This window comes from Ruegeria sp. CDSA221 (assembly GCF_059611825.1).
The window spans coordinates 170,667-227,212 of the sequence record NZ_JBXWPK010000006.1 but is presented as its reverse complement, the minus strand read 5'-3'; the positions used below and the strand labels follow the sequence as shown (position 1 = coordinate 227,212).

Sequence of the window (56,546 nt, the reverse complement as noted above, 5' to 3'; positions counted from 1 at the left end):
CCCGCGGATTTTGGCCTCGACCCGATACGGGTAACTGCCGAGAAGATCGGTGTCAGTGCAAATGTCCTTGTCAGGCTTGCCCAGTATATGGGCTATGGTGGGTTTCAGGCCTTCCGCTCTCCGTTCCGTCAAAATCTGGCGACGGATAACGAAGAATTCCTTGGCCCTGCCTGGCAAACCCACATGCACGCTGAAGGAGCCCATGGTCAACTTCAAGCCAAGCTTGCCCGCAACGAACAGAATGTCGTTGTCAGGTCGCTGCGATTGATGAGGCCCGACACAGCGCATCTGGCCATTGAACATATACTCGGGTCCCGCCGATGCTTCGTAACAGCCACTCGTGCTAGTTACGCGCTGGCCTATTATTTCTCCTATAACGGGCGCATGGCGCACCCGGGCATTCAGTTGATCCCCCGCCACATTGGCTCGGCCACTGATGATCTGCTGGACGCGGATGACAAGGATTGCCTGCTGGCAATCACCGTAAGCCCCTATTCGGCCGAAACGATAAAATCCGTGAGGTACGCCCGGGAAAAAGGACTTCGGGTCATCCTGATATCGGATAGCGAAGTAATTGCGCCGGGCGTTGAACCGGATGTCGCCTTTACCGTCAGCACAAGGTCACAACATCACACCTCGAGCTTTACCGGTGTCATGGCTGTGTTGGAATGTCTCATCGGCCATTTATTTGACGCCGGTGGCAAAACAGCAGCGCACCGCGTTGAGGCCTATCAAAAGGCGCGCGAAGATACCGGGGCCTATTGGCAGCCAAACAAACTTCCGAAAATACGCCGAAAATAGAAAAAGCCCCGAGGGACACACCCCGGGGCTTTGCGACTAAAAGCCGGTTTACTTACATGCAGGCCAGCACAGCCCGCTTGGTCATCACACTGACCAGATGCGCGCGATACGCTTTGCTGCCATGAAGATCGCCGATCATGTTGGCCGGGTTGATGTTCAGCCCCATCAACGCGTCCGGTCGGAATTCAGTATTCAGCGCCTGTTCTGCTTCGGACCAGCGGAACACCCCATCCTCGCTGGCGCCCGTGACCGCCACACGCACACCGTCGGCGAACCGGGCCAGATAGACACCCACCAACGCAAAGCGCGAGGCTGGCTGCAAGAACTTCTGATAGCTCGCGGCCTGTGGCACCGGAAAGCGGATGGATGTGATGATCTCACCCTCATCCAGTGCGGTCGAGAACATGCCATCAAAAAACGCATCTGCTGCAATCTGACGGGCGTTGGTCACGATCGTGGCCCCGGATCCGAGCACACCCGCCGGGTAACAGGCCGCCGGATCGTTATTCGCAACCGAGCCGCCAATCGTGCCGCGGTTGCGCACCGCCGGATCACCGATCTGACCGGCCAATGCGGCCAGCGCCGGGTATGATCCCGCTGCCTCTTGAGCAACAACTGCATGCGGCGTTGCGCCACCAATAGAAACCGACCCGTCATCCCCAACACAGACGCCCTGCATTTCGGGAATTCCGCTGAGCGAGACGAGTGCCGATGGCGCCGCCAATCGTTGTTTCAGCGTCGGGATCAGGGTTTGCCCACCACCCAACGCCTGCGCATCCTCAGCCCCTAAAGCGGCAACCGCGTCGGCTATGGTCGAGGGTTTCTCAAATTCGAAATTGTACATTTCGTCTTCCTTTCCGAAAGGCGCTGTTCTGCCCTTCATCTGGCTATAAACATCTCGGGGAGCGCGAGGGGTTGACCCCTCGCACCCCAACCTCTCACCCGTGCATCGCGGTCCAGACACGCGATGGACTCACCGGCATATCGATATGATCGATGGCTTTGCCGCCTGAATTCAACGCATCCAGCACCGCGTTGACCACCGCAGGTGGTGAACCGATTGCCCCGGCCTCACCACAGCCCTTCACACCCAACGGGTTATGCGTACATGGCGTCTGGCTCGAGTGATCCACCGCATAGAACGGCACATCATCGGCACGCGGCATGGCGTAATCCATAAAGGACGCGCTCAGCAGCTGACCGTTTTCGTCATAGGCACAGTTTTCAAGCAATGCCTGACCGATGCCCTGACCGATGCCGCCATGCACCTGACCATCCACGATCATCGGGTTGACGATATTGCCAAAGTCATCAGCGGCGGTGAAGGCTTCGATGGTGACCCGACCGGTTTCGGGGTCAACCTCGACCTCACAGGCATAGGCGCCAGCCGGGAAGGTAAAGTTGGCCGGGTCATAAAAGGCGGTCTCCTCCAGCCCGGGCTCGACCTCCAGCGGAAAGTTATGCGGCACATAGGCCGTCAGGGTGACATCACCCCAGGCCACCGACTTGTCGGTCCCTGCCACACTGAACTGACCGTCCTTCAGCTCGATATCAGCCTCGGACGCCTCCAACAGATGCGCCGCGATCTTTTTGGCCTTGTCGATCACCTTCTCGGTTGCCTTGACCATCGCCGATCCACAGACCGCCAAAGACCGCGAGCCATAGGTGCCCATGCCAAACGGAATCTTCGACGTGTCGCCATGCACGATCTCGATCATCGACTCGTCGATACCGATCATGTCCGCCACAACCTGCGGGAAGGCCGTTTCATGCCCCTGCCCGTGGCTATGGGCACCTACCATGACGCTGATCGAGCCGGTGGCATTCACCCGCACAGTCGCCGCATCATACAGACCCGCACGGGCCCCCAGCATGCCAACGATGTTCGACGGCGCGATGCCGCAAGCCTCGATATAACAGTTGACGCCCAGACCCCGCAGCTTGCCCTTGGCCTCGCTTTCAGCGCGACGCGCGGCAAAGCCTGCCAGATCAGCAGCGGACTCAAGCTTGTCCATCGTCCCATTATAATCGCCTGTGTCATAGGTCAGCGCCACCGGTGTGTCATAGGGGAACTGGGTGATGAAGTTCTGCCGGCGCAGGGCGATCGGATCGACACCCAGTTCACGCGCTGCCTTGTCCACGACCCGCTCCAACTGGAACGTCGCCTCAGGACGGCCCGCGCCGCGATAGGCATCCACCGGGACCGTATTGGTGAACATCGCCTTGACGTTGACCTGAATGACCGGCGTCTTGTAGTTGCCCGCCATCAGCGTCCCGTGCAGCCATGTCGGAACCGAGCTGGAGAAGGTCGACAGATACGCACCCATATTTGCATAGGTGTTGGTGCGCAGACCGATAAAGTTATTGTCCGCATCCAGCGCCAGTTCTATCTGTCCGACATGGTCGCGCCCATGCGCGTCGGACATGAACGCCTCGGACCGGCTCGAGGTCCATTTGACCGGGCGGTTACAAGCCTTGGCGGCGAAGGTGCAGAACGCCTCTTCGGCATAGTGGAAGATCTTGGTGCCAAAGCCGCCACCCACATCCGGCGCGACCACGCGAACCTTGTGTTCGGGCAGGCCCAGAACAAAGGCACACATCAACAGGCGGATCACATGCGGGTTCTGCGACGTGGTATAAAGTGTGTATTCTTCGGTGCCGCGGCTGTACTCGCCCACCGCCACACGCGGCTCCATCGGATTGGCAACCAGACGGTTGTTCACCAGATCCAGCGTGGTGACATGGGCCGCATTGGCAAAGACCTCATTGACCTTGGCATCATCGGTTTCGCCCAGCTGCCAATCATAGCAGATGTTGTTTTTCAGATCGTCATGGACCAGCGTCGCGCCTTCTTGCGCGGCGGCCTTCATGTCGATCACGGCGGGCAGCTCCTCGATATCAAGCTCGATCGCCTCAGCCGCGTCGCGGGCCTGTTCCAGGCTGTCGGCGACCACAGCAGCAATCGGATCGCCCACATGGCGCACTTTGCCCTGTGCCAAAATGGGATGCGGAGGTTCCTGCATCGGTGCGCCGTGCTTGTCGGTCACTTCCCAGCCACAGGGCATGCCGCCCACGCCTTCGAAATCCTTGCCGGTAAACACTTTGACCACGCCCGGCATGGCCTCGGCAGCAGAGGTGTCGATGCTTTTGATCCGGCCATGCGCGATGTCGGACCGCAGAAAATGCACATAGGCCTGGCCATGCACGTTGATATCGTCGGTGTAATTGCCTGCTCCGGTTAAAAAGCGCACGTCCTCGCGCCGTTTGGAACTGGCTCCGATGCCACTGTCTTTGGGCATTGCTTGTTCTCCTCCCTGAAAAAGAATTTTCGTCGAAAATTCTTTACGTCGGTATTACTCGGCAGCGATGCCGCTTACGTCCTGGCCCGATGCGGCCATGATCGCTTTGACAATGTTGTGATAGCCTGTGCAGCGGCACAGGTTGCCTTCCAGATACTTTCGAATCTCGGCTTCGCTCGGGCGCGGGTTCTCTTTCAGCAAGGCGGCGGCGCTCATCACCATGCCCGGCGTACAAAACCCGCATTGCAACCCGTGATGATCCTGAAACGCCTGCTGAATCACGTTCAAAGACCCATCCTCAGCGGCCTGGCCCTCAATCGTGGCGACCTCGGACCCGTCCGCTTCCAGCGCAAGCATGTTGCACGACTTCACCGCCGCGCCATTCACATGAACAACACACGCCCCACATTGCGCCGTGTCACATCCAACATGCGTTCCGGTCAGCGACAGATTATCACGTAAAAATCCAGACAACAACGTCCGACCCTCGACCTCACCGCTAACAGACCTCCCGTTCACGGTCATGGTGACCTGTGTCATAAGTTCCTCCCATGTCATATTTTTCTCTGTCGAGTTAAACACGGGACTTATTGTTTGAGAACAAAAATTTCGCAGGGCGCCGTTTAGGACAGATCACAATGCCGAGCAAAGCGGCCTGATCTGGGCATTAAATTGATGTCAAACGCCTTACCACTTGATGGATGCGCGTGGCTGTGGCCGGGTCGGGATTTCCTTGAGCAATCCACCGACCCCCATACCTGCAATATGCGCCGCCGTAGTCTCAATCCCGCAGGCCACGCGCGACAAAACCCAATCCGCACCATTCAGTGCGGGAGAGCGCGCACACCCCGGCAAACCGATTACGGGTCTGGCGTCCAGCAGACCGGTGAACAACAGGTTGCCCGGATCTACTGGCATTCCAAACCGATCCACCTGACCGCCTGCAACACGAACGGCCTGCGGCGCGACATCATGTGCATCCGAAGTTGCTGAGCCCGTCAAGATCAGGACAATATCCCCTTTAACACCCGTCAATGCAGCAGACAGCGCCTGAATCTCATGTGGCACCACCCGAATGTCATCCAAACCCATACCCAGGGCTTCGACACGCCCTCGGATTGCGGCAATACCCTTGTCGTTCGAAACACCTCCGGGGATGTCTGTGACGATCAGGCCAGCACTGCGAAACACCGGGCCAGACAGGCGCACCGCCCCTTGTGCCAGCGCCGAGGCACGCACCACATCTTCGCCGGGAACGGCATAAGAAATGACTTTGATCGTCGCCACCATCCCGCCTGATCCCATCTGTTGATATTGGGGAACTGTGGCCACGGTAATCATTGGGTTAACCAAGTTGAACGCTTCCAGCGCCTGTACGTCCAGAACAGTGACTCCGGGGCCTCTCGCCAAGAGGTTAACGCGCCCTGTGAACGGCTCGGTGACGCGCAATCCCACGGTTGCCGGGTCCGGGGCCAAAGCCTCTGCCAACCTCCGGGCAGCGTCGTTTTCGTGACAATCACCGGGTTCCAGCTGCGCAACAGTGACCGAGGTCAACCCGGCGGCGGCCATTTCATCCAGATGAGTTTGCGTGAGCAAGAGGCCCTTACGCAGCTTTGTGTCTTGGGCTTTTACTGAATGCGCCAGAATTGCACCGGCGGCCTCGCGCAGAGGAACCGAGCCAAACTTCATGCTTTGCCCCGCAACACTGCAGTCATTTCGGCCAATATTGAAATCGCAATTTCCGCGGGATCGGCGGCGCCGATATCCAAGCCTACGGGACCGTGAATCTGTGAAATCTGCTTTTCAGTAAATCCGGCTTCTTTCATCCGGGTGACGCGTTTCGCATGCGTTCGATTAGACCCCAGCGCCCCAATATAGAACACACCGGCTCTCAGGGCTGCCTCTAACGCGGGATCATCCAGTTTTGGATCATGGGTCAGCAAGACAACAGCCGTTCGCGCATCCATTCCAAGCTTTGCAACGGCCTCATCCGGCCAATCCGTCAGCACGGTTTCCTGAGGGAATCTTGCGGCGGTTGCAAACGCATCTCGCGGATCCACAATCGCAGGGTCGTACCCCGCAATTCGCGCCATCGGGACCAGGGCCTGAGCAATATGAACGGCCCCGACCACTATCAACCGCAAGGGCGGATTGTGGACCGAAACAAATGTCTTCGCATCCTCTTCGAAACCGGACCGGTCCATGCGCATGCGTTCGGGATAACGATCGCGCTGCAACGCACGATGGCCGGATTCGATATTCACCTCATAAGCCACAGGCTCGCGCTGCGCGCGTGCAGCGACCAGATCGCGCAATATGCTTTCAGGAAGGACCGATCCAATAGGTTCGACCAGTACCCGAATTGTTCCGCCACAGGCCAGCCCGACCGCAAAAGCATCTTCGTCACTGACCCCGAATTCAAGTAGGCGCGCTTCACCCTCTTCGATCGCTTCCAACGCCTCGACAACAACCGCACCTTCGACACAGCCACCCGATACTGACCCCTCAAAGCGGCCATCACCTGCTATCACAAGCTGAGCGCCAACACGTCTGGGGGCACTGCCCCAAGTCTGAACAACCGTAGCCAGCGCAACTGGCTTTCCCGTTTCATACCAATCCAGAGCAGTCTCGGGGCTGTTGTCGAATCTGTCCATATCGCCCTCCTGGCGTTTCCCGCACCAACATAGGCAGGTTTGGCAGGATGAAAAGTAAGCCATCAGGCTAACTCATGGGCCTTGAAAGAAATTCCAAATGCTATGCAAAGCCCCGCGGGTTTCAGCCGAACATCCCAAGCATTGATTGCCAGCCCTCCCGATTCTGACCTAAACGCGGATCATGCGCAGCTGTGACGCAGATTATTTTCAAAAGGAGACAGAGACTTGAAACACATTATTACACTCGGATCAGTATTGGGAATGCTAGCAGCGACAGTGGCCAGCGCAGATACCTTCCTGCGCTATGGCGAAGTGGACGGATGGAAAATCTTCATCGACGAAGACAAGAAATCCTGCCTGATCGAAGCTGTCGATGACGCGGAAAACGTGGTTCAGATGGGCCTGACCGAAGACCGCGGCGTGGGATATGTTGGCGTATTCACCAAAGCTGAAACCAACATCAAGCGTGGCGAAACCGAGGCTGTGGCGATCCTGCTGGGCGAAAACCTGTATCTTGGAGAAGCCACCGGCATGAAGGGCAACATCACCAAAGGCTATTCGGGTGGCTATGTGCTGTCGGATGACCCCAAGTTTGCCGAAGACCTTGCCAAACAGAAAGTTATGGTTGTGTTCCCCGAAAAGGAATTCGCCTTCACCGTTGATCTGACCGGTACGTACAAAGCGATGGAAATGGCGCGTAAGTGCAACGAAGAACAGCTTGGTTGAGACCTACTTCGAAAGCGCGGCCATCAACCGCGCTTTCTCACCCATGTCATCCGGTTTTGAGATGACTTTGGCCAGATCTTCCAGCGACGCAATGGAATGACCGGCCCGAAAGCTGTCAACATGGGGAAGCATCGCCGCCACCCCCTGCGCTTTTGGCGCAAAGCCATCCCATCGCAACAAAGGGTTCAGCCAGATCAAACGGCGGGCTGACAGATGCAGGCGCTGGATTTCTTTTCCAAGCACCTCGGGTTCGCCCCGATCCAGACCATCCGTAATCAACAACACCACCGCACCCTGCCCCAGAACCCGGCGCGACCAGTCACGGTTAAAAGCGTGCAGGCATTCCCCGATCCGCGTGCCACCCTCCCAATCTTGCGCCTCGGCCCCTGCCGCCGACAGGGCAGCATCCACATCGCGTTGGCGCAGGTGCCGGGTGATATTCGTCAACCTCGTGCCGAAGGTAAACGCATGAACCTTGGCCCACCCCGCGCCCTTGACGTTTGAAACCGCATGCAGGAAATGCAGGATGATACGAGAGTACTGGCTCATAGATCCTGAGATATCGCAGAGAACGACAAGGTTCGGCCACCGTTGTTTCGGCTTCAAATACGCGATGTCCCGCAGTTCACCACCCTGCCGCATGGATGCGCGCAGCGTGCGGGCGCGGTCGATCCGATGCCCAAGGTGGCTGGCTTGGCCTCGGCGCGACTCGATTGGTTTTACCGGCAATTTGAGCTGTGCCAGAATGCGCTTGGCCAAGGCAATTTCTTCGGTGCTCATTTGCTCAAAGTCTAGATTGCGCAACCGTTCTTCCGAGGACGCGGTCCGCGACGCATCTATCTCCAGCTCAGTTTCTTCCTCGATGTCAGTGTTGTCAGGCAAGTCCCGTTCGACGCCGTCCAGCAGAGCCTCGGCCGCGCGTTTCTCTGCAGCTTCGGCCTTGCGCTCTTCCTGAACGCCGCGGATCGCGGGCAGCATCATGGACATCATGTGTTCCATGTAACGTGGGTCGCGCCAATACATGCGGAAAATCTGCGCAAATACTGCCCGATGCTCGGGTCGGGTCACGAAACAAGCGTGCAACGTCCAGTAAAAATCCCGCTTTTCCGAGAAGCCCGCAACCTGAACCGCCCGGATCGCATCCACAACCCGCCCGGTGCCAATCGGCAGCCCTGCCTTGCGCAAAGCCCGCGCGAAATGAGTGATATTCTGCGCCAGTTTTGGGTTGTCGGGGATTTCGAGAGGGAGCTGTTCAGCCATCAGGCAGGTTCCAGCGACGCCTTGGCTTCATCCAGAATGCGTTTCGCCTCGGACCCTTGCAGTTGCTGGATATCGTCCTGATATTTCAGGATCGCTCCCAGCGTGTCGCCGATCACTTCGGGGCTAAGGTTGATGACGTCCAGCGCCAGCAGGCATTTGGCCCAGTCGATCGTCTCGGCCACGCCTGGTTTCTTGAACAGATCCTCTGTGCGCAGGTGTTGGACAAAGGCGACGACCTCTCGGCTTAGCGCCTCGGCGACCTCGGGTGCGCGGGCGTTCAGAATTTCAATTTCACGGTCAAAATCCGGGTAATCGACCCAATGGTACAAGCAACGGCGTTTCAGGGCGTCATGCACCTCTCGCGTTCGGTTCGATGTAACGATGACAATCGGTGGCTCCGGCGCTTTGACAGTGCCCAATTCGGGGATGGTGACCTGAAAATCGCTGAGCGCTTCCAGCAGGAAGGCCTCAAACGGTTCATCCGTGCGGTCAAGTTCGTCAATCAACAGGACGGGAGCCCCGTTTTCATCCGGGCGCATGGCCTGCAGCAACGGACGCTCGATCAGGTAGTCGTCAGAAAACAATTCGGTCTGCAACGAACCCCGGTCAGCGCCGCCCGAGGCTTCGGCGGTTCGGATCGCAACCATTTGCGCCGGGAAATTCCATTCGTAAACCGCCGAGGAGGCGTCCAGCCCTTCATAACACTGCAGGCGGATCAGGCGACGGTTCAGACCAGCGGCCAGCGCTTTGGCAATCTCGGTTTTCCCGACACCTGCCTCACCCTCAAGAAATAGCGGGCGGCCCAGTTTAAGCGACAAAAACACCACTGTCGCCAAGGCCCGACCGCAAACGTAACCCTGTGAGCCCAGCATTTGCTGCACGGTATCAATGGAATCTTGCTGCGTCATGGAACCCTCTTTCTTTCGTTGCTTAACAGGTCATGCAAGCGCGGGGGCGTCAAGGCCCCGGCCCCGCCACCCAGACGCCATCGCGGCAGAGAGGTGAAGTTTTTGCACCAGATCCTCACGGTTTGGTTGGTCTTTGGCCGAGGCTGTGCTAGCGGGTGCGCATGACTGATACGCTGACCATTCGCCGCCCCGATGACTGGCATCTGCATTTGCGCGATGGCGCCATGTTGCAGGCCGTTCTGCCCGAAACCGCACGCCATTTTGCCCGTGCGATCATAATGCCGAACCTTGTTCCGCCAGTTGTGCGCGGCGATCAGGCCGCCGCATATCGCGACCGCATTCTGGCCGCCCTGCCCGAAGGCATGCCGTTCGAGCCGCTGATGACCTTGTACCTGACCGAAGACACCGACGCCGAGGATGTCGCCGCAGCCCATGCAAGCGGGCTGATCAAGGCCGTAAAGCTGTATCCCGCAGGCGCAACCACCAATTCCGCCTCGGGCGTGCGTAATTTCGACAAGGTCCGCCCGGTGCTTGAGAGAATGGCTGAGATCGGTCTGCCGATGTGTGTCCATGGTGAAGTCACCGATGCCGAGGTCGACATTTTCGACCGCGAAGAGGTTTTTATCGATACGATACTTGATCCACTGCGCCAGGCGACTCCTGGTTTGCGGGTCGTGATGGAACACATCACGACGGCTCAGGGTGCGATTTATGCGCAATCCGGTGGAGATGATCTTGCTGCAACAATCACGGCCCATCACCTGATCATCAACCGCAATCACATCCTGGTGGGCGGGATCAAACCGCATTACTACTGCCTGCCCGTGGCCAAGCGCGAGACCCATCGCCAGGCTTTGATGAGCGCCGCAACTTCTGGGATGTCTTGCTACTTCCTTGGCACCGACAGCGCGCCACACACAGATGCAAACAAGGAAATGGCCTGTGGCTGTGCGGGATGCTTCACCGCTACGAACACAATGTCCCTTGTGGCCGAGATGTTTGACAAAGCCAGTGCGCTGGACAAGCTGGAAGGGTTCACATCATTGAACGGACCTGCGTTTTATGACCTGCCGGTGAATAAAGAAACCATCACCCTTACCAAGGGCGACCCCGTTGAATATCCCGACAAGATCGAAACTGACGACGGCCCGGTAACAGTATTCAAACCCGGGTTCCCCTTGCACTGGCGCGTCGTCTAACGCGCCAGCATTTTCGCCAGATCACGGGTGCGGCCACCGGTACGCAGCATCGACCAGATCGCGTCTGCGTCCTCGGCACCGATCAGCTTGGCCGCCTTGCTTCTGACCCGGTCTTCCCGGTCGGCCAATGTCATAGGGCCAAGCAAATCGTGGCTGGCTTGTTTTCGAGCCCCATCGCGGCGCAGCAAAGACAGATCCGCTTGAGTTTCAGACAGCGTCTCATCGGCTTCGACTGAAATCCGGTCCCGCAGCGATTGCAGGCGCCTATCCGCACATACCTTATCCGAAAAACTGTCTGGCAAGGCTGTGTCATATCCCAGCGCTTGCATAGCAATAACCGTCCGGTAGGAAAACTTGGCCCCCAACCCGGTGGTCGGAGAGGTTTGATTACACACTGACATCCAGCGCGGGTGGGTCCTGATCCTGATCTCGGCTACTTCGGGTTCAGCAATATCCAGGTCACGTGCAGCCTCTAATGCGGCGTGCAACCCATGACAGCAGGCATGAAACTTATGGCTTACATCTTTGAACAGCCACGTCTCTCCGATTCCATCCAGAGCAGCGGCCTGTTCGGACTGACCCATATGGGTTGCACCAAAACCATAGGGCCCCTCAAGCGCATCCGAGTTGGGATCAAACCCCTTGGACACCAACAGCGCAGCCTCAACCCCTGCAGCGGCAGCTAGCCCAGCATTATAGGGCTTTCCCATCGTGCCGAAATGAGCTTTCAGCCCTGCGGCGCGGGTGGCAGCCAGACCAAGAACCCGGCGCATCTTTTCCGTATCGAACCGCAGCACCCGGCCAGCGGCGACCGCCGCACCAAAGGCACCTGACGTCGCGGTCTGATGGAACCCGCCCTGGTAATGCGTACGCCCCAGCCAAAGCCCTACGCGGATCGAAACCTCCATCCCGACAAGAGCGGCCTCAAGGACATCGACAAGAATCCGGTCGTCCCAATCACAAAGGGCAAAGGCCGCAGGCATAACCGCGACCGAAGGGTGCCCGATATGCGCAAAATGCGTGTCATCATAATCCAAAGCGTGGGAAATGGTTCCGTTAACCAAACCAGCTGCCCTGACGGGAGCCAGCCCCCCGCCAAACAGATGGGCCTGCGGGTTGCCTCCTTCATCCAGAACCAGTGCGCGCACGGTCTGAGATACGGGTTCGCTAACACCGACGCGGCCAACAGCCACCCAATCCAGCGCAGACAGAGAGGTTACGAGACGGGCCTCTGACGAGGTCGCAACAGCCCCCGAGGCAAAATCGGCCAATGCTGTGGTAAAATCAGTCATGAGGCGCAGTCTAGCAAGCGCCGGTTTCGGGTAAAGACTTAGCTGTACAATTCCTCTGCCCGGCCCTCGAACGCCCTCACGATCCTGTGCATCGCCTCATTGAAGACCACTCCGATGATACCCTGAAGAATGGCATTCTTGAATTCGAAATCAACATGGAACGAAACGTTGCACCCGCCTTCTGCCGCGTCCTCGAAATGCCAGTCCGACTTCATGTATTTGAAGGGCCCATCCAGATATTCCGTGTCGATCCGGCGTTGTTCGGCAAACAGGGTAACCCGGCTGCCAAAGCGTTCGCGGAACACTTTGAACGAAATGATCAGGTCAGCTTCCATCACCTGTGCCTCTCCTGCTGCATATGAGCGTCGGATACGTGCAGCCGCACACCAGGGCAAAAACTCGGGATACTTTGCTACATCGGCAACCAGATCGTACATCTGTTGCGCAGTGTAAGGCAGGTGTCGCGTTTCCGAATGTATAGGCATGGCGTCCGGTTTTTGCAGGTGACAATGGCGCGTCATGTCGTATGTTGCGCGCCAAAGATCAAGGGGGCAGTGATGAGCCAGCGCGGATATGTGATTGATGAGATGATCTCGGCAAAGGCCATTGCCGCCAGGATCGAAGAACTTTGCCGCGAAATCACTGCCGAATTCGACGGAACCGACAAGCTGGTTGTTGTCGGCCTGCTGCGTGGTAGCTTTGTCTTTATCGCCGATCTGGTGCGCGAATTGGACTTGCCCATTGAAGTGGATTTCCTTGAGGCGTCATCCTACGGGGATGCGATGGAAAGCAGCCGGGAAGTCCGCATTCTAAAAGACCTGCGCGGCGCTATTGAGGGTCGCGACGTTCTGGTAGTCGAGGATATCGTCGACACCGGGCACACGCTGAACCATGTTACTCATCTGCTGCAAAGCCGCGATCCTGGAAAACTTCGCTCGATCGCACTACTGGACAAGCCCAGCCGGCGCGAAGTCGATTTCCGTTCGGACTGGATCGGGTTTGAAATTCCTGATGAGTTTGTTGTGGGTTACGGGATCGACTACGCACAGCGCAATCGCAACTTGCCATTTATTGGTAAGGTTCGTTTTATCGAAGACTGAGAAGGGTAAAAATAGACCCAGATTCCAATAGTCAAAGTTGCTGCGCACCTTTGCATTCACTTAATTGAATACCATTGGACAACGCCCTCAACAACAGATTACCCTCCAATCATCTTGGGAGGATTCTGCTTATGAAAGTAATGTCTATTGGGCTTCTGGCGACTTGCGCAGTCGCCGCAACGGTTGGTCTTGCGGACGCAAAAGACAACAAGGGCAAAGGGAAAGGTCCAGACAAGTCGAAAATCGAAAAGTCGATAAAGACCAATAATGGCGTTGGTGTACCGCCCGGACAGATCAAGCGTTATACGCGAGGTCAGAAACTCCCTAACGATCTGAATTTTGACTATCTTGATGACCTGGACGGCTGGAAGTTGAAGCCCCTACCCGCCGGTCAGCGATATATCCGCGTGGATGACGAAATCCTGTCGATATCTGATGAAACTAAGACAGTCATTGATGCCGTTGGAATAGTGAGCGATCTCGTAAACTGAAGTTTCAGCCATTAAGTGATCGAATTGCGGCAACAAATACGTCTACTCCTACCGAGATAAGTGCGTCTGGGAAATCATAGTCAGGGTTATGCAATTGCGGATGATCCTGCCCCGACCCCAGCCAGAACATGGCCGTTTTTGCGCCTTTCCCAAATTGCCCGAAATCTTCTGAGAACTTTTGCGGCGTCTCTGTTGAATGGCACGGTACTCCACGCTCGGCGCAGGCCGTTGCGATGATGCTCACCGCGTCGCTGTGATTGACGCAGGCCTCGAAGACATCGTCATAGGTGATCTCAACCTCCAGACTGTCGGCCGATGCGGCGCGGCGCGCCAGTGCCTCGGCCTCGGTCATCAGCGTCTGCATCCGGGCATCTGAAACGGTGCGCAAGGTTACCCAGATCTCGGCCTGTCCCGGAGCGACGCCGAAAGTCGGCTCTCCCAAACGGGCATGCGTCACAGTTGTCAGCGCAAAATCGGCATCCAACGCGCCGCCTGCGCCTAAACTCGCCAGCTTCGAAACCAGTTCGGACATCGCCTCAGCCGGGGAAATCCCATCCTGAGGCGCAGCCGCATGGGACGTTTTGCCGGTCAGGATGATTTTCATCCCGCGCGAGGCGCAGTTAGCCGAACTCTGACACAACTCAACAGCGCCAAGTTCCAACCCCGGCAGGTTGTGCAGAGAGAACACGTAGTCCGGCGCGATCTTCGCGAATTGAGGGTCCGCGCGAAAGGCGATGGCGCCCCGCCCGGTTTCTTCAGCCGGTTGAAAGATCAAAACCACCCGACCCTTTTGGGGTCGGTGACGCGCCAGGTCTTCGGCAACGCCAAGCACCATCGCCATGTGCCCATCATGGCCACACAGATGCCCTTTGCCCGGAACCTTCGACACATATAGGTGCGTGCCAAGTTCTTGAATCGGCAGCCCATCCAATTCGCACCGGATACCAACGGTTGGCCCAGCCTGCCCACTGTCAAAAACCGCGGCAACGCCATGCCCTCCCAGTCCGGTAAGCACATGGTCCACACCGAACCCCCGCAAAAGATCTGTTATGCGGGCAGCGGTCTCACGCTCGTGCCCGGATAGTTCGGGATATTGATGCAGTTCGTGGCGCAGGCGTGTCAGCCGCGCATGCGCTTCAGGTGTCACCCCTGTTCCAGCTTTTTCCGGCGTGCCTCACGCAGCCGGGCAAAATCGTCTCCGGCGTGATAAGACGACCGGGTCAAAGGTGTGGCCGATACCATCAGGAACCCTTTGCCATAAGCTGCCTTTTCATAGGATGCGAATTCTTCCGGCGTTACGAACCGATCGACTCCGTGGTGTTTGGGCGTGGGCTGCAGATACTGACCGATGGTCAGGAAATCAATTTCAGCGGCGCGCATATCATCCATGACCTGCCGGACCTGCTGACCATCCTCACCCAAACCGACCATGATCCCGGATTTGGTAAAGACCGACGGGTCCAGCTCTTTCACGCGCTGCAATAGACGCAAAGAGTGGAAATACCGCGCGCCCGGGCGCACTTCGGGATAGAGGCCGGGTACGGTTTCAAGATTATGGTTAAAGACGTCTGGTTTTGCCTCAACGACAACTTCTAGAACGGACGGATCGCATTTCAGAAAGTCGGGCGTCAGAATTTCGATCGTCGTACCCGGAGACCGGTGACGCACGGCGCGAATGGTCTGCGCAAAATGCTCTGCCCCGCCATCTGCAAGGTCATCGCGGTCGACAGAGGTGATGACCACATGGTTCAACCCCAGCTTTTCAACCGCATGAGCAACGCGACCCGGTTCAAACGCATCCAGCGAATCCGGGCGACCGGTGGCGATGTTGCAAAAGGTACAGCCGCGAGTACAAATCTCGCCCATGATCATCATGGTCGCGTGGCCCTGGCTCCAACATTCACCGACATTGGGGCATCCGGCTTCTTCGCAGACCGTAACCAGATTGTTGTCACGCATGATCTTGCGCGTGTCAGCATAACCCTGACCACCGGGCGCTTTGACGCGAATCCAACTGGGCTTTTTCGGCTGCGAATTGTCGGACCGATGAGCCTTTTCTGGGTGTCTTTGTTCGGGAATGTTCAGATCGCGCACGGCCTGTCTTTCTGACTTTGGGTCAATTCGGTTTACCCATAACATAAACTGACCTCTGCTATTACACCACCCATGCATAGCCGCTATGCATCTGGGTGAAAGACTTTGACGTCTCAGGGCCAAAATTCTAAATAATTTCCTATGATTAACTGCAACTTACGCGTTCATGGGTCGATTCTGACGCAGCTGGAACATCGGCCATTGAAGCCGATTTGGAATCCTTTTAAGTCCACGAAAACCGTACGTGATTCACAGGAGTTCGATCATGAAATCTGGCACCAAACTGCCCGAAGTGACCTTTCACACCCGCGTCCGAGACGCCTCTGTCGAAGGACCAAACCCCTTCCGCTGGGAAGACAAGACCACGGCGGACTATTTCGCAGGAAAACGCGTGATTCTGTTCTCACTGCCTGGCGCATTCACCCCGACATGCTCGACCTATCAGTTGCCCGGTTTTGAAAACGGCCACGCAGATTTCAAAGCCGCAGGTGTGGACGAAATCTATTGCATGTCCGTGAATGACAGCTTTGTCATGAACAAATGGGCACAGGATCAAAGCCTGAAAAACGTCAAGGTCATCCCTGATGGCTCGGGCGAGTTCACACGTAAAATGGGCATGTTGGTCGACAAAGATAATCTAGGCTTTGGCATGCGGTCCTGGCGCTATGCGGCCATCATCAATGACGGCATCGTAGAAGCCTGGTTTGAAGAGCCTGGACTGATGGATAACTGCCCCGAGGATCCCTATGGCGTTTCGTCACCGGAAAACCTGATGAAACATCTAAACGAAGTCAAAGAGCCGGAACTGGCCTGAGTTCGTCCTCAACAGAAAAGCCCGCTTCAGGCGGGCTTTTTTGTGACTAGCGCGTTTGCGTGACAATGCTCTCGCCGACGGTGCGAATGGTTTCCGCCAGGCTTTCGAACCAATCTTCCTGCGAGGTAGAAGATCGACGAACTAGCCCCACTGTCCTTGCGGGCTGCGGCGAGGCAAATCGCATCAGCTCAAGACCCGGTACCGCGTCGGATTCGGAACGGGCGGCAAGCTCTGGCATGAGCGTCAATCCAAACCCTTCGGCAACCAAACGGGATAATGTCGCCAAAGACGAGGCACCCATGTTAATCAGACCGCTGCTGCGGTCCTGACCACAAACCTCCAGGGCCTGATCCGTCAGGCAGTGCCCATCATCCAGTAGCATAAGCTGTGCATTTTGAAGGTCCAAAGGGCGCAAACGCTCTGTATCGCTGGAAAAATTGCGCAACCGTGCCGAACTTCCGGCCAATAAGAACCGATCCTCGAACAAGGGAAGTTCGAACAATTCGCTTCCCCCGGAGGGCAGCGCGATCACACCTGCGTCGATCTCACCAGCGCGCAGCATCGTCAACAGGCGCTCTGTCCGCGCTTCGCGTATCTGCACTCTCAAAGAAACATCGGCCGCCCTTAACCCCGCCAGAACACCTGGCAGAACATAGGGCGCAATCGTCGGGATTATTCCGATCGACAAAGACCGATGCCCGCTTGAGTGATCCTTGGCAAATTGGTCGAGCCTGTCCGAGGCACCAAGTATCTGACGCGCATATACAAGCACATCCCGCCCCAAAGGGGTAAGCAATATGTCACGGGCCTTACGCTCGAACAGGGCACCACCGAGGGTTTCTTCTAACGCCTTGATCTGAACAGATAATGCCGGTTGCGAAACGTTACACATCTGTGCCGCCCGCCCAAAGTTGCGCTGTTGCGCAACAGCGTTAAAGTATAGGAGCTGTCGAAGGGTAAAGTTCATAACCCCTAGCTATCACTCCACCCTGAAACCGCAACCAAAACCGATCAAAGCGTTATCCGATCATACGGCTGCGCTCTTCCTGATCCTGGTAGTGACGTTTCAGGCGCTGTAATGCGATACGCAAAACGATTTTGCCGGACCGCGCTGACCACCCCATTCGCTTTTCCGCCAATTCCAACCCCTCCAGATAGCAACAGCAGCGCAAAGCCACGTCGCTCAACCCCGGTCCAAGATCAGACAATGCACGCTCTACGCGGTCGCGCGCTTCTGAAGAACCCCGGTTGCCAGTGTCGTCGCTTCCAAAACTTCCGCGCCCACCGGCAGTCAGGAAATGGTCCCAGTTCTGTGCAACCTGAGGTCCGATCTGAGCCAGTTCAAAATCCTCGCGCAGGCGCTCTCCTGCCCCGACAAGTGCTTCATCTAAAAACGGCTTTCCATCCCGATCCCGACGCCTTGCCAGGGCGATCAGCGGGCTTTCTGCGGCGCTATAGCGCATTCTTCTGGGACGTTCTGGATGGGCGCGATTTGTCGTCGCGTGAGAGGGCGCCCCATGAAACGAAGCAGGCGCGTCTGCCATTCCATGTTCGTTGCGAGACCTTGCCTGGTTCTCGAAATCGGCCATTAACTGGCTCAGTGCCGTACGGCCCGCGCTGGTAATCCGGTAGCGCGATATCCGGCCTGGGTTGTCGCAGGAAATCCAATCCTTCAACGCCAATGCCTGTGCGATCCTGCAATCAACCACTGCAGTCCTGGTCGCAGCGGCGTCGCCGGTATCGCGCACCACCACTGCTTTGTTCATTTCTTCAGCGACAGCCAGGACCGAACCGGTCTCACACAGTCTGCGCAGTACCCTTAGGGCCTCGTGGTTGAATTCCTCTTCTTTTTCGACGTGTGAATTATGACTGAACGCTGAAACCGTGCGATCAGAAGCATCATTGACCGAAAAATGTTCTTCGGCCAACGACTGCAAAGCCGCATCCACCAATGGATCGTCACGGCGCATCTCAATTCGGCGGATTTGTCTAAGAATGGTCGAAGCATGGCACCCCGCAGATCGCGCAATATCGCGGATCGACTGGCCGGTTTCTGTGTGGGCCAGGTATCGTTGTGCCCCCTCAGGTACCCAAGCCGGAATGGTGAAAGCCATGTTGTTTTCCATAGTTCTGTGCCCTCATCGACGAAACAATCTGTTCTCTATCGCCCCCGGTGACTTTGTTAACCAATCCTAACTAGAGTCGCTTTCGTTACTCGTTCGTTAATTGCCGGAGGTGATGACCAGATTTCATTCAAATTCATAAACACTCATGAAGCGTGAGTTCGGGGAGAACCCGATTAAGGCAACACCCGCTTAGGTTGTGAAACAAATGGGCCAACGTTAATCCGACAAGTGGAGCCCAAATATGCAGGACCTGATGACCATGATTTCCGCCCTCCGCCGCCCCCGCCTATTGGCACGGGCAGCCAAGCACGGGGCGCAGGACTATGATCGGGACCGCCACCTGCAACGCATACTTGGGTACGGATCGCTGCCTGGGTCGGGCGCGGCGCTGATGCGTTTGATGGATATTGAACGAGAGGTTAACGCGCAGAGACTGGCAGAAGATGCAGGCTATTCGCTGGTCCGTCATTTGGACCTTCTGATCGCGCTATTGGGTGAGGCGCAGCTGTACAAAGCCAGCCGCGCCTCACAGTTTTCAGTTATCAGCTGAAAGCGTCCGGCATAGAGGCCTTTTTCTTTTCAACATATTCGGTCAAAGCGCTGTGAATTCCCGGGTCGAGTTCCGGTTGCTTGTAGTTGGCAATCAAATGCTCGACCCGAGACGAGGCCAACTGCCGCGTATCGCGCGCGCCCTCGTCTTCCCAGGTTTCGTAAGGTTTGTAGTCCAGCAGGTCGGACTTCCAGAACGCCTCTTTGAAGTTTGCCTGCGTATGGGCACATCCCAGATAGTGGCCACCCGGGCCGACCTCGCGGATTGCGTCCATGGCCTGAGCGTTCTCATCATAGGCCACACCCTTGGCCAGACCGTGCAGAACGCCAAGTTGATCTGCGTCCATGACGAACTTTTCAAAGTCCGCAACCAGGCCACCTTCAAGCCAGCCGCAGGAATGCAGCATGAAGTTCACACCCGCCATCAGCCCCATGTTCAGCGAGTTCGCGGTCTCATAAGCGGCCTGCGCATCGGGCAGTTTCGAGCCACAGAACGACCCGGCTGAGCGGAACGGCAGACCCAGACGCCGCGCCAGCTGTCCCGCGCCATAGGTAACCATTGACGCCTCGGGTGTGCCAAAGGTTGGCGCGCCTGAGTTCATGTCGATCGACGAAACGAAAGCACCAAAGATAGCAGGCGCTCCCGGGCGGATGATCTGACTGTACGCGACACCGGCCAAAACTTCGGCCAGAACCTGTGTCAATGTCCCCGCTATCGAAACCGGCGCCATCGCACCACCGACGATGAACGGCGAGATGATGCAGGCCTGATTATTCCTGGCGTAGACTTCCAGCGACCCCATCATCACATCGTCGAAGGTCATCGGCGAGTTGATGTTGGTCAGCGAAGTCATGACCGTGTTTTCCTGAACAAACTCTTTGCCGAACAGGATCTCACACATTTCCACTGAATCCTGAGCGCGGCTGGGATCGGTGACCGAGCCCATGAATGGCTTGTCCGATAAGGTCATATGCGCCATCAGCATGTCCAGGTGACGCTTGTTCACCGGAACGTCTGTGGGTTCGCACACAGTACCGCCCGAGTGGTGCAGCCACTTTGACATGTAAGCCAGTTTCACGAACTTGTTGAAATCGTCCATGGTCGCATAGCGACGGCCACCTTGCGCATCACGCACGAACGGAGGGCCATAGACCGGCGCCAGAACCAGATTGCGACCGCCGATGACCACGGACTTTTCAGGGTTTCTTGCGTGCTGCGTGAACTCGCTTGGCGCAGTTTTGATCAACTCGCGCGCAAGGCCGCGTGGGATGCGCACCCGTTCGCCATCCACATCGGCGCCCGCGTCTTTCCAACGTTCCAGCGCCGCAGGGTTGTCGACAAAATTGACGCCGACTTCGGCCAGAAGCGTTTCCGCATTTGTTTCGATGATCTGCAACGCTTCTTCGTTGAGAACCTCGAAATTCGGAATATTGCGTTCGATGTACTTTGCGGTCTCGATACGAACCGCTGTACGTTCGGCCCGGCGGGCAGCGCCACCGCCACCTCTCGCCCTGCGCCGGGTGTTTGCCTCTGTCATGAGAAAATCCCGTATCAGTTGTTGAATTTACATGTGTGTTACAGGAACCCGCCGCAATGGCAGTCGTGGATAACGGCGCTATAGGGGAAAAAGCGACAAAATGTCGGGGACAACCGCCACAAATGACCCAGCACATGTTTTTAAAGTCGCGCGGGTCTTCGTCATTCGTTTCGGGACCGTCCACCAGACTAGCGGGCCCTAACCGCGACCAACTGGCGTGTCTATACCACTTGAAATCCCTTGCGCTTATCATCTTCGCAACCTAGTAGCAGACCCATGACCCAAGACACCCATGACCGCCTTCTGATCATCGACTTCGGCAGCCAGGTAACGCAACTGATTGCGCGCCGCCTGCGCGAGCTGAATGTCTATTGTGAAATCCATCCTTATCAGAATGTTACCACGGACTTTGTTCGGAAAATGGCCCCAAAGGCCGTTATTTTCTCGGGCGGTCCCGATAGCGTGACACGAGAAGGGTCTCCGCGGGTCCCGCAGGAAATCTTTGACATTGGCGTTCCCATCCTTGGTATCTGCTATGGCCAGCAAGTGATGATGCACCAGTTGGGCGGCAAGGTCGAAAGCGGCCATGGCACCGCAGAGTTCGGCCGCGCCTTTGTGACCCCCAAAGGCCAACTGGATATTCTCGATGGCTGGTTCACCGACGGCGATGAACAGGTCTGGATGAGTCACGGCGACCATGTCAGTGAAATCGCGCCGGGGTTTCAGGTTTATGGCACCTCGCCCAACGCACCGTTTGCGATCACCGCAGACACGTCCCGCCATTTTTATGCAGTTCAGTTCCATCCCGAGGTGCACCACACACCAAAGGGCGCCAAGCTTTATGAGAATTTTGTAAAGCTCGCCGGGTTCAGCGGCGATTGGACCATGGGTGCCTATCGTGAGCAGATGATCGCGACGATCCGCGAACAAGTGGGCGATAAACAAGTGATCTGCGGTCTGTCCGGAGGTGTCGATAGTTCGGTCGCGGCGATCCTGATCCACGAGGCGATTGGCGACCAGCTGACCTGTGTGTTCGTTGATCACGGCCTGTTGCGCAAGAACGAGGCTGACGAAGTCGTCGGCATGTTCCGCGACAACTATAATATTCGGCTGATCCACGCGGATGAAAGCGATCTGTTCCTAGGTGAGCTTGAGGGGCAAAGCGACCCGGAAACCAAGCGCAAGATAATTGGCAAGCTGTTCATCGACGTGTTCCAGAAACATGCCGACACGATCGACGGGGCGGAATTCCTGGCCCAAGGTACCCTCTACCCTGATGTGATCGAATCCGTTTCGTTCTCGGGCGGGCCTTCGGTCACGATCAAAAGCCACCACAATGTTGGTGGTCTGCCAGAGAAAATGGGCCTGAAACTGGTCGAGCCGCTGCGCGAACTGTTCAAGGACGAGGTCCGCGCATTGGGACGCGAGCTGGGTCTGCCCCAAAGCTTTATCGGCCGCCACCCCTTCCCCGGCCCTGGTCTGGCAATCCGTTGCCCCGGTGAAATCACCCGCGAAAAACTAGATATCCTGCGCGAAGCCGATGCGATCTATATCGACCAGATTCGCAAGCATGGGCTTTATGATGATATCTGGCAGGCCTTCGTGGCGATCCTGCCGGTTCGAACCGTCGGTGTCATGGGCGATGGCCGCACGTACGACTATGCCTGCGCCCTGCGGGCAGTTACCTCAGTCGACGGAATGACCGCCGACTATTACCCGTTCAGTCATGAATTCCTGGGCGAAACCGCCACCCGGATCATCAATGAGGTCAAAGGCATCAACCGATGCACCTATGACATCACGTCGAAGCCTCCGGGCACAATCGAGTGGGAATAAAAACAAGCCGGGCCAGCGCCCGGCTTTTTTGTTTCTGCGACACAAATATTTAGTTACCAATCAACATCGTAGAACTCCAAATGCGCGGGCAACTCAATGGAAAGCAGCAAACCCCAAATCGGCAAAGCCGCGCTGTGGATGATCGGGGCAATCGCATCTTTTACGTCTATGGCCGTGGCCGGACGTGAGCTGAGCGTCACCCATGACACCTTTGAAATCATGTTTTATCGCAGCCTATTCGGCATGTGTGTGGTCAGCCTTGTCCTGACGGTTACCGGAAAGTGGCATCAGGTATCGACCGAACGGATTGGCCTTCACGGGGTACGAAATACCCTGCATTTCACCGGTCAGAATCTCTGGTTCTACGCTGTTTCCGTGGCACCACTGGCACAGGTCTTTGCACTTGAGTTTACGCAACCGATCTGGGTGATCCTGCTGTCCCCGATGCTGCTGGCCGAGCGGTTGACGGTCGTGCGGGTCCTTTCAGCACTTATCGGTTTTGCTGGTATCCTTATAGTCGCACGACCGGGGGCTGTTCCGTTAAGCGCAGGAATTGTCGCCGCCGCGATGTCGGCGGTGTTCTTCGCTTTGACTACAATTTCCACCAAAAAACTCACGCGTTCTGCAAGCATCGGGTGCATCATGTTCTGGCTGACCGTTATACAGGCCGGTCTTGGGCTGGCAGCCTCTGCGATCGACGGAGAACTTGCGTTACCAACGATGGCAACCGCGCCTTGGCTTTTGCTTGTAGGGCTTGCAGGCCTATTAGCGCATTTCTGCATTACGAATGCACTCTCAATCGCACCGGCTACGGTTGTGATCCCATTCGATTTTGCGCGCCTTCCTACAATCGCGATTGTCGGTATGCTTTTCTATCATGAGGCTCTCGATCAGTGGACGCTCGTGGGGGCTGCTGTCATTTTTGTGGGTATCTTCCTTAACGTTCAGTCGGAAAACCGTAACAGTTTAGCAACAGATTCTCGCAACACTCACTAAGGGTAACGTTCAGTCACCCGTTGACCAGCTATTGTAGAGAGAGTGAAATCCACCTGTAAGAATAACTCGGTTGTGCGCAGACACCACAAATTCGCGCAACTTAGCGATATAATTGGGAGGAATGGATGAAGAAGACGCTTCTACAGGCGTGTGCTTTGTGCGTGGGCGCAACAAGCATTCAAGCCGGTGGTCTGGACCGTAGTGGACAGGGAATCAATATCATTTTCGAAGAGGGATCCGTGGTCCAACTTCGTCTTGGATATGCGTCACCCGACGTAAGCGGTGAACAAAATGGCGTAGAATCAGGTGATGTGTCGAATGCTTTCTTCTCACCGGGCCTGGCTTACAAACGTTCATTTACTGACAAACTGGACTTTGCGCTGATCTATGACGAACCATTCGGTGCGGATATTGGGTATTCCGCCGACTATCCCCTGTCGCAGAATCCAACTGCAGCGTTTGGAGGACGCAGCGGGATTCTGAGAGCCAGCGCTGATGTCGACTCCCTCACCGCATTGCTGCGCTACAAGCTTGACGGTGGCTTCAGCGCCATTGGCGGTATTCGCGCGCAACGTGCTAGCGCAAAAGTCGTTGTACCGGCAGCAGCCGGATACGAATTTGACGCGGATGCCGATACTGACTTTGGTTATCTCGTCGGGGTTGCCTGGGAAAAACCTGAAATCGCAGCTCGTGTTTCGCTGGTCTACAACTCCAAGATCACTCACGATCTGTCGTCGACCGAGTCGTTCAACGTAGTGCCGCCCGTCCCCGCCGGGCTGCAAACAATCGATGACACGACCAGGGTCGAGACACCGCAATCCATCAACCTGGATTTCCAGACCGGGGTTGCCCCAAAAACGCTGGTGTTCGGATCGATCCGCTGGGTTGACTGGCCTCAGACAGTAGTGGCACCTGCCGCCTATGTCGGGATCGTTGGGGACAACCTCGTAGACTTTGACGACGACACATTCACCTATACTCTTGGAATGGGATATCAGTTCTCAGAGGCTTTTTCTGGCGCGATATCCACATCTTACGAAAAGTCGAATGGTACCGAAGTATCAAACTTGGGGCCGACTGACGGTTTCTGGAGCATTGGCGTAGGCGGTACTTACACCGTGGAAAATGCTCAGATCTCGGGCGGTGTCCGTTATACGGACATTGGCGATGCGACAACCACCACGGGTGGTGAATTCAGCGGCAACTCTGCCTGGAGCGTCGGCCTTCAGTTGACCTACTCTCTGAACTGATCAGCGGCAAAACTGTTCACAAGGCTCCGCCCTCCGGCGGAGCCTTTTTTGCATAGATCCGCATGATCACGAATTGAGATGATGCGGTCCTGCGTGGCAAGGAACAGATATCTACTCCCATTCTGGCATAACGAAACCTGTGCCCAAGACTGTTGGTTCTAAACAACCGCTGCACGCGCGATTGACGCCGCCCCCCGCCCGTTTTAGCAAGGTCGGAAAAGGGATAGTGGACAATGATCTACAACTCGGCAAAAGACTGGCGGGAAGCCGCGCGCAAAAAGGTGCTGTTTTTTGGCATGTCAGGCCTGGGAAAGACCTATGTGTCCAACGTTCTGCGCGATTCCGGGGACTGGTTCCACTATTCGGTCGATTACCGGATCGGCACGCGATACATGGGCGAGTATATCATCGACAACGCCAAGGCCGAGGCCATGAAGGTCCCTTTCCTGCGTGACCTGCTGTTGTCTGATTCCATTTACATCGGATCAAATATCTCGTTCGAGAACTTGACCCCTGTCGCCGCTTATCTGGGAAAACCGGGCAACCCGGCACAGGGCGGCATGGAGCTGACAGAGTATAAACGCCGTCAGGAACAATTCCGTTTGGCAGAAATCCACGCTCTGCTGGATACCGAGTATTTCGTGGATCGGGCGCAGAGATTGTACCAATACCCGCATTTCATTTGCGATACTGGCGGTTCGATATGCGAATGGGTTGACCCCAATGATCCGCGGGATCAGGTCCTGACTGAGCTGTCGCGTCAAACGCTGATGATTTGGATCAAAGGCGATGACGACCACACGTCCGAGCTGGTCAGACGCTTTGACCGTGCGCCCAAGCCCATGTCTTATCAGCCCGAATTCCTGACACGTGTCTGGGACGAATATCTGACCCAACAGGGCTGTTCCGCCGAACAGGTCGATCCAAACGCATTCATTCGCTGGACCTATGCCAAAGCTCTTGCGCACCGGCAACCGAGATACAGGGCGATGGCCGACAACTGGGGTCTGACGATCGCTGCCAGCGACATGCACAGTATTCGCGACGACGGTGATTTCGATGAGTTGATCGAACGTGCACTTGAGACCCGGCCAAAGCGCGATTAACTACGGCACTTACACTCTCAAACCAAAGGCTTGCATCCGATGCCGATCAAGATTCCCTCTGACCTGCCCGCATATGACGTTCTCACCAATGAGGGCGTCATGGTCATGTCCGAGGATCAGGCAATGCGTCAGGATATTCGCCCCCTTCGGATCGGGTTGCTGAATCTGATGCCCAAGAAGATTCAGACCGAAAACCAGTTCGCGCGACTCATCGGTGCAACCCCTCTGCAGATCGACCTGTCGCTGATCCGTATGACCGAACATCGGACCAAGAACACCGCAGCCGAGCATATGGCCGAGTTCTACCGCCCGTTTCAGGAGGTAAGGAACCAAAAATTTGACGGCCTGATCATCACCGGCGCCCCGATCGAACATCTTGAATTCGAGGATGTCACCTATTGGGAAGAAATCAGCGAAGTATTTGACTGGACCCAGACAAATGTCCATTCGACCTTTGGCGTGTGCTGGGGCGGAATGGCGATGATCAATCATTTCCATGGGGTGCGTAAGCATATGTTGGACGCCAAGGCTTTCGGATGTTTCCGGCACCGCAATCTGGCTCCCTCCTCACCGTTTCTGCGCGGGTTTTCCGATGATTGCGTCATCCCGGTCAGCCGGTGGACCGAGATGAAGCAGGCCGAAATCGACAACGCTACGGGCCTGACCACCTTGCTGGGTAGTGATGAGGCAGGCCCCTGCTTAGTCGAAGATAAGGACCATCGTGCGATTTATATCTTCAACCACTTTGAATATGACAGTGATACGCTCAAGCAGGAATATGATCGCGATATCGACAACGGCACACCGATAAACGTGCCGATGAACTACTATCCAGACGACGACCCCTCGCGCCGGCCTCAGAACAGATGGCGCAGCCATGCGCACCTGCTCTATGGCAACTGGATTAACGAAATCTATCAGACAACTCCATTCGATATGGATCAAATTGGTTCTTAAAACCATCATAGCTCTTGCCCTGCTGATTGCTGGCCTGGCAACCGTAACAACTTGGCGCGTGTCACGGAACGAAGCTGTAGCCGAGGCCAGTTTCCCACCCGAGGGTCAGCTGATCGACGTCGATGGAGTCAGCGTTCATGCCGTAGTCATGGGGCACGGGCCCGATGTCGTGCTGATCCACGGGTCCAGTGGCAACACTCGGGACATGACTTTTGCCCTCGCACCAATTCTGGCAGAAGATTTCCGTGTCATTGTTTTTGACCGGCCCGGACTGGGGTATTCCGACAGCTTCAATCCGGACGGCGAAACCCTTGAAGAACAAGCCGAAATCCTACGCCGTGCAGCTGTCAAGCTGGGCGCGGACAAACCCATTGTTGCAGGGCAAAGCTATGGCGGGTCGGTGTCGCTGGCCTGGGCGGTTACACAGCCCGAACACATCTCGGCGCTGGTGTTGATTGCCCCCGCCGCGATCCCTTGGGAAACGCCGCTGGATGGTTTCAACCGAATGGCCGCGACCAAGCCCGGAAACGCGCTTGTGCTGCCGTTGATCAATGCCTTTGTCCCCGATTGGTATGTCGAGCAGGCCTTAGACGGTGTCTTTTCCCCCCAAACTGCACCCGAAGGCTATGCCGAACATTTCGGCCCCGGGCTGACCATGCGCCCGGCTTCGATGCATGCCAACGCAATGCAACGCGCCAATCTGTTGGACGAAGTTCGTGCGCTGCAGCCGCGCTATAAGGATATTTCGGTCCCGACCGAGGTTGTGCATGGCACCGCCGACACAACGGTCGGGTTGGAATGGCATGCGGAACCCCTGATCGACCAAATCCCCGGCGCTGAACTGATCGAATTGCCGGGAATTGGCCATATGCCACAGATCGTGGCCGCACCCGAAGTAGCGGCCGCAGTCATCCGGGCTGCTCAGCGGGCGGGTTTGCGTTAATTCCGAGGCTAATCCATAGTAAGATATGGATTTTATCGCGAGGTGACTCATGACACGAACTGGCAAAGGCACCATCGAGGAATATTACAAAAAACGTGCACCAGAAGAAGTCCGGAACGAGATCAAAGAGGCCGATAAGGATGACATTCTGAACCCTACATACCCCTATGACGAACGCATGAAGCGTAAGGCGTATGAGAAACAAATGCAGTCCCTGCAGATCGAGCTTGTGAAAATGCAGCTTTGGGTGAAGGAAACTGGCCAGCGTGTCGCTGTTATCTTCGAAGGCCGCGATGCCGCTGGAAAAGGCGGGACGATCAAGCGGTTCCGTGAGAACCTGAACCCGCGTGGGGCTCGGAACGTTGCGCTCAGCAAGCCATCGGATCAAGAGCGCAGCCAATGGTATTTTCAGCGCTATATCCCACATCTGCCCGCAGCCGGAGAAATCGTGTTTTTTGACCGCAGCTGGTATAACCGCGGCGTGGTGGAAAATGTGTTTGGGTTCTGCAACACAAAACAGCGTGAACGCTTCTTCCGCCAGGTTCTGCCGTTAGAGACCGGCCTGTGTGACGATGGTATCCGCTTGTTCAAGTTCTGGTTGAACGTCGGACGGGCCGAGCAGTTGAACCGGTTTCTTGCGCGCGAAACGGACCCATTGAAACACTGGAAACTAAGCCCAATCGATATCGCTGGTTTGGACAAATGGGATGAATACTCTGCTTCGATTTCCGAAACCCTTACACGCAGTCACAGCGAAGCCTGCCCCTGGACCATAGTTCGTTCCGACGACAAGAAACGGGCAAGGCTGGCAGCAATCCGAACCGTGCTTCATGCGCTGGACTATGATGAAAAGGACAAAAATGCGATTGGCGATATCGACACCAAGATATGTGGCGGGCCAGATATCTGGGATGCCTGATCTTTCTTGCCGGCCAATATCATCACAAAGATTGGACGAATACGTGCTACCGGTTTATGTCTTAGTTCCTCAAGAATTGTACAAAAAAGGCGTCTGAATCAGGGATGACAAAACGCGGGTATCACCACGGCAACCTGAAACAGGCTCTGATCGACGCAGCTCTGTCCCTGATCGAGGAAAAGGGTCCGACCGGGTTCACCCTGTCAGAGGCTGCAAAAGCTGCAGGCGTCACGCCTGCAGCTGTTTATCGCCACTATCACGGGCGCGAGGACCTGATCGCCGAGGCGGCGCGTCAGGGGTTCGAGATGTTCGCCGATCTAATTCAATTCGCTTATGACAAAGGCCAGCCTTCGGCGCTGGCTGCATTCGAAGCAACCGGGCGCGCCTATCTGGCCTTTGCTCGCAAGAATCCTGGCCACTATATCGCGATGTTCGAAAGTGGGATTTCCGTCAACCGCACCCCAGAACTTGCCCTGGCTGCAAACCGGGCCAGAGATGTTCTAGAAAAAGCTGCAGCCGATCTGTCGCAACATATTCCGCCGGAAAAACGTCCGCCGGCTTCAATGTTCAGCGCACATATCTGGGCGCTGAGTCACGGTGTAGTCGAATTGTTTGCCCGTAACACCGGCGCCACCGCACCCTTCCCGCCCGAAGATCTTTTGGAAACGGGGATCGGTATTTATCTGCGGGGACTAGGGCTGGTGCCTCCGGACGAATAAGGCCGTCAGAACACCGGTTTCCGTTGCGGAATGCTGAGACCGGATGTGACATTAATCAGATCCATCTCACCCATACCCTTGATGTCCACACGCCCGATATCAGAGACCTGAAACTCGTCAATCAGGGCGTATTTCATTTCTTCAGGCGCAACAATATTCATTGGGTTTGCAAAGACTTGTAACCGGGAAGCGATGTTCACGGCGGGCCCGAAAACATCATAGACATATTTCTGAATACCAACCACAGATCCTACCGCTGGCCCCATACCCAGCCCCACACGTGCCTGCCACTTGTGCGGATGGCTTTCATTTCTCCGCTCAAGATAGCGAAGGAACCTGACTGCACAATGGGCAGCAGCAGTCGCATGATCTGGCGTAGCATCCGGCATGCCTGACACCGCAAGATAAGCATCGCCAATAGTCTTGATCCGCTCACATCCGAACTGTTCGACGATCCGGTCAAAGGCCGTAAAGATGTCATTCAACTCGCTTAGGGTAACCGTCGGGTCCGTCTTGGCGGCAAAATCCGTGAACCCCACAAAGTCCAGCATCACAACTGACACCTGATCGTAAAGCTGCGGCGTGACCACACCGAATGTCTTGAATTCTTCATAAACAGCGCGCGGCATCAGGTTCAGCAACAGCCTTTCAACCCGCTCCTTCTCACGCTCCAACTCGCGCGTGTTGCGTTCGACCATAGTCGAGTAGCTGTCAATCATGCTTTCAAGTTCGCGGATTTTGGTGATGTTCTGAAACTCGATGACCAGAACCTGTTCCGAAAGACCGTTTGCCAGAGAAACTGCCGTTGCGAAAACCAATGTCCTGCGTTTCGGCTTGATCTGCAATTCGACCGAGTATCTGAGCCCAGATTGCTTTACGTCTTCAAGTTCACGCGCATCAAGGTCAGGAAAAATATCCAACAATGTCTGTCCATCAGCCGGAGGGCCAAACCATTCCTGAAATGGGCCGTTGCAGAATACGAATGTAAGATCCGAAGCCCGAACCACTGCGACACCAACACCGATCGCGCGCAGCAGTTGTTCATTGATCGCAAGAATGCTCATGCCGCATCGCGCGTAACAATAATTGCACGTTTGGATTCGATCGCTCCCAAGGCAATCTTTACGTGCCGATCTTCCATTCCATGTAACGCCAGCGCTTCACCAAACAGATCTGCCATTTCGTCGAAATCTGCGTGCGAGATGTTCAGATTTCTGTGAACCGCTTCAATTCGATCATCACTAAAAGATGTCGGGCCACCGATCAGAGACGATACGAACTTGGTCTGGTGATCAATCAGCCTTGGCATGTCGATATCTTCGAAATGGTCACCGATCTGATCAGACTCCAGTGCCATTTCGTAAAAGGTCATAACGATCCGGCTGATCGTTTTGAAACCGCCATAATGCTCATAGATTGTCTGACCCACACCAACCCCAAACCGGAAAAACACCAACAACACTGGAAGATTATATCAATTTGACGGTTTTGTTAACGCTTATCGAGAATTACTATTTTTGCTTGGTTGGAAAGCCGTGATCAGCCCATGATATAAACTAAACCCTCAGGTCTTCGGCACAGGGGATAAATCCGACATACCCCCCGCTTTCAAGCAATCGGGCTTCGCCTCTCTGGCGCCAATACAACTTGCGTTTCGCGGCCTGCAATTCGCGACGAATGCGAAACCACAGGGGTCCCTTATCCAGACCGCTATTGGTCTTTCTGTTTTGTGAACGTTCACTGACTTTCACGGAATCTTCAGCCTGATCTTGCTGTTTCGACCAGATCATTTGAACGCCGACTGCTGGAAAACACTGATACATTTGCCAATCCGGGCGGGGGATAGATACGAAATCATCCAGGTGATCCGAGTATTTCTCGGACCACTTCAGCAATTTACGGCAGGCCACTTGAGACAGGATATATGCGGCCGCGCTGGGTGCCATTTCCAGCATCGGGCGAACCGGTACGCCGGTAATCTGTAGTTCTGGCCCAAACCGCAGCGACCGGGGGGAATAGTCCAGCTTTAGGAAGTCGAACCCTGACCCTGCTTCGAGCAATCTGGCAATCACACCGCCAGCTTGGGTCGACATTTCAACATCGTCTTCAAAGATCGCAACAGCCTTCAGGTCTTGCTGAACGGTACGCTTCCAAACGGCGCGATGGCTTTCGAAACAAGCGACTTCACTTTGTTTCAGACCCCAGCGGCTGCCAGAACCGGGAACATAACCATTTCCAACCAGAGCGCCCTCTTGTTGTGCATCGGTCGCACTAAAGCGTTTGGCCCCAATCAATCCAGTATGCGCAAACTGCGCCTCCATAAAGTTACGCCGTTCGGGTACCCGATCCAGATTGATATAGTAGACACCCGTTCCCGGTGGCAGTTCATGATGGCCCACGGCTGTTCCTTTTTAATGCCTGCACCAGATACACATCGCACAATCGGACAATCAAGCCCACAGCCCCCACCTATCGCAGCTTTGAATTCCTGTCTAAGCTGCCGTTGAACAGCAAGAAACGGGAAACTCGCCATGTCATCACATGGGTATAGCGGTGGGCGGCTTAATCTGCCTTTTGTCGGCATTTCGACCTTCGGCAAAGCGCCGTATGTCGAGGATTGGGACAATATCGACGCGGATGTCGCAGTCATAGGGGCGCCTTTCGACTTTGGCACTCAATGGAGGTCCGGCGCGCGCTTTGGGCCGCGTGCGGTGCGCGAGGCCTCGACCCTGTTCAGCTTTGGCCATGCCGGGGCCTATGACCATGAGGATGACGCTACCTATCTGGATGGATCGGTGCGGATGGTCGATATTGGGGATGCCGATATTATCCACACCAAGACAGATGAGAGCCACGCCAATATTCAATACGGCGTCGAACGTATTCTGTCCGCAGGCGCCCTGCCCGTCACCATCGGCGGCGATCATTCGGTGAATATCCCCTGCATCAACGCCTTTGCCACAGATTGCGCGCAGAACGGTCCGATCCATGTGGTCCAGATCGACGCGCATCTAGATTTCGTTGACGAACGTCATGGCGTCACTACTGGCCACGGCAATCCGATGCGGCGGGCGATTGAAAAGCCGTACGTCTCGGGCATGACCCAGCTGGGCATTCGCAACGTGTCGTCGACCGCTAAGGAAGGGTATGAGGATGCCCGCGCCCGCGGATCAGACATCCTGTCAGTGCGGCAGGTGCGCAAACTGGGCACCGAGGGCGTGGTTGAACGCATTCCCGAAGGCGCGCGGTATTACGTTACGATTGATATCGACGCGTTTTGCCCCTCAATCGCACCTGGCACGGGTACGCCCAGCCATGGCGGGTTTTTGTATTACGATGTGCTGGAAATTCTTCAGGGGCTGGCGAAACGGGGTGACGTGGTCGGGATCGACCTTGTTGAAGTCGCCCCAAGTTACGACCCAACCGAAAGCACGCAGATTCTGGCGGCGCAGGTGCTGCTGAACTTCATCGGGTTTATCTTTCACGAACGGGGCAAGAAGGGCTGAACGCCCTTCCCGCCCATACGATCAGGCGCTGATCGTGTTGTGTTCAGGCCCATAGGGGAAGCCGGTGATGTTCTCGGCACCGGCCTCTTCGACCACTAGAATGTCATGCTCACGATAGCCACCGGCACCGGGCTGTCCTTCGGGAATCCACAGCATCGGCTCGATGGACACGACCATGCCCGGCTCCAGCACCGTGTCGATATCCTCGCGCAGTTCAAGACCCGCCTCACGACCGTAATAGTGGCTGAGGATGCCGAATGAGTGCCCATAGCCGAATGAGCGGTACTGCAGCAGGCCCTCATCAGCAAAGAATCGATTGATCTCAGCCGTGATCCCAGAGCAGGTCGCGCCCGGTTTGATCAGGCTCAGCCCCAACTCATGCGCGGCGACGTTTGCCTTCCAGATGCGCAGGCTATCGGCGTCGGGTTCGCCCAGAAACAAGGTGCGTTCCAGCGCAGTGTAATAGCCCGAGATCATCGGGAATGTGTTCAGCGACAGGATATCGCCCTTTTGCAGCGCCCGCTTAGTGACCGGGTTATGTGCGCCATCAGTGTTCAGGCCGGATTGAAACCAGACCCAAGTATCACGGTATTCGGCTTCTGGATAAGCACGAGCAATCTCGGCCTCCATCGCGTCACGGCCCGCCATGGCGATTTCGATCTCGGTCGCGCCTTCGCGGATCGCGGCGTGAATGGCTGCGCCGCCCACATCTGCAGTGTGTGCGCCGCCTTTGATCAACTCGATCTCTTCGGCGGATTTCACCATGCGTGCGGCCATTGTGTCGGGTGCGATATCAACCAGTTCAGGCTGGCCCAGCATATCCAGCGCGGTGTCGCGCATTGCCAGGGTCATATGGTCGCCTTCGATCCCGATCCGCCGTGCAGATCCGATCAGATCAGCCACCGCGCGCCAGTAATTGTTCCGCTTCCAGTCGGTATAGATCACGTTGTCTTCAACCGAGCGACGCCAAGGCTGGCCGGCGTCGATATTGGCCGACACGGTGGTGCATTTGTCCTGAGTGACAACGCAACCGTAGGGACGCCCGAACGAGCAATACAAGAAGCCCGAGTAATAGGCGATGTTTTGCATGGAAGTCAGCAGAACTGCTGGAATATCGCGGGCGGCCATCGTGGCGCGCAAACTGGCCAGACGGCGTGCATATTCCGCCTTACTAAAGGGCAAAGGCGCCTTGTCACCGTTGTGGCAGGTAAAGAATTCGGGGCGATTGTTTAGATCATTCATCTTGGTCTCTCCTCGATGCCGGACAGGCAAAGCCCGGCCACAAGTCCCGGCGTTCAGGACAAGCGGCCTCGGGAACCGAGAGCCATGCACCCGCCTAGATGTCACGACGCCATCGTGACCGGGGTGCATGGTGAAATCGCTAAATCACCTTGTGAGTCGCGTCAAGCGGGACTGAGCCCCCGCAGGCGTTCAGACCGCCGCCGCAGCAGCTCTACCGTGGTCAACAGCGCAATCGAGATCACCACAAGGATGGTCGCTACTGCCAGAATGGTCGGGCTGATCTGTTCGCGCAGGCCGGTGAACATCTGCCATGGCAGTGTCTTCTGGCTGGCAGAGCCAACGAACAGCACCACAACCACCTCATCGAACGAGGTGATAAAGGCGAAGAGGCCGCCCGAGATCACGCCCGGCAGGATCAGGGGCATCTGAATCTTGAAAAACGTCCGCACCGGGCCCGCGCCCATATTCGCCGCCGCCCGCGTCAGAGAGCGATCAAAGCCCACCAGCGTCGCAGTCACGGTGATGATGACGAAAGGGATGCCCAGAACGGCGTGGGCAAGGACAACTTTCACATAGCCCACGAAGTTCTTGTTCATGCCCAGCGTGCCTTCCATGAAGCGACCGATATCGCTGTAGAAGAAGAACATGCCGGTGGCCGAGATGATCAACGGCACGATCATCGGCGAGATCAGGACGCCCATGATGACGCGGCGGCCGGGTACGTGGCTCTGGCTGAGGCCGATGGCCGCCAACGTGCCCAGCGAGACCGAGATGATCGTCGCAATCGGCGCGATGATCAGCGAGTTCTTGAAGCTGCGCTGCCATTCATTGTTGGTGAAGAAATCGCGGTAATGCTTCAGCGAATACCCTTCGGGGTCCAGACTCAGCATCTCAGGGGTGAAGGTAAAGAAGTCCTGCGCGTTGAACGACAGCGGCAGAACCACAAGGATCGGGGTGATCAGGAACACGAAGATCGCACCGCAGATAACCCGGAACAGATAGTGATAGAATACCTGTTTTGGCGTCAGATAGCTGAGCAGTTTACGGCGATACCGGCCTTCATAGAGCCAATAGATAAAGAAGATAAAAAACCAACCGCCCAACAGGCCCAGAATGCCACCCATCGGACCTGACAACAGGAAACCGATGACGCCGAAACCCAGGATATTGATCCAGCGCGCCAGTTTTTCGTTCTTCAGAACGTTGATGTAGACCCAGGCCAGCGCGGCGATCAGAGCTGCGCCACCCAGAATGCCCAAAAGGATCGAGCCGTTGCCCGCGCCGACAAAGACGCCGGCTAAGGCACCCGCCAAGGCGACACTGGGCAGAACCATGGAGAGCGGTTTGCGGGATATCGGTGTAAGTGCAGCCATGTCGATTATCCCAACTTCACGTTATCAATGCCCACGATCTTGTCGTAGACCCAGTAGAGCAGCATGACGACACCCAGCAGGATCGTACCCAAGGCCGCAGCCAGTCCCCAATTCAGCGAGGACGATATGTGATAGGCGATCCGGTTCGAGATGAAGACACCCTTGGTGCCGCCCACAATTTCAGGCGTGATGTAGTAACCGATCGACAGAATGAACACGAGGATCGAGCCCGCTCCGATACCCGGAATGGATTGTGGGAAGTAGATGCGCCAGAACGTCGTCCAGTTGGTCGCGCCCATTGATTTCGCCGCGCGCGTGTAAGTCACTGGGATCGTCTGCATCACTGAATACATCGGCAGGATCATGAACGGCAGCAGGATATGCGTCATCGCAATGATCGTGCCGATCTGGTTATTGATGATCACCAGTCGTGCATCATCGGCCACAAGTCCAAGCCAGACCAATGTTTCATTAATCACGCCCTGCTGTTGCAACATCACTTTCCACGCCGAGGTCCGCACCAAAAGTGAGGTCCAGAAAGGCAAGAGGACAAGGATCATCAGCAGGTTCGACACCCGCATCGGTAGGGTCGCCAGCAGGTAGCTAACCGGATAGGCCAGCAGGATACAGGACACTGTAATCACCAGCGACATGAACAATGTGCGGCCAAACAGCTTGATCAGAATCTGCTTGTCTTCAGGCTGCGACTGCGCGCCTTCGGGCGTGCGGCGCATATCGACCGCGTTCAGGAAATAACCATTGGTAACCGTTGGCGAATGGGTCTTGATCACGGCCCACGTCTTAGGATCACCCCAGCCCTCGTGAATCTCGATGATCTGGTCCTTGAAGGGTCCATCGGTTTCAGGGTCAAGCTTGCCCATTTTCCGGCCAGAGCGGCGGAACAAAGAAGACATGCCAGTCTCCTCGTAGTTCAGACGCGAGCCAAGGCGGGTGTGGGTTTTGCTATCAACGGCAACGACCATGTCGCGAACGAATGCATCGTATACTGCTTCGTCCGGAAGCTCACCGCTTTGGGCGTCCCAGCTTTGCAGGGCTTCCACAGTAAGCGGGAGGGTCTCCGAAACCATGCTGTTTTCAACCGAGCGGAACAGCATTGAAGCAATCGGCACGATAAAGGAAAACATGACAAATAGCAGAAGCGGAGCGACGAGCATCAATGCTCGTAACTTCTGCCGCCGCAGTGAACGTGCCAGCGATTGCTTAAGCGGCGTTCCGTCCGCTGCCAGCATCGGCCCCGCATTTTGGCTTGCGTCAGTCATCTGTGCCCCTTGACTCTGCTTGGGTCTGGGGGCGGCGCACCGCCCCCGACTGTTTCATGAAATCAAACGATTATTTCGCAAGCCAAGCCTGGAATTTCGCTTCGATGTCATCGCGGTAATCCGCCCAGAACTCGTAGTTATACAGGAACGTGTTCTTGGCGTTTTCCGGATCGGTCGGCATGTGCGGCGCCATGTCGATGCCAAGCTCGGCATGCTGACCAACCAGCGGAGCCGACGAGGCACGGGCCGGACCGTACGAGATGTACTTGGCCTGATCCGCCAGACGCTGCGTGTCCGTTGCGAACATGATGTAGTCCAGCGCACGCTGCTGACGCTCTTCGCTCAGACCGGCGGGGATGATCCAGCCGTCCAGGTCAAAGATCTGCGCGTCCCAAAGCATGGCAACGGGCTGCTTCTGCTCTTCGATCACGCTGAACAGACGGCCGTTATAGGTCGAGCCCATGATGATCTCGCCATCGGCCAGAAGCTGCGGCGTGTCGGCACCCGCGGACCACCAGACGACGTTGTCCTTGATGGTTCCCAGTTTCGCCAACGCCTGATCCTGACCTTCAGGGGTCGCCAGAACGTCATAAACGTCATCTTTGGCGACGCCGTCACAGATTAGCGCCCATTCCATGTTGTTGATGGCACGTTTTTCCAGCGAACGCTTGCCCGGATAGGCTTCCAGGTCGAAGACTGCACAGACATCTGTCGGAGGTGTGTCACCAACCAGGTCCGTACGATAGCCAAATGTGGTCGAATAGACGATCTGCGGAATAAAGCATTCGCTGACCAGCAGGTCACCGAAATCATCGGCAGCCGAAGTGCCGTCGGGCGCCGGGGCCAGCATGGTGTCGGGGTCGATCTCCATCGCCAGACCTTCGTCACACAGACGAATTGCGTCCGCAGCAACAACATCCACTACGTCCCAGGTGATGTTGCCCGCTTCGTTCATCGCGCGCAGCTTGGCAACCGCTTCGGCCGAGCTGTCATCGTTAAGGATAGTGATGCCGCTCTTTTCAGAATAGGGCTCGTGATACGCCTTCAGCTGTGACTTGGAATAGGCGCCGCCCCACGAGACAATCGTCATCTCCTCGGCCATGGCGCCTCCGGCCACGGCAACAATGGCGCTTGCCATCAAAGTGGTCTTAAGTTTCATTGTTAACTCCCTGTTATACCCGTAAATTTCTGAACAGACCGGATCACGGGGCAACCCGGCCGCCATTTACCCCCAGCGATCCACCAGGGGACGTTCTGCATCAGGCGTCAAGTGCCCGGCAATCATGGGCCAACCAACCGATTTCAACTTCCTGGCCGGGCGACAACCGAATCGCGTCAGGGGCGTTTCGGGTCTTGATGATAAAGTCTTCATTACCCGCCACGGACAGGCGGAACCGGAAGACATCACCCATATAGATGAATTCTTTGACAGTCGCCTTGAGCGTATGCGCATCAGCATGCAGGCGATCTTTGTTGAACTCCACCCGTTCGGGGCGGATTGAAACTTTGGTCCGTTCACCAGCAGCGCTGACATTGACCGGTTTGGCGTCAATTTCTGATCCATCATCCAGTGCAACCACGCACGAGTCGCCGTCGATTGACTTAACAACGCCTTCCAAGGTGTTGTTTTCACCAATGAACTGGGCAACAAAGCTATTTTCGGGCTCTTCATAGAGCAGATCCGGCGGCGCAAGCTGCTGGATGCGTCCGTCGTCGAACACGGCCACGCGATCCGACATCGTCAGCGCCTCTGTCTGGTCGTGGGTCACGTAAACTGTCGTAATCCCCAGCTCATGCGCCAGACGGGTAATCTCGAACTGCATATGTTCGCGCAATTGCTTGTCCAGCGCGCCCAGCGGTTCGTCCATCAAAACTAGCTCAGGCTCGAACACCAAAGCACGGGCCAAGGCGATCCGCTGCTGCTGACCGCCGGACAGTTGCGCCGGACGACGGCTGCCAAAGGCGCCCATCTGGACCATATCCAGCGCACGCTTCACTTTTTCTTCCCGATCGCTTTTGCCGATGTTGCGCACTTCAAGCGGGAACGAAAGGTTTTCAGCCACAGTCATATGCGGGAACAATGCATAGTTTTGGAACACCATGCCAATCCCGCGCTTATGTGGTGGAATGTTGTTGATCGGGCGTCCGTCCAACATGATTTCGCCATGAGTAGCGGTTTCAAATCCGGCCAACATCATTAGGCAAGTTGTCTTGCCTGACCCCGAGGGGCCGAGCATAGTTAGAAACTCACCCTTTGGCATCGAGAGATTAAGGTCTTTTACGACGAGTATCTCGCCGTCATAAGATTTTTGAACACGCTGAAATTCGACGAACGCTGCGTCATTTGACATTACCAACTTGGCTCCCCTGTGCGGTCTTTGCTTGCCCGGTTCATCCGGATCTCAAAGACCAGTCCACCCTATTTAAGGACATGGGGGACCAACCACGCAACCATAAATGTTACAGCTAGGCGACAAAGAATCCTGAAATTCACTTCTGCTCAACTGATATTTCGATATCTCGCCCGCAACGCAAGGCCTTGAATAGCGTAATTAACTTGCTTCATTCGCCTCTATTCAACTTCCTCACCCACAACATTAATATAATATTTTTAATAGGTTATAATTACAACTTGAACCACCACATCTCACAGCCCAGACCTCGGCATCGATACTGAGGTGCTGAGAGATTCGCATGTCGAAATTCCTCGACCGATTGGAAAACGCCAAAATTATCTGGCGCAATCCAATCTAAAAACCGCGCTTTGGGGGGCAATTAATCTCATTTTGATAGGGCGGAGGTGCGGATTTGCGCACCTCCCGTTTTCAGGCGCAATCGGATTCTGCCTTTGGGGGCAGTTGCACCCTCTTAACTTGCGGCTTCCTGCGCTTATTCCGGGGCAAGATTCAGATGTTTCTTGACCTTCTTCAATCCGGCACTTCGGATAAAATGCACAGAACTTGGGCATCGCTCCCAATGTTCAGGGCCTCGCAGACATCTGCATTCATCGCTGCTGCGACGCCCGCCCCGCCCGAAGCAGTTGTCGCCAACCCAGCCTCTGCCATAGCCGGTAAATACCGCACCACGTCGTCATCCGAGAGCGTCAGAAAACAGTCTGCATCCCGCGCCAGACCATTCAGCGCGATCAGCGAGGGTTCTTTACAGTCCAGCCGTCCCATGATGCTGTCAGGCCCATCCGCAAAGACGCAGGTACCTGCTTCGATACTGGCTTGCAACGCAGGGGCCGCTTCGGGTTCCACGACAATGATCTTGGGTCCATCACCCCAGGCATGGCGCGCATAAGCTGCAACCGCCCCTGCCAACCCACCTACCCCGGCCTGCAAAATGATATGCGTGGGCGCATTTGGGCATTGGCGCACCGCTTCTGCAGCCATCTGCAGATATCCCTCCATCAGGGTGTGCGGCAGCTCGTAATACCCGTCCCACGAACTGTCAGATAGCAATGTCCAACCGTTAGCCTGCGCCGCTTTGCCAGCAGCCTCCATACTGGCGGCATAATCCGTGCCTTGACGAACGACCCTGGCTTTTTGCGCACGAAGGCGTTCCGCGAAACTTTCAGGTACGGTTTCGGCGATATAGACCACTGCATCAGCCCCAAATATCCGTGCACCTGCTGCTACACTCATCCCGTGGTTACCCGCGCTAGCGGTGACATAGGTTTTCCCGCGTAAAGTAGACTTATCCGGTGTCTGCGCCAGATCAGCAGCGTGGCGGGCGATGACATAGGCAGCCCCCAAAGCCTTGAATGACCCGAGGTTCATGCGCCCACGCTCATCTTTGACCCATAGATCGGCGACATTGGCCAAATCCTTGGCTTCAACCAGATTGGTTTCTGCTGCTGCAGGGCATACTGTTAACAAATCAGCTACGCGAGCCGCGTTTATCGAAGGAAATGGAGCATCAGGAATCAATTTTTCCTTGCCGCGGTGTGGGTTTGAACTGAGTTTCAACAGTATTTCCTTCCTGAGTTGTCCATTGACGTGATCGGATTCGTAAAGTTCTGTCAACACGTCTCTAATCACGACACGAGGATCCGATGAGCCAAGTGAATCCGGCATTCATGCGGGGGGAATTTGACCGTCGGCTGTCCAAAACACGAAAAGCCGTGACCGAGGTCGGGCTGGACGCGCTGTTCTTCGAAGATCCTTCGAACATGACGTGGCTAACCGGATACGAGGGGTGGTCGTTCTACGTCCATCAAGGCGTTTTGGTCTTTCATGACGCAGACCCGATCTAGTGGGGACGCAATCAGGATACTAATGGGGAACGACGTACAGTGTGGATGCCTGATTGTCAGATACGTCCACATTGAAAGCCGCGCGTGCTGCGGCTATCCAGTAGGTCTGAGCTATCTCCCGGACTGAGGTGAGCGCACGGTATCTCTGCGTCCCGAGGATGAGACAATCCTGGAACCTGGCAAGACGTTTCACTTTATGCCTGGCCTCTGGTTGAATGACTGGGAGTTAGAGATCACCGTGTCGATCCTGATCACCGATACCGGTCCTGCCGAATGTTTCTGTAACCGCCCAAGAAAGCTGTTTGTAAAGCCATGACCCTGCAAAGAACCCAAGATATCCTCGCCGATCTGATCGCGTTTGAAACGGTATCTGCAGACAGCAATCTTCAGATCATCAGCTATCTAAGGGACAGGTTGCAGGCCTTGGGTGCACGCTGCATCGAAACCCGGGATGATACTGGCACCAAGGCCAATGTATTTGCTTCCATAGGCCCAGACATTCCCGGCGGCATCCTGTTATCCGGCCACACGGACGTGGTTCCCGTCGCGGATCAGAACTGGACATCAGACCCGTTTTTGATGACCGAGAAAGATGGCAGACTTTACGGACGTGGCACCTGTGACATGAAGGGCTTCATCGCCGCCGCACTTGCACTTGCCGAAACGCTGGATGCCAGAAAACTGACCCAACCGCTGCACTTTGCCTTCACCTATGATGAAGAAACCGGATGTTTGGGCGCGCAGAACATGGTGAACGATCTTTCCGAACGAGGAATAGTGCCGGATATCGCAATAATCGGAGAGCCCACCGAAATGTGCCTGATCGAAGGGCATAAGGGGTGCTATGAATACACGACACGATTTGTCGGGCTCGAAGGACACAGCTCGGCCCCGGATGATGGGGTTAATGCGGCGGAATACGCGGCACGCTATGTAGGAAAACTTCTGGAACTGCGCCAGATATTGAAATCCCGCGCGCCAACAAACAGCCCCTTCGAGCCACCCTGGACCACTATAAACGTGGGGTTCTTCAATAGCGGCGTCGCCCATAACGTCATTGCCAGCAAAGCCGATGTCGGCTGGGAAATGCGCCCGGTTCAGGCCAGCGATGCGGATTTCGTCAAGCAAACCCTGACTGACTATGTGACGCACAGCCTGCTGCCCGAAATGCAGGCCGTCCATAGTGAAGCAAACATCACGCAGGATATCACGGCCGAGGTTGCAGGCCTTGAGCCAATGGAAGAAAACGCCGCCCGCAAACTGGTTTCCGAGCTGACCGGGGCGAACGGAACAGGTGTTGTGTCATTCGCCACTGAAGCTGGCCTGTTTCAGCAGCTTGGCACCCATGCGATTGTCTGCGGTCCCGGCTCGATCACACAGGCCCATAAAGCAGATGAGTACGTCGAGATCGAACAGCTCGACCTATGCTGTCGGATGCTGGACCGGCTTGGGCAACGCCTGACCTCTTAACCTGCCCCATGGGTGCGATCATAAGCAGATCGCTTGGGCTGAATATGCGCGTTTCGGATGTCTTCACCGGGGTCATAGACTTCCATAACCAATGGATAACAGGCGGCTGCGTCCGAGGAATGCTCGGACGAGCAATCGCCCCCGGGACAAGCTGAAAGGCCGACGATCAGGTCAATCTCGGCGTAGAATTCCAGATAATCACCCGGACGCACCGGGCTTGCCTTCATGAAGTATTGGCCTGTGTCCTGCGTAAATCCGGTGCACATGAAGACGTTCAACACGTCGTGGACGTGCATTTCGGCCTCATGCAGCGGCAGGCCACAATGGCTGGCCAATGCCCGTGTCAGGTTGGAATGGCAGCAATAATGGTAGTCATCGCCAGACAGCAGTCGCCCGGTATATGGGTCACAGCGGGTCCCGATTACGTCATGCACGGATCCGCCGTATGAATCGAACCCATACCAATCCAGAGTATCCGTAACGATGGTCGCCATGGGCCGCATATTCGGAAAACTTGACCACATCCGATCCCCGGTCGACAGATGCGTGCCATGCAGCGCGCGGGTTTTGCCGGAATAGAACCGTTCGGTCAGGTCGTGCTTGTACCACATGTTAAGATCACCGACCTGCGCGCCATCGACCGACACCACCCGAATAAAGGCCCCCGCGGGCACTTCAATACAGGCCGCATCACGCGGGGCTGCTATGACTTCGGCGGTTTTCACCGCGCGCTGCCTCAGGTCAGTCAACGCAGCCAGATCAGGTTGCGGTACCGTTTCGGGCGGATAGCAAATGACCGGAGGGATCGCCCTCCGGTCATTTGCGTCTGCCGGAGGTTCAAAATTCGGATGTTTCAACTTCATGACCGCGCTCCGATATCTTCATGACAACAGACCTAGCGCATCACAAACGGGTTCGCCATCGGCTCTTGCGAGGTGCTGATCCAGGTGGTCTTGGTCCGGGTGTAATCCAGGATCGCCTCAACCCCGGCTTCACGGCCATACCCTGATTGATTGAACCCGCCAAACGGCGCGATAGGAGAGATCGCGCGATAGGTGTTCACCCAGCAAATCCCCGACTTGATCCGTTTGGACACCCGATGCGCCCGCGCCAGGTTCTGCGTGAACACGCCAGAGCCCAGTCCAAAGACCGTGCTGTTGGCCAATGCGATGGCCTCTTCTTCGGTATCGAATGGCAGCAGAGACATGACCGGGCCAAACATCTCGACCTTCAGCGTCTCGGTCTCGGGCGATGTGCATTCGACCAGGGTTGGGTTCATGAAGTTGCCGGGCCGATCCGCGGGCAGCCCACCGAAATGGATCACCGCGCCCTGCGCCGAGGATTTGGCCAGGGTCTCTTCGATCTTGCGCACCTGCGCCATGGTGCACAGCGGCCCAACATGGGTAGTGGCATCCAGCGGATCACCCAGAACGATTGCGCCCGCCTTTTCTTTGATCCGGCCGATCAGCTCTTGCAGAATGGATCGCTGTATCAGGCCACGCGTGCCCGCAACGCAGCTTTGCCCAGACGCGCCAAAGTTCCCGGCGATCAGACCATTTGCCGCGCCATCCAGATCCGCGTCATCAAAAACAACTATCGGCGATTTGCCCCCAAGTTCCAGCGAGGTGACCGCGAAGTTTTCGGCCGAATTTCTAACCACATGGCGCGCGGTCTCGGGGCCGCCGGTAAAGGCGATGCGATCCAGATCGGGGTGGCGGGTCAATGGAATTGCGCAGTTTTCCGCATCCCCGGTGATGACCGAGACAACGCCTGCAGGGAATCCGGCCTGTTCGATCAAACGTGCGAATTCCAGCATCGGGGCGGGCGCGATTTCGGATGCTTTCAGCACGACGGTACAGCCAGCCGCAAGCGCCGGGCCCAGTTTGGTCGCCGTCAGGAACATTTGCGCATTCCACGGCACAATCGCTGCAACAACTCCGATGGGTTCGCGCGTGGTAAACACATGCATATCGGGCTTGTCGATGGGCAGAACCGTTCCTTCAACCTTATCCGCAAGCCCTGCGAAATAGCGGTAATAATCCGCGACATACCCCGTTTGCGCCGAGGTTTCTGCCAGCAGTTTGCCGCTGTCGGTTGTCTCAAATTCCCCGAGCTTTGCGGCGTGTTCGGCAACTAGGTCGGCCAGGCGATAAAGAAGCTTGCCGCGCGCGGTGGCCGTCATGTCGCGCCATTGCGGATCATCAAGCGCACGTTTGGCGGCGGCGACTGCCCTGTCGACATCCTCAGGTGCCGCACAGGAAAACGTAGCCCACCCCTGCCCAGTTGCGGGATTTGCAGATGTCATAACCTGAGACGTCGCCCCCTCAGACCAAGCGCCATCAATGAAAAGCTGAAAATGCGGTAGATTTCCCATAGTGTTCCTCACTGAAAGGCTGGCATGACATCGTCGATGAACCGCGCCAAAGAGGCACGTTTTCGCTCGTTCGTCATCCCGCTGTCGACCCAGAACGAAAACTCATCATAGCCCAAATCTTCATAACGTTTGATCCGGTCAATAACCTGCTGCGCTGTACCAACCGTCAGGTCGCGCGCCAGCTTATCACTTGTGTACATCTGGTTTGCATCCATCTCGTCCCGGGTGATCCGTTGGATCAAACCCTGTGCGACCGGGCGTTTATTCATGAACCAGGCACCGAAATAGTTGTAATACCGGCGCAATTCCTGAACGCCTTGCGCAACATCGTCTGCGTCTTTGCCGACATATGTGTGATGCAACAGCATGATTTTGGGGCGCGGTCCGGTATGGCTGTCGCAGGCTGCATTGAAGCGGTCCATCAGCGTTTCAATCTCTTCCATGCCCTGCCACAGGGGGGTGACCTGGATGTTAAACCCGTTGTGGACACCGAATTCATGACTATTGGGGTCCCGCGCCGCGATCCAGATCGGCGGACCGTTTTTCTGAAACGGTTTCGGCGCAGATGTGGTCGCCGGAAAGGAATAAAACTCACCCTCATGCGCACAATCGCCCTGCCAGATCTGCGGAAGCAAAGGGGTTGTTTCCCGCATCCGTTGGCCCGCTTCCCAGGCATCCATCCCCGGCATCAGGCGCTCATACTCATAAGAATATGCGCCGCGTGCGATCCCCAGTTCGATCCGGCCTTTGGTAATCTGATCTGCCGCGGCGGCCTCTCCGGCCAATTTGATCGGATGCCAGAACGGGGCGACTACCGTACCCGTCCCCAGCCGTACATTCCGGGTGTGATGGGCCAGATCGACTAGCGAGATAAAGGGGTTAGGCGCGATGGTGAACTCCATCCCGTGATGCTCACCCGTCCAGACGGCGCGCATCCCGCCCTCGTCCGCCATTTTCACAAGGCTGACGAATTCGTCATACAGAACGTCATGCGGCTGATCTGGCGACAAACGTTCCATATGGGCAAACAGGGAAAATTCCATTGACCTGCTCCTTTATCGTATGCTGTGAATGTCGCCCTGCGAGGCGTCACCAAGGTAGAGAGCAAAATCCCCCTCTTTGGCTTCCATCGCATAGCGGGTCATCATGTGGCGGACACCACCGGACACGTATTTCAGGTTCGGAAGGTCATCCGTTCTGATCCATTCGGCGCCCTCAAGCGGCGTTGGTCGGGAACAGCTGGCCAGAAAATAGGTGTAATGCTGCTTTGTTTCCGCATCGTCGAATGAGGAATAGACCTGTTCGACTTCTACCTTCAGTCCACGTTCTGACAAGCCCTGGGTCAATCGGTTTCGCTGCCCACCCCGCTCGACCCCGGCGATTTGAACGGGACGATAGGCACCGTTGCTCTGCTCCAGCAAAACACTGTCATCTTTGCGGATGATCGCGCCGCATATCGTCGGTACCATGGCGTCGATTTCACGTTCGAGCCCCAGGCTGAAATACGACCCTCCGACATATCCAAGACCCTGCCCGACCGAGTGCGAGAACTCTGCCACTTCACCGATCAATAAGGTATGATCACCGGCGGGAAGGACCTGATGGGTCTTGCAGCAAAACTGCGCCAGCGCCCCGTCGATTAGGGGTAGATCAAAAAGGCCATTGCTGTGCGCGACCTTTGCAAACCGGTCCCCTTTATACCCAGCGAAAGTGTTCGATATCTCTTGCTGTCCATCTGCAAGCACATTCACTGCAAACCGGGTGCAGTTGGCGAAAATATCGTGACTGGACAGAAACTTCCCCGGACACACCAGCAGCAATGGCGGGTCAAGCGATACGGACGAAAACGAGTTTGCGGTGAACCCAACTGGCACGCCCTGCGGATCCCGTGCCGTCACCACTGTCACCCCGGTCATAAAGCTGCCAAAGGCGTCACGCAAAGCTCGGGGGTCCATACTTGTCATGGCTGGCACCCCCCCACAAATTCCAACAGCTGTGCGTTTACTTCGGCGGGATGAGTCATCGGCAACATATGTGCGGCACCTGCGATGATTGCCGCTTGTCCCGAGGGAACCAAACGCGCCATGTCCCGAGACATTTCAGGAGTCGAATTCGGCTCATCCGCGCCGGTCATGAACAAGGCGGGACAAGCGATACGGGCCAGTTCATCATCGGAAGGACCGTCCGTTTCGGCAAAAGCGGTATACGCGGATTTGTAGGCCGCCGGATCAACCTCAGTCAGCCAGCGCATGCAGGCCAGTCGCTCGGCGGACGAGGCTTCGCCAAACCAACGTTGCAACGTGACAGTGGGATCATTTGGCCCCGATACGTCCAAGGCCGAGGCACGTGCGACGACGGCCTTGCGCGCGGCAGCCGGACGCCGATGGATCGCATTCAATGCCGCAACGCCAAGAACGCTATCTGGCACATCCGCCGCCAGTCGGAGCGCAATCAGGGCGCCCATTGAATGGCCGATCAAGACAGCGGGCTCTGTCAGCACGGACGCAGTGCGGTGCACGTATGCCTCCAAACCAGTCGGATGATCAAAGCTCGACTGACCATGTCCTGGCATATCCGGGCACAAGACACGATACCCCGCCGCGACCAGAGCGTCGATCTGCGCACCCCACGCCTCGGCCCGCAGGCCAACCCCGTGCAGCAGAATAACCAGCGGCCCTTGGCCCCGATCAATCACCGCCAAGGTGCTGAGTTCAGACCGAGGCCGGGTTGTCCACGTCATGGCCCAAATCCTTGAGGTCCTGATAACGGTCGCCGATCCGATGATGGGGACGGCCCGAGGTTGCACCACCCAGCACGACCACAATTTCATCCGCGCGCGGTGCGTCGGGGATTGCAAACTGCAGCGTCAAATAATGCGATCTACGCCCGGCATCATTCTTGTCCATCATGGGCACCATGATCGGAGTGTTCGCCGGACCGCGAGTATTGGTGAAGGACAGATAGGACTTGGCCCCAACCGCTTGACGATAGTAATTCCCGAAATGCAGCGTGTGGATCAGGCCCGAGGCATGTTCGACCTCGCCATCCAGCCCAACAACCGCCGCTTTGCCATAGGCTTCGATCACCTGGCCGCCACCTGCAAGCGTGACCATCCGGTCAGTCAACATTTGCCCCAGCACTGGCCCATAGGCCAGAATTTCCGGTCTCAGATCCTCGACATACCGGCCAGCCCAAGGGTTCGACACAACCGCCGCAACGGCAAACATGCGCCACGGGCGTTCCGCTGCCCGAAATCCTTCAACCAGAACCTCTTCGTCGAAAGTCACTATTTTTCTGATATTTGGCTGCACTGCCGTCTCCCCAAATCTGCTTGAGGAAATATCACCGTTAGAAACATCTTTTGACAAACGAAAGAACTTGAGCCTTAGATATTAACAACACTAATAGGTCAGTTACCGATGGCAAAAACACTCCCTCCTCTAACGTGGTTTCGGTCATTCGAAGCAGCCGCGCGGCGGCTCAGTTCAACTGCTGCAGCGGATGAAATCGGGTTGACGCAATCCGCAGTCAGCCAACAAATCAAAGCCTTGGAAACCCGTCTGGGCGTCGTTCTGTTCCACCGCCACGCGCGCGGTCTTTCTTTGACGGATGAAGGGCGGAAACTGCTGCCACAGGTCGAGGCAGCCTTGGATATGCTGCACTCCGCAGCCTCACCCTATTTGGCCGAAGAAAAAGCTCGCCATATCACGGTGGCTGCCTCTATCAGCATCATCGAATGGGTCATCTCGCCGGCATTACCCGAATTTCAGGCCCAGCACCCGGAAACCTCACTCCGATTTGTCAGCACGATCTGGCCTGACGAATACGCAGCATCGCGCGCCGATATTGAGGTACGCTTTGGTTCAGAAAAACAAGTCGGGAAAAATGCGAAACCGTTGAATCCCAATCGCCTTGTCCCGGTGGTGTCGCCGAATCTAAGCGGCAATTGGCTTGATCTGCCTCTGATCGAATCCGTTGGCACATCGGACAGTTGGGCGTCATGGGGTGAAATCACCGGCCAGAAACTGCGCAAGCCATCATATTTTGTGGATTCCTATGGCCTCGCCCTGCAACTTGCTGTTTCAGGCAGCGGTGTTGCACTGGTGAATTCTATCATCGCAGAGCAAGCCCTGAAATCAGGCAAAGTCCGCCTTGCCAGCAAAGATTCCGCACCCGCCAGTGAGGGCTATTTTTTATCCGTCCTTCGCAACTCAGCCGAGGTATCGGATTTCACCGATTGGTTTTCCGGCCTTATTTCTTGTGCCTGAGGGTCTGATTCAGACACACCCATGTCGCATATGGGGATATCGCCGCGCCCGAAAATAATGAAGTTTGGAAGAAAAGGTCCGATTCATGAGATATTCCGGCTTTCGAGTTATCAAAGAGGCGCTAACCGGCCACAAAGGGTGGAAGCCGGTCTGGCGTGAACCTGAACCTAAGGCCCATTACGACATCATCGTAATCGGCGGCGGCGGGCATGGTCTGGCAACCGCGAATTACCTTTCCAAAATCTACGGCCAACGAAATGTTGCCGTAATCGAGAAAGGCTGGATCGGTGGCGGAAATGTGGGCCGAAACACCACGATCATTCGCTCGAACTACCTGCTGGATGGGAATGAGCCGTTCTATGAGTTCTCGCTGAAGCTGTGGGAAGGGCTCGAGCAGGACCTGAACTATAACGCAATGGTCAGTCAGCGCGGTATCGTCAATCTGTTCCATACAGACGGACAGCGTGACGCCTATACGCGACGTGGCAATGCGATGATCCTGAACGGGGCCGATGCCGAATTGCTGGACGCAGATCAGGTGCGGCGCGAACACCCTTATCTGAATTTCGACGACGCTCGCTTTCCGATCAAGGGCGGCCTTGTTCAACGGCGCGGCGGTACCGTGCGCCATGATGCAGTGGCCTGGGGCTATGCCCGGTCAGCCGACCTGCATGGCGTCGATATTATCCAGAACTGTGAAGTTACCGGGCTGCGGATCGAAGATGGCAAATGTCTTGGGGTCGAAACGACTAAGGGCTTTATCGGCGCCTCCAAAGTCGGATGCGCCGTTGCGGGCAGTTCGGGGCGCGTTATGGGGATGGCCGGACTGCGCCTGCCTATCGAAAGCCACGTTCTACAAGCCTTTGTATCTGAGGGGCTAAAGCCTGTCCTGCCCAGTGTCATCACCTATGGCGCGGGGCATTTTTATGTCAGTCAGTCCGACAAGGGAGGACTGGTGTTCGGTGGCGATCTTGACGGCTATAACACCTATGCCCAACGCGGCAACTTGCCCGTGGTCGAGGATGTTTGCGAAGGTGGCATGGCATTGATGCCGATGATCGGACGCGCCCGGTTGCTGCGGATGTGGGGTGGCGTGATGGACATGTCGATGGATGGCTCTCCGATCATTGACCAAACGCCGGTCGAGGGCCTCTATTTCAACGGGGGCTGGTGCTATGGCGGGTTCAAGGCAACTCCGGCTTCGGGCTATTGCTTTGCACATCTGCTTGCGAAGGACGAACCGCACCCTGTCGCAACGGCCTATCGGTTGGACCGGTTCCGCACCGGCCGGATGATCGACGAAAAAGGCGCGGGCAATCAGCCCAACCTGCATTAAAGGGGACACCAGACATGATAATCAACCACCCCCTTCTTGGGCCTCGCGATGCATCGGAATTCACCTATCTGGGCGACGCCGCGCTGATTGACCGCCCCGATTGGCAGGCGGAAAATGCTGCCGAGGCCTTTCACGACTATGCCTATCTGCGTGACAACCCGGCAGGCGAGCACCGTGAACTTTGGTACCACGAAACAGGTGACCGATCCTGGCTGGTCGTCACGCGCAACACGCTGACCCACGAGATTTCAAAGGTGGAACTGGCCCGCGATGTGGCCCGCGAACGGGGGCGCTCCAAATGACGCAGGTGAACCGGCTGAATGGCGGACAGATCGACCGCAATACAACGCTGAACTTCCGCTTTGACGGGCGCAGCTATACCGCCCATCCCGGCGACACTTTGGCATCTGCCCTGCTGGCCAATGATGTGCGTCTGATCGGGCGGTCTTTCAAATACCACCGTCCGCGCGGATTGCTGACCGCAGGATCCGAAGAGCCGAACGGCCTAGTCGAACTGCGCTCGGGCGCCCGCAAAGAGCCCAATACCCGCGCAACAACCATCGAGATGTTCGAGGGGCTTGAGGCGCGATCACAGAACCGCTGGCCCAGCCTGAAATTCGACGCGCTGGCCGTGAATGACATGTTTTCCAACTTCCTGTCTGCGGGTTTCTACTACAAGACTTTCATGTGGCCTGCAGCCTTCTGGGAAAAGCTGTACGAGCCGATCATCCGTCGTGCGGCTGGCCTTGGATCGCTTTCGATGCAAGAGGACCCGGACGAATACGACAAGGGCTTTCGCCATTGCGATCTGTTGATCATCGGCGCCGGACCGGCCGGGCTTATGGCCGCTTTGACCGCTGGCCGCGCGGGCTCGGACGTCATTCTGGCGGATGAGGATTTCGCCCTGGGCGGTCGCCTGAACAGCGAAACACTCATCATTGGCGATGCTGCGGCGTCCGACTGGGCGGCGCAGGCTGTGGCCGAGCTGTCCGCGCTGCCAAATGTTCGCTTGATGCCGCGCACCACAGTGATTGGCGCGTTTGACCACGGCATCTATGGCGCGGTCGAGCGTACGGGCGATCACCTGCCCAGCCTGCCCGCAGGCAAACCTCGGCAGATCCTGTGGCGGATTTACACAAAAAAGGCGCTGCTGTGCGCAGGCGCGACCGAGCGTCCAATCGCGTTCGAAAACAATGATCGCCCCGGCATCATGACCGCCAGCGCCCTGCGGACCTATGCCAACCGTTTCGGAGTGGCGGCCTCGCAGCGCGTCGCGGTCTTTACCAACAATGATGACGGTCACCGCACCGCAGCTGATCTGCACGCAAAAGGTGTCAAAATCACCGCTGTGATCGACGTGCGCAAAGACGCCCCCATCAGCCATGACTACGAAGTGCTGCAGGGCGCTCAGGTCACAAATACCAAGGGCCGACTGGGTCTGAGCTTTGTCGAAGTCGCCCTGCCCGATGGCTCAACCCGGACATTGGAATGTGGTGCCTTGGGCGTCTCGGGCGGTTGGAACCCCAACGTCCACATGACCTGTCATCAGCGGGGTCGCCCCACCTGGGATGAGACGCTGGCCGCCTTCGTCCCCGGCGCGGACCTGCCGGTTGGCATGTCCGTTTCTGGTGCGGCAAACGGCGATATGTCTACCCACGGCGCGCTGCGCTCTGGCGCCGAGGCCGCAATCGCCGCTTTGGACCTTACCAGTGCCAAACCCGATCTGCCCGAGGCCGAGGACGCGCCCATCGCGCAGACACCATTCTGGTACGTCCAGGGCTGCAAACGCGCCTGGCTTGACCAACAGAACGATGTGACGGTCAAGGATGTCCGTCTCAGCTATCAGGAGGGCTTCCGTTCGGTCGAGCATCTGAAACGCTATACCACGCTGGGCATGGCCACGGACCAGGGCAAGACCTCGAATATCGGCGGGCTGGCGATCATGGCCGAGCTGGCCGGTAAGTCGATCCCCGAGACCGGTACCACCATCTTCCGCCCGCCCTATACCCCCGTCCCGATTGCCACTTTCGCAGGCCGGATGAAGGGTAAAGAGTTTCACCCCACCCGCCTGACGCCCTCACACCACTGGGCCGAAGAACGCGGCGCGGTGTTTGTCGAGGTTGGCAACTGGCTGCGTGCGCAGTGGTTCCCCCTGCCCGGCGAGACCCATTGGCGCGAGAGCGTGGACCGTGAAGTGCGTCAGACGCGTGCCTCGGTCGGGGTGTGCGACTGCACGACATTGGGCAAAATCGACGTCCAGGGCACCGATGCGGCAGCGTTCCTGAACCGCGTCTATGCCAATGCTTTCGCCAAGCTGGCAGTCGGCAAAACCCGCTATGGCCTGATGCTGCGCGAAGATGGCATAGCCATGGATGACGGCACCGCCGCGCGACTGGCCGAGGATCATTTCGTCGTAACCACAACGACCGCAAATGCCGTATTGGTCTTTCGCCACATGGAGTTCGTGCGCCAGTGCCTGTGCCCGGACATGGACGTGCAGTTGATTTCCACCACCGAGGGATGGGCGCAATATGCGGTCGCCGGGCCCAATTCGCGCAAGCTGTTGCAAAAGATCGTCGACCCGGAATTCGACATCTCGAATGAGGGCTTCCCTTTCATGGCCTGCGGCACCATCACCGTGTGTGGCGGCCATCGGGCGCGGCTGTTCCGGATTTCGTTCTCTGGCGAGTTGGCATTCGAAATCGCGGTTCCCTCTCGCTATGGCGACGCGCTGATGCGGCGGCTGATGACCGAGGGCGAAGAGTTCGACGTTGTCCCCTATGGCACCGAAGCACTGGGCGTCATGCGGGTCGAAAAAGGCCATGCTGCAGGCAGCGAGTTGAACGGCACCACAACCGCCCTGAACCTGGGAATGGGCCGCATGGTGTCCAAAAAGAAGGACAGCATCGGATCAACTCTGTCGGAACGCGAGGGACTGAACCAACCCGATGCACTGATGCTGGTGGGGATCAAACCGTTGGAGCCTGAAAACAAGGTAACCGCCGGTGGCCACCTGATGAACACTGACGGCCCGGTCGATGCAGCCCATGATCAGGGCTATGTCACCTCAGCCGTCTACTCACCCATTCTGAGCAGCAATATCGGGCTGGGATTGTTGAAAAACGGCGGCGACAGGCTGGGCGAGAAAATGCGCCTTGTCTCTCCGCTGACGGACCTGACGGTCGAGGTGGAAATTGTCTCGGCCCATTTCGTTGACCCGGAAGGAGAACGTCTGCGTGGATAATCTGGTTGCGATAACCGCCCTCGGCGCGGCTGACCCTCGGGTAGACACGGTTGGGCCTGTCACCTGTTCCGAGATACCGGGCGTGGCGTTGGCATCAGTCGCGGCGCGGCTCGGTCAGGAAACAGCGGCCAAAGCCGCATTGAAGAAACTGATTTGCGCTGAGGCACCAAAGGTCCAGAGGTTTGAAGGAACCGCAATCACCGCCTTTTGGGCGGGGCCAGAGCAATGGATGCTTGAAGCACCGCATGACACGCACGAGGACCTTGCTACGCAAGTAAAATCTGCCATTGGGTCTGCGGCCTCTGTCACTGAACAGACCGATGCCTGGGTGCGTTTCGACCTGGCTGGTGCGAACATTCAAGCAGTGCTGGAGCTTTTGTGCCAGTTGGATCTGCGCATATTAACTAAGGGAACGGCGGCGCGCAGCTCGATCCACCATATTGGCTGTTTCGTGCTGTGTCGTGGTTCGGATCACTACAGCCTGTACGGTCCGCGCTCGTCCGCCAAATCTCTGCACCATGCGATCCTGACGGCGATGCGATCGGCGCTTTAGTCAGCGCCTAGACCGAGGGCAAAGGGGCGTTATCCTCAACCCGGAAACGGTTGATGCGGCGCCTGTCCTCGCTGGGGCTCAGGCCAAAAGCCGACCGGTAATGTGTCACCAAGGGCGCAACAGATCCATAGCCGACAGCGGCCGCGATCTGGGAAATGGGGTCTTTGGTATAAACCACCATCTGACGCGCCGCTTTCATCCGCATTGCGCGGTAATAATGGCTGGGGCTGTGTCCAGTTGCCTGTTTGAATGCCCGCTCGATCTGACGAGGTGTGACGCCCATTTGTTTCGCAACTTCAGCAATCGAGATCGCTTGACCTAAATTGGCGGCAAACATTTCAACGCTGCGTGAAACAAGCGGTGGAAGGCGGTCTCCCGTTTTCGGCGCTGTCGCATTGGGCACCTGCTGACGCACTGCCGCACCGCGCATCATCGGATGTTGAAACCAGCACGCAACCTCATGCGCAATGTCACCGCCCAAGCGGTCGTGAACCAAATGCAGTGCCAGGTCGAACCCTGCCGCTGCACCGGCGGCGGTATAGCGCGTCACGGTGCGCACGATCACTTCGCTCCGGGCGTCCATATCGGGAAACTCGGCCTCAAATGCCGCCTCATAGCACCAGTGGACCGAGACCGGCTGACCTGCCATTGCACCGGATCGCACAAGAGGGAATACGCCACCGCTGATCCCGCCCAGAACTGTTCCGTGCCTCCCAAGACCACGCAGCAAGGCATTGCCGCTAACAGCGTTGTCAAAGACCGAAGACGGGCTGCTGAGCAGGAATAGAATGTCGATATTCCTGCAGTCCGCCAACGCGCGATCTGCTTCGAATCCAACCCCTGCGCTTGACTGAACCTTTTGACCACGTTCAGAAACCAGCGACCATCTAAACGCTTGATGACCTGCGATTTCATTGGCCGCCCGCAGGGGTTCGATCACCGATGTCAAACAAGCCATCGGAAAGCCATCAAACAGCAGAAAGCCGATATCGATTCTGTCCTGATCCGTCATAGATCCGTCCTAACAAATTCCTGGCAGCAACCCTACACCAAGTTTATGCCCAGCGGATCAGTCCAATAATGGCAGAGGTCGCATAGAACGCCTGCAACAGCAAAAACGTCCAGCGCCGATCAATCAATGCCCATGCGGCAAACAGTGCCGACGACACCAACAGTAGAGAGAATCCAAGAATCTCAGCGCCAATATTCGAAGCAATCAGCAAGGCATAAGCCATAGCCAGAACTGATCCGGTCATCTCAAACAGTGTTGTCAGGCGGCGGTTAGCTGTTCTTTCTTCCGTCATCAATTACACTTACCTTTGCCGAAAGAAGAAGACAGCGTCAGCGGGCCAGATTTGCATTCCGACTGATGTTCGAAGTCTGTGATATCCTCCGAGTATAGATTGTTCATTTCGAAGCTCCGCGTACATTGTGTTCGCGATACCTAATCTGACATTTGCCTTCGCCGCAAATGAATGATTATCATTCAATGATCAAAATCTGTCATAGGTAGTCATGAACGAACGTTTGGAAATAGACGCCTTGCGCGCGCTGCTCGCAATCGCGACCTATGGTGGTGTGACCCGTGCGGCCCGACATCTGGCGCTTTCGCAATCTGCAGTCAGCCATAAGATCGGCCGTTTAGAGCGCGCACTGAATTGCAAACTGCTGACTCGTCGCAAAGGTGCCCCCCTATTCACAGAAGACGGGCTGCGTCTTTGTGAATACGCCCGTCGAATTACCACTCTGCATGACGAAGCGGTGGCCTCACTTGGCAACAGACCGCTCACCGGCCACTTGCGGCTTGGCATGACCGAGGATGCGACAACCAGCGGGATCGCCCAAATTCTTGGACGTTTCACGCGGCTGTACCCCGATGTTCGCGTACGAACCCGCACTGGTCAAAGCCTGAATGTTCAGGATTGGTTGAAGGGAGGTGAATTAGACTTGGCGGTGATTCAGATATTTCGCAACGACGTGCAGCCCGAAGATCTGATCCTGTTTCAGGATTCCCTTCATTGGGTCAAATCACCCGACTATCGTCTGAATCTGTCAGAACCGGTTC

The 56,546-nt window shown here is 56.5% G+C and carries 55 protein-coding genes and 1 pseudogene (2 of these 56 cut by a window edge); 25 read left to right on the top strand and 31 right to left on the bottom strand.

All coding sequences use genetic code 11. The features are described 5' to 3' along the window. Nucleotides 1-801, top strand: the 3' portion of a protein-coding gene (locus AC2FJ5_RS12035) for a MurR/RpiR family transcriptional regulator (RefSeq protein ID WP_496793489.1). 99 nt of this gene lie to the left of the window's left edge; the window shows 801 of its 900 coding nt (coding positions 100-900); the start codon falls outside the window, past its left edge; it ends in the stop codon at nt 799-801. A 52-nt stretch (nt 802-853) separates the two neighbouring features. On the opposite strand, the gene AC2FJ5_RS12030 is transcribed toward AC2FJ5_RS12035, so the two are convergent. From AC2FJ5_RS12030 to AC2FJ5_RS12010, 5 genes are all read right to left on the bottom strand, one after another. Continuing rightward, nucleotides 854-1,645 (bottom strand): FAD binding domain-containing protein, encoded by a 792-nt coding sequence (locus tag AC2FJ5_RS12030; RefSeq protein ID WP_142634105.1) that lies wholly within the window; start codon nt 1,643-1,645, stop codon nt 854-856. Between the two features lie 94 nt (nt 1,646-1,739). Further along, entirely contained in the window at nt 1,740-4,100 is a 2,361-nt protein-coding gene (locus AC2FJ5_RS12025; protein WP_496700901.1) for a xanthine dehydrogenase family protein molybdopterin-binding subunit, read from the bottom strand. A 54-nt stretch (nt 4,101-4,154) separates the two neighbouring features. Then, the gene (locus tag AC2FJ5_RS12020) at nt 4,155-4,640 is read right to left on the bottom strand and encodes a (2Fe-2S)-binding protein (RefSeq protein WP_496793487.1); all 486 of its coding nucleotides are present in this window, start codon (nt 4,638-4,640) and stop codon (nt 4,155-4,157) included. Nucleotides 4,641-4,787: 147 nt separating this feature from the next. Continuing rightward, a complete protein-coding gene (locus tag AC2FJ5_RS12015; RefSeq protein WP_496793486.1) occupies nt 4,788-5,789 on the bottom strand; it encodes a molybdopterin-binding protein in 1,002 nt (333 codons plus the stop codon). Then, entirely contained in the window at nt 5,786-6,754 is a 969-nt protein-coding gene (locus AC2FJ5_RS12010) for an XdhC family protein (RefSeq protein ID WP_496700895.1), read from the bottom strand. The genes AC2FJ5_RS12015 and AC2FJ5_RS12010 overlap by 4 nt, the downstream gene beginning before the upstream one ends. Before the next feature lie 225 nt (nt 6,755-6,979). On the opposite strand from AC2FJ5_RS12010, the gene AC2FJ5_RS12005 reads away from it, so the two are divergent. After that, nucleotides 6,980-7,480 carry a hypothetical protein gene (locus AC2FJ5_RS12005; RefSeq protein ID WP_246097135.1) on the top strand — a complete coding sequence of 167 codons (501 nt, stop codon included), beginning with the start codon at nt 6,980-6,982 and terminating at the stop codon, nt 7,478-7,480. Nucleotides 7,481-7,483: 3 nt separating this feature from the next. Here AC2FJ5_RS12005 and AC2FJ5_RS12000 read toward each other — a convergent pair whose 3' ends face one another. Together AC2FJ5_RS12000 and AC2FJ5_RS11995 are read right to left on the bottom strand one after the other, a co-directional pair. Next, nucleotides 7,484-8,740 (bottom strand): vWA domain-containing protein, encoded by a 1,257-nt coding sequence (locus tag AC2FJ5_RS12000; protein WP_496793485.1) that lies wholly within the window; start codon nt 8,738-8,740, stop codon nt 7,484-7,486. Then, the gene (locus AC2FJ5_RS11995) at nt 8,740-9,648 is read right to left on the bottom strand and encodes an AAA family ATPase (protein WP_271946832.1); all 909 of its coding nucleotides are present in this window, start codon (nt 9,646-9,648) and stop codon (nt 8,740-8,742) included. The genes AC2FJ5_RS12000 and AC2FJ5_RS11995 overlap by 1 nt, the downstream gene beginning before the upstream one ends. Before the next feature lie 161 nt (nt 9,649-9,809). Between AC2FJ5_RS11995 and pyrC the strand changes: the two genes are divergently transcribed. Further along, nucleotides 9,810-10,847: a dihydroorotase gene (gene pyrC / locus AC2FJ5_RS11990; protein ID WP_496793483.1), complete on the top strand. Its 1,038-nt coding sequence runs from the start codon at nt 9,810-9,812 to the stop codon at nt 10,845-10,847. On the opposite strand, the gene AC2FJ5_RS11985 is transcribed toward pyrC, so the two are convergent. Further along, complete coding sequence (locus tag AC2FJ5_RS11985) at nt 10,844-12,139, bottom strand: MmgE/PrpD family protein (RefSeq protein WP_496793482.1); 1,296 nt, start codon at nt 12,137-12,139, stop codon at nt 10,844-10,846. The two genes, pyrC and AC2FJ5_RS11985, sit on opposite strands and share 4 nt — an antisense overlap. A gap of 38 nt (nt 12,140-12,177) precedes the next feature. Continuing rightward, on the bottom strand, nt 12,178-12,624 hold the full coding sequence (locus AC2FJ5_RS11980) for a type II toxin-antitoxin system RatA family toxin (RefSeq protein WP_142634123.1): 447 nt from the start codon (nt 12,622-12,624) through the stop codon (nt 12,178-12,180). Nucleotides 12,625-12,696: 72 nt separating this feature from the next. On the opposite strand from AC2FJ5_RS11980, the gene hpt reads away from it, so the two are divergent. Then, nucleotides 12,697-13,239 carry a hypoxanthine phosphoribosyltransferase gene (gene hpt / locus AC2FJ5_RS11975; RefSeq protein WP_142634125.1) on the top strand — a complete coding sequence of 181 codons (543 nt, stop codon included), beginning with the start codon at nt 12,697-12,699 and terminating at the stop codon, nt 13,237-13,239. 131 nt (nt 13,240-13,370) lie between these two features. Continuing rightward, nucleotides 13,371-13,730, top strand: a complete 360-nt coding sequence (locus tag AC2FJ5_RS11970; RefSeq protein ID WP_496700207.1) for a hypothetical protein — start codon at nt 13,371-13,373, stop codon at nt 13,728-13,730. A gap of 4 nt (nt 13,731-13,734) precedes the next feature. On the opposite strand, the gene AC2FJ5_RS11965 is transcribed toward AC2FJ5_RS11970, so the two are convergent. Together AC2FJ5_RS11965 and lipA are read right to left on the bottom strand one after the other, a co-directional pair. Then, complete coding sequence (locus AC2FJ5_RS11965; RefSeq protein ID WP_496708389.1) at nt 13,735-14,877, bottom strand: amidohydrolase; 1,143 nt, start codon at nt 14,875-14,877, stop codon at nt 13,735-13,737. Next, nucleotides 14,874-15,824: a lipoyl synthase gene (gene lipA / locus AC2FJ5_RS11960; protein WP_496793481.1), complete on the bottom strand. Its 951-nt coding sequence runs from the start codon at nt 15,822-15,824 to the stop codon at nt 14,874-14,876. The genes AC2FJ5_RS11965 and lipA overlap by 4 nt, the downstream gene beginning before the upstream one ends. Nucleotides 15,825-16,089: 265 nt before the next feature. On the opposite strand from lipA, the gene AC2FJ5_RS11955 reads away from it, so the two are divergent. Beyond that, nucleotides 16,090-16,638 (top strand): peroxiredoxin, encoded by a 549-nt coding sequence (locus AC2FJ5_RS11955; protein ID WP_496793480.1) that lies wholly within the window; start codon nt 16,090-16,092, stop codon nt 16,636-16,638. Between the two features lie 46 nt (nt 16,639-16,684). On the opposite strand, the gene AC2FJ5_RS11950 is transcribed toward AC2FJ5_RS11955, so the two are convergent. Next, nucleotides 16,685-17,605 carry a hydrogen peroxide-inducible genes activator gene (locus tag AC2FJ5_RS11950; protein WP_496793478.1) on the bottom strand — a complete coding sequence of 307 codons (921 nt, stop codon included), beginning with the start codon at nt 17,603-17,605 and terminating at the stop codon, nt 16,685-16,687. Nucleotides 17,606-17,657: 52 nt separating this feature from the next. Then, nucleotides 17,658-18,764, bottom strand: a complete 1,107-nt coding sequence (locus AC2FJ5_RS11945) for a DUF6456 domain-containing protein (protein WP_496793477.1) — start codon at nt 18,762-18,764, stop codon at nt 17,658-17,660. 241 nt (nt 18,765-19,005) lie between these two features. Between AC2FJ5_RS11945 and AC2FJ5_RS11940 the strand changes: the two genes are divergently transcribed. Continuing rightward, nucleotides 19,006-19,314 carry a DUF6477 family protein gene (locus tag AC2FJ5_RS11940; RefSeq protein WP_142634139.1) on the top strand — a complete coding sequence of 103 codons (309 nt, stop codon included), beginning with the start codon at nt 19,006-19,008 and terminating at the stop codon, nt 19,312-19,314. On the opposite strand, the gene AC2FJ5_RS11935 is transcribed toward AC2FJ5_RS11940, so the two are convergent. Continuing rightward, nucleotides 19,307-20,851: a trimethylamine methyltransferase family protein gene (locus AC2FJ5_RS11935; protein ID WP_142634141.1), complete on the bottom strand. Its 1,545-nt coding sequence runs from the start codon at nt 20,849-20,851 to the stop codon at nt 19,307-19,309. The genes AC2FJ5_RS11940 and AC2FJ5_RS11935 overlap by 8 nt on opposite strands. A 276-nt stretch (nt 20,852-21,127) precedes the next feature. Here AC2FJ5_RS11935 and guaA point away from each other — a divergent pair, with 276 nt between their 5' ends. From guaA to AC2FJ5_RS11895, 8 genes are all read left to right on the top strand, one after another. Next, the gene (gene guaA, locus AC2FJ5_RS11930) at nt 21,128-22,687 is read left to right on the top strand and encodes a glutamine-hydrolyzing GMP synthase (protein ID WP_142634143.1); all 1,560 of its coding nucleotides are present in this window, start codon (nt 21,128-21,130) and stop codon (nt 22,685-22,687) included. A gap of 96 nt (nt 22,688-22,783) precedes the next feature. Next, a complete protein-coding gene (locus AC2FJ5_RS11925) occupies nt 22,784-23,683 on the top strand; it encodes a DMT family transporter (RefSeq protein ID WP_496793476.1) in 900 nt (299 codons plus the stop codon). Between the two features lie 125 nt (nt 23,684-23,808). Then, complete coding sequence (locus AC2FJ5_RS11920; protein ID WP_142634147.1) at nt 23,809-24,933, top strand: OmpP1/FadL family transporter; 1,125 nt, start codon at nt 23,809-23,811, stop codon at nt 24,931-24,933. A 233-nt stretch (nt 24,934-25,166) separates the two neighbouring features. Then, nucleotides 25,167-26,039, top strand: coding sequence for an ATPase (locus tag AC2FJ5_RS11915; protein ID WP_496749034.1), 873 nt, complete (start codon nt 25,167-25,169; stop codon nt 26,037-26,039). A 39-nt stretch (nt 26,040-26,078) separates the two neighbouring features. Next, the gene (gene metA / locus AC2FJ5_RS11910; RefSeq protein ID WP_496793474.1) at nt 26,079-26,996 is read left to right on the top strand and encodes a homoserine O-acetyltransferase MetA; all 918 of its coding nucleotides are present in this window, start codon (nt 26,079-26,081) and stop codon (nt 26,994-26,996) included. Then, nucleotides 26,980-27,939 (top strand): alpha/beta fold hydrolase, encoded by a 960-nt coding sequence (locus tag AC2FJ5_RS11905; protein ID WP_496704923.1) that lies wholly within the window; start codon nt 26,980-26,982, stop codon nt 27,937-27,939. The genes metA and AC2FJ5_RS11905 overlap by 17 nt, the downstream gene beginning before the upstream one ends. Nucleotides 27,940-27,988: 49 nt before the next feature. Next, complete coding sequence (ppk2, locus tag AC2FJ5_RS11900; RefSeq protein WP_496793473.1) at nt 27,989-28,858, top strand: polyphosphate kinase 2; 870 nt, start codon at nt 27,989-27,991, stop codon at nt 28,856-28,858. Nucleotides 28,859-28,962: 104 nt separating this feature from the next. Continuing rightward, a complete protein-coding gene (locus AC2FJ5_RS11895) occupies nt 28,963-29,577 on the top strand; it encodes a TetR/AcrR family transcriptional regulator (RefSeq protein ID WP_142634158.1) in 615 nt (204 codons plus the stop codon). Nucleotides 29,578-29,582: 5 nt separating this feature from the next. On the opposite strand, the gene AC2FJ5_RS11890 is transcribed toward AC2FJ5_RS11895, so the two are convergent. From AC2FJ5_RS11890 to AC2FJ5_RS11880, 3 genes are all read right to left on the bottom strand, one after another. Continuing rightward, complete coding sequence (locus AC2FJ5_RS11890; protein ID WP_496695256.1) at nt 29,583-30,641, bottom strand: adenylate/guanylate cyclase domain-containing protein; 1,059 nt, start codon at nt 30,639-30,641, stop codon at nt 29,583-29,585. Further along, nucleotides 30,638-31,039 carry a group I truncated hemoglobin gene (locus tag AC2FJ5_RS11885; RefSeq protein WP_345741800.1) on the bottom strand — a complete coding sequence of 134 codons (402 nt, stop codon included), beginning with the start codon at nt 31,037-31,039 and terminating at the stop codon, nt 30,638-30,640. Before AC2FJ5_RS11885 ends, AC2FJ5_RS11890 begins: the two co-directional genes overlap by 4 nt. Nucleotides 31,040-31,133: 94 nt before the next feature. Further along, nucleotides 31,134-31,976: a glycosyltransferase family 25 protein gene (locus tag AC2FJ5_RS11880; protein WP_496793472.1), complete on the bottom strand. Its 843-nt coding sequence runs from the start codon at nt 31,974-31,976 to the stop codon at nt 31,134-31,136. Nucleotides 31,977-32,108: 132 nt separating this feature from the next. On the opposite strand from AC2FJ5_RS11880, the gene speB reads away from it, so the two are divergent. Further along, nucleotides 32,109-33,083: an agmatinase gene (speB, locus tag AC2FJ5_RS11875; RefSeq protein ID WP_496793471.1), complete on the top strand. Its 975-nt coding sequence runs from the start codon at nt 32,109-32,111 to the stop codon at nt 33,081-33,083. Nucleotides 33,084-33,104: 21 nt separating this feature from the next. On the opposite strand, the gene AC2FJ5_RS11870 is transcribed toward speB, so the two are convergent. From AC2FJ5_RS11870 to AC2FJ5_RS11845, 6 genes are all read right to left on the bottom strand, one after another. After that, nucleotides 33,105-34,325 carry an aminopeptidase P family protein gene (locus AC2FJ5_RS11870; RefSeq protein ID WP_496690645.1) on the bottom strand — a complete coding sequence of 407 codons (1,221 nt, stop codon included), beginning with the start codon at nt 34,323-34,325 and terminating at the stop codon, nt 33,105-33,107. 161 nt (nt 34,326-34,486) lie between these two features. Next, nucleotides 34,487-35,698, bottom strand: coding sequence for an ABC transporter permease (locus AC2FJ5_RS11865; RefSeq protein WP_142634168.1), 1,212 nt, complete (start codon nt 35,696-35,698; stop codon nt 34,487-34,489). 5 nt (nt 35,699-35,703) lie between these two features. Further along, on the bottom strand, nt 35,704-36,978 hold the full coding sequence (locus tag AC2FJ5_RS11860; RefSeq protein WP_142634170.1) for an ABC transporter permease: 1,275 nt from the start codon (nt 36,976-36,978) through the stop codon (nt 35,704-35,706). A 70-nt stretch (nt 36,979-37,048) separates the two neighbouring features. Beyond that, on the bottom strand, nt 37,049-38,137 hold the full coding sequence (locus AC2FJ5_RS11855; protein WP_496793469.1) for an extracellular solute-binding protein: 1,089 nt from the start codon (nt 38,135-38,137) through the stop codon (nt 37,049-37,051). 100 nt (nt 38,138-38,237) lie between these two features. Next, nucleotides 38,238-39,329, bottom strand: coding sequence for an ABC transporter ATP-binding protein (locus AC2FJ5_RS11850; protein ID WP_496785240.1), 1,092 nt, complete (start codon nt 39,327-39,329; stop codon nt 38,238-38,240). A 576-nt stretch (nt 39,330-39,905) separates the two neighbouring features. Beyond that, entirely contained in the window at nt 39,906-40,949 is a 1,044-nt protein-coding gene (locus AC2FJ5_RS11845; protein WP_496690648.1) for a pyridoxal-phosphate dependent enzyme, read from the bottom strand. An 86-nt stretch (nt 40,950-41,035) separates the two neighbouring features. Between AC2FJ5_RS11845 and AC2FJ5_RS11840 the strand changes: the two genes are divergently transcribed. The 3 genes and pseudogenes from AC2FJ5_RS11840 to argE all read left to right on the top strand — a co-directional run bounded on the left by AC2FJ5_RS11840 (nt 41,036) and on the right by argE (nt 42,706). After that, the gene (locus AC2FJ5_RS11840; protein WP_465160558.1) at nt 41,036-41,236 is read left to right on the top strand and encodes an aminopeptidase P family N-terminal domain-containing protein; all 201 of its coding nucleotides are present in this window, start codon (nt 41,036-41,038) and stop codon (nt 41,234-41,236) included. Nucleotides 41,237-41,306: 70 nt separating this feature from the next. Then, a pseudogene (locus AC2FJ5_RS11835) lies at nt 41,307-41,552 on the top strand (ectoine hydrolase DoeA); the annotation flags it as partial. Next, nucleotides 41,549-42,706, top strand: a complete 1,158-nt coding sequence (argE, locus tag AC2FJ5_RS11830) for an acetylornithine deacetylase (protein ID WP_496793468.1) — start codon at nt 41,549-41,551, stop codon at nt 42,704-42,706. The pseudogene AC2FJ5_RS11835 and the gene argE, both read left to right, overlap by 4 nt. Here the strand turns inward: argE and AC2FJ5_RS11825 are convergent. From AC2FJ5_RS11825 to AC2FJ5_RS11800, 6 genes are read right to left on the bottom strand one after another with little or no spacing between them, the layout of a single operon-like run. Beyond that, nucleotides 42,703-43,569 carry an urea carboxylase-associated family protein gene (locus tag AC2FJ5_RS11825; RefSeq protein WP_496793467.1) on the bottom strand — a complete coding sequence of 289 codons (867 nt, stop codon included), beginning with the start codon at nt 43,567-43,569 and terminating at the stop codon, nt 42,703-42,705. The genes argE and AC2FJ5_RS11825 overlap by 4 nt on opposite strands. Nucleotides 43,570-43,601: 32 nt before the next feature. Next, a complete protein-coding gene (locus AC2FJ5_RS11820) occupies nt 43,602-45,080 on the bottom strand; it encodes an aldehyde dehydrogenase (RefSeq protein ID WP_496793465.1) in 1,479 nt (492 codons plus the stop codon). 8 nt (nt 45,081-45,088) lie between these two features. After that, nucleotides 45,089-46,123 carry an LLM class flavin-dependent oxidoreductase gene (locus tag AC2FJ5_RS11815; RefSeq protein ID WP_496793464.1) on the bottom strand — a complete coding sequence of 345 codons (1,035 nt, stop codon included), beginning with the start codon at nt 46,121-46,123 and terminating at the stop codon, nt 45,089-45,091. A gap of 12 nt (nt 46,124-46,135) precedes the next feature. Beyond that, on the bottom strand, nt 46,136-47,044 hold the full coding sequence (locus tag AC2FJ5_RS11810; protein WP_496793462.1) for a flavin reductase family protein: 909 nt from the start codon (nt 47,042-47,044) through the stop codon (nt 46,136-46,138). Continuing rightward, nucleotides 47,041-47,820: an alpha/beta fold hydrolase gene (locus tag AC2FJ5_RS11805; RefSeq protein ID WP_496793461.1), complete on the bottom strand. Its 780-nt coding sequence runs from the start codon at nt 47,818-47,820 to the stop codon at nt 47,041-47,043. Before AC2FJ5_RS11805 ends, AC2FJ5_RS11810 begins: the two co-directional genes overlap by 4 nt. Continuing rightward, nucleotides 47,792-48,391: an amino acid synthesis family protein gene (locus AC2FJ5_RS11800; protein WP_496793460.1), complete on the bottom strand. Its 600-nt coding sequence runs from the start codon at nt 48,389-48,391 to the stop codon at nt 47,792-47,794. The genes AC2FJ5_RS11805 and AC2FJ5_RS11800 overlap by 29 nt, the downstream gene beginning before the upstream one ends. 108 nt (nt 48,392-48,499) lie before the next feature. On the opposite strand from AC2FJ5_RS11800, the gene AC2FJ5_RS11795 reads away from it, so the two are divergent. From AC2FJ5_RS11795 to AC2FJ5_RS11775, 5 genes are all read left to right on the top strand, one after another. Continuing rightward, entirely contained in the window at nt 48,500-49,348 is an 849-nt protein-coding gene (locus AC2FJ5_RS11795; protein ID WP_496704758.1) for a LysR family transcriptional regulator, read from the top strand. 85 nt (nt 49,349-49,433) lie between these two features. Then, nucleotides 49,434-50,684, top strand: a complete 1,251-nt coding sequence (locus AC2FJ5_RS11790) for a sarcosine oxidase subunit beta family protein (RefSeq protein ID WP_496793459.1) — start codon at nt 49,434-49,436, stop codon at nt 50,682-50,684. 14 nt (nt 50,685-50,698) lie between these two features. Further along, nucleotides 50,699-50,986 carry a sarcosine oxidase subunit delta gene (locus AC2FJ5_RS11785; protein WP_281972199.1) on the top strand — a complete coding sequence of 96 codons (288 nt, stop codon included), beginning with the start codon at nt 50,699-50,701 and terminating at the stop codon, nt 50,984-50,986. Then, entirely contained in the window at nt 50,983-53,928 is a 2,946-nt protein-coding gene (locus AC2FJ5_RS11780) for a sarcosine oxidase subunit alpha family protein (RefSeq protein ID WP_496793458.1), read from the top strand. Before AC2FJ5_RS11785 ends, AC2FJ5_RS11780 begins: the two co-directional genes overlap by 4 nt. Beyond that, a complete protein-coding gene (locus tag AC2FJ5_RS11775; RefSeq protein WP_496793456.1) occupies nt 53,921-54,481 on the top strand; it encodes a sarcosine oxidase subunit gamma in 561 nt (186 codons plus the stop codon). Before AC2FJ5_RS11780 ends, AC2FJ5_RS11775 begins: the two co-directional genes overlap by 8 nt. A gap of 7 nt (nt 54,482-54,488) precedes the next feature. On the opposite strand, the gene AC2FJ5_RS11770 is transcribed toward AC2FJ5_RS11775, so the two are convergent. Then, complete coding sequence (locus AC2FJ5_RS11770) at nt 54,489-55,493, bottom strand: GlxA family transcriptional regulator (RefSeq protein ID WP_496693249.1); 1,005 nt, start codon at nt 55,491-55,493, stop codon at nt 54,489-54,491. Between the two features lie 43 nt (nt 55,494-55,536). After that, nucleotides 55,537-55,785 carry a hypothetical protein gene (locus tag AC2FJ5_RS11765; RefSeq protein ID WP_496700848.1) on the bottom strand — a complete coding sequence of 83 codons (249 nt, stop codon included), beginning with the start codon at nt 55,783-55,785 and terminating at the stop codon, nt 55,537-55,539. Nucleotides 55,786-55,996: 211 nt separating this feature from the next. On the opposite strand from AC2FJ5_RS11765, the gene AC2FJ5_RS11760 reads away from it, so the two are divergent. Beyond that, nucleotides 55,997-56,546 carry the 5' portion of a LysR family transcriptional regulator gene (locus AC2FJ5_RS11760; RefSeq protein ID WP_496793455.1) on the top strand. The gene runs 329 nt beyond the window's last position, so the window shows 550 of its 879 coding nt (coding positions 1-550); its start codon is at nt 55,997-55,999; the stop codon falls past the right edge of the window.

What these genes read in the sequence shown, in the direction of transcription:
- AC2FJ5_RS12030 (WP_142634105.1), bottom strand. Translation starts at nt 1,645, where the DNA reads ATGTACAATTTCGAATTTGAGAAACCCTCGACCATAGCCGACGCGGTT.
- AC2FJ5_RS12025 (WP_496700901.1), bottom strand. Translation starts at nt 4,100, where the DNA reads ATGCCCAAAGACAGTGGCATCGGAGCCAGTTCCAAACGGCGCGAGGAC.
- AC2FJ5_RS12020 (WP_496793487.1), bottom strand. Translation starts at nt 4,640, where the DNA reads ATGACACAGGTCACCATGACCGTGAACGGGAGGTCTGTTAGCGGTGAG.
- AC2FJ5_RS12015 (WP_496793486.1), bottom strand. Translation starts at nt 5,789, where the DNA reads ATGAAGTTTGGCTCGGTTCCTCTGCGCGAGGCCGCCGGTGCAATTCTG.
- AC2FJ5_RS12010 (WP_496700895.1), bottom strand. Translation starts at nt 6,754, where the DNA reads ATGGACAGATTCGACAACAGCCCCGAGACTGCTCTGGATTGGTATGAA.
- AC2FJ5_RS12000 (WP_496793485.1), bottom strand. Translation starts at nt 8,740, where the DNA reads ATGGCTGAACAGCTCCCTCTCGAAATCCCCGACAACCCAAAACTGGCG.
- AC2FJ5_RS11995 (WP_271946832.1), bottom strand. Translation starts at nt 9,648, where the DNA reads ATGACGCAGCAAGATTCCATTGATACCGTGCAGCAAATGCTGGGCTCA.
- pyrC (WP_496793483.1), top strand. Translation starts at nt 9,810, where the DNA reads ATGACTGATACGCTGACCATTCGCCGCCCCGATGACTGGCATCTGCAT.
- AC2FJ5_RS11985 (WP_496793482.1), bottom strand. Translation starts at nt 12,139, where the DNA reads ATGACTGATTTTACCACAGCATTGGCCGATTTTGCCTCGGGGGCTGTT.
- AC2FJ5_RS11980 (WP_142634123.1), bottom strand. Translation starts at nt 12,624, where the DNA reads ATGCCTATACATTCGGAAACGCGACACCTGCCTTACACTGCGCAACAG.
- hpt (WP_142634125.1), top strand. Translation starts at nt 12,697, where the DNA reads ATGAGCCAGCGCGGATATGTGATTGATGAGATGATCTCGGCAAAGGCC.
- AC2FJ5_RS11970 (WP_496700207.1), top strand. Translation starts at nt 13,371, where the DNA reads ATGAAAGTAATGTCTATTGGGCTTCTGGCGACTTGCGCAGTCGCCGCA.
- AC2FJ5_RS11955 (WP_496793480.1), top strand. Translation starts at nt 16,090, where the DNA reads ATGAAATCTGGCACCAAACTGCCCGAAGTGACCTTTCACACCCGCGTC.
- AC2FJ5_RS11950 (WP_496793478.1), bottom strand. Translation starts at nt 17,605, where the DNA reads ATGAACTTTACCCTTCGACAGCTCCTATACTTTAACGCTGTTGCGCAA.
- AC2FJ5_RS11945 (WP_496793477.1), bottom strand. Translation starts at nt 18,764, where the DNA reads ATGGAAAACAACATGGCTTTCACCATTCCGGCTTGGGTACCTGAGGGG.
- AC2FJ5_RS11940 (WP_142634139.1), top strand. Translation starts at nt 19,006, where the DNA reads ATGCAGGACCTGATGACCATGATTTCCGCCCTCCGCCGCCCCCGCCTA.
- AC2FJ5_RS11935 (WP_142634141.1), bottom strand. Translation starts at nt 20,851, where the DNA reads ATGACAGAGGCAAACACCCGGCGCAGGGCGAGAGGTGGCGGTGGCGCT.
- guaA (WP_142634143.1), top strand. Translation starts at nt 21,128, where the DNA reads ATGACCCAAGACACCCATGACCGCCTTCTGATCATCGACTTCGGCAGC.
- AC2FJ5_RS11925 (WP_496793476.1), top strand. Translation starts at nt 22,784, where the DNA reads ATGGAAAGCAGCAAACCCCAAATCGGCAAAGCCGCGCTGTGGATGATC.
- AC2FJ5_RS11920 (WP_142634147.1), top strand. Translation starts at nt 23,809, where the DNA reads ATGAAGAAGACGCTTCTACAGGCGTGTGCTTTGTGCGTGGGCGCAACA.
- AC2FJ5_RS11915 (WP_496749034.1), top strand. Translation starts at nt 25,167, where the DNA reads ATGATCTACAACTCGGCAAAAGACTGGCGGGAAGCCGCGCGCAAAAAG.
- metA (WP_496793474.1), top strand. Translation starts at nt 26,079, where the DNA reads ATGCCGATCAAGATTCCCTCTGACCTGCCCGCATATGACGTTCTCACC.
- ppk2 (WP_496793473.1), top strand. Translation starts at nt 27,989, where the DNA reads ATGACACGAACTGGCAAAGGCACCATCGAGGAATATTACAAAAAACGT.
- AC2FJ5_RS11895 (WP_142634158.1), top strand. Translation starts at nt 28,963, where the DNA reads ATGACAAAACGCGGGTATCACCACGGCAACCTGAAACAGGCTCTGATC.
- AC2FJ5_RS11890 (WP_496695256.1), bottom strand. Translation starts at nt 30,641, where the DNA reads ATGAGCATTCTTGCGATCAATGAACAACTGCTGCGCGCGATCGGTGTT.
- speB (WP_496793471.1), top strand. Translation starts at nt 32,109, where the DNA reads ATGTCATCACATGGGTATAGCGGTGGGCGGCTTAATCTGCCTTTTGTC.
- AC2FJ5_RS11870 (WP_496690645.1), bottom strand. Translation starts at nt 34,325, where the DNA reads ATGAATGATCTAAACAATCGCCCCGAATTCTTTACCTGCCACAACGGT.
- AC2FJ5_RS11865 (WP_142634168.1), bottom strand. Translation starts at nt 35,698, where the DNA reads ATGGCTGCACTTACACCGATATCCCGCAAACCGCTCTCCATGGTTCTG.
- AC2FJ5_RS11860 (WP_142634170.1), bottom strand. Translation starts at nt 36,978, where the DNA reads ATGACTGACGCAAGCCAAAATGCGGGGCCGATGCTGGCAGCGGACGGA.
- AC2FJ5_RS11855 (WP_496793469.1), bottom strand. Translation starts at nt 38,137, where the DNA reads ATGAAACTTAAGACCACTTTGATGGCAAGCGCCATTGTTGCCGTGGCC.
- AC2FJ5_RS11850 (WP_496785240.1), bottom strand. Translation starts at nt 39,329, where the DNA reads ATGTCAAATGACGCAGCGTTCGTCGAATTTCAGCGTGTTCAAAAATCT.
- AC2FJ5_RS11840 (WP_465160558.1), top strand. Translation starts at nt 41,036, where the DNA reads ATGAGCCAAGTGAATCCGGCATTCATGCGGGGGGAATTTGACCGTCGG.
- argE (WP_496793468.1), top strand. Translation starts at nt 41,549, where the DNA reads ATGACCCTGCAAAGAACCCAAGATATCCTCGCCGATCTGATCGCGTTT.
- AC2FJ5_RS11825 (WP_496793467.1), bottom strand. Translation starts at nt 43,569, where the DNA reads ATGAAGTTGAAACATCCGAATTTTGAACCTCCGGCAGACGCAAATGAC.
- AC2FJ5_RS11820 (WP_496793465.1), bottom strand. Translation starts at nt 45,080, where the DNA reads ATGGGAAATCTACCGCATTTTCAGCTTTTCATTGATGGCGCTTGGTCT.
- AC2FJ5_RS11815 (WP_496793464.1), bottom strand. Translation starts at nt 46,123, where the DNA reads ATGGAATTTTCCCTGTTTGCCCATATGGAACGTTTGTCGCCAGATCAG.
- AC2FJ5_RS11810 (WP_496793462.1), bottom strand. Translation starts at nt 47,044, where the DNA reads ATGACAAGTATGGACCCCCGAGCTTTGCGTGACGCCTTTGGCAGCTTT.
- AC2FJ5_RS11805 (WP_496793461.1), bottom strand. Translation starts at nt 47,820, where the DNA reads ATGACGTGGACAACCCGGCCTCGGTCTGAACTCAGCACCTTGGCGGTG.
- AC2FJ5_RS11795 (WP_496704758.1), top strand. Translation starts at nt 48,500, where the DNA reads ATGGCAAAAACACTCCCTCCTCTAACGTGGTTTCGGTCATTCGAAGCA.
- AC2FJ5_RS11790 (WP_496793459.1), top strand. Translation starts at nt 49,434, where the DNA reads ATGAGATATTCCGGCTTTCGAGTTATCAAAGAGGCGCTAACCGGCCAC.
- AC2FJ5_RS11785 (WP_281972199.1), top strand. Translation starts at nt 50,699, where the DNA reads ATGATAATCAACCACCCCCTTCTTGGGCCTCGCGATGCATCGGAATTC.
- AC2FJ5_RS11780 (WP_496793458.1), top strand. Translation starts at nt 50,983, where the DNA reads ATGACGCAGGTGAACCGGCTGAATGGCGGACAGATCGACCGCAATACA.
- AC2FJ5_RS11770 (WP_496693249.1), bottom strand. Translation starts at nt 55,493, where the DNA reads ATGACGGATCAGGACAGAATCGATATCGGCTTTCTGCTGTTTGATGGC.
- AC2FJ5_RS11765 (WP_496700848.1), bottom strand. Translation starts at nt 55,785, where the DNA reads ATGACGGAAGAAAGAACAGCTAACCGCCGCCTGACAACACTGTTTGAG.